The organism is Nocardia amamiensis (assembly GCF_015477605.1).
Lineage (GTDB): Bacteria > Actinomycetota > Actinomycetes > Mycobacteriales > Mycobacteriaceae > Nocardia > Nocardia amamiensis_A.
Genome location: NZ_JADLQX010000007.1, coordinates 113,982 through 166,917, shown reverse-complemented (window position 1 = coordinate 166,917; position 52,936 = coordinate 113,982). Strand labels below are relative to the sequence as shown.

Sequence of the window (52,936 nt, the reverse complement as noted above, 5' to 3'; positions counted from 1 at the left end):
GCCGCAGCAACGGCGCGAGCACAGGGCGGACAAGCCGGAAGTCCGGCAGCGACATCAGGTGCTGGGTGGCCCGCATCATCGTCGAGCGCACCAGCGTCCGGTCCTCGATCGCCGCGGTCAGATCACGAATGGTGAAGCGTTCCAGCCGATTCCACAGCGCCAAATACGGCAGGTTCGGATCCTGCGCGTTGAGTCCGAGTAGCTGCTCCACCGCGGTGACGACTGGCAGGTCCGCAGGACGCAGCAGCAGTTGCCGCTCCAGCAGCGCACGGTTGAGCGCCCGCGAGCTCAGCACGCCGGAGCTCGGGCGACGTGCGGGCCCGCGGGCGCCCATGTCAGCCCAGCTTCCGGAAGAACGTGCGCAGGTCGTCCACCACCGCCTGCGGTTCTTCCATGGCCAGGAAATGTCCGCCGCGGCCCAGCTCGGTCCACTGCACGATGTGATGATCACGTTCGGCCCACCGGCGAATGGTCACGTCGTGGGCTGAGACCAGGACGCCGGTCGGTACCGTTCCGCGTGCTGCGGTCGACCAGTCCGCGCCGCCGTCGCCCCAGTCGCCGTTCGAATGCTCGGCCCCTGATTGCTCGGCCCCCCAGTCGCCGTCTGGTCCGGCGGCCTCGTCGCCGGACCATTCCGCGACGCTCCAGTCGTTCGCGGAGATCTCCTCGTAGTAGACCTGTGCCGCTGAGCCCGCCGTTCCGGTAAACCAGTACAGCGACACATCGAGCAGCATGCGATCACGGTCGATGCTGTCCTCCGGCAGCCCGTCCTCGGGCATGGTCAGCTCCTTGAACTTCTCCACGATCCAGGCGAGCTGGCCGACCGGCGAATCGTGTAGCCCAAAGGCGACCGTCTGTGGCCGCTTCGAATTGCATTGCAAGTAGGCGTCATTGAAATTCTGCATCCGCTGCCAGCGCTGCTGCTCGACCTCGCTGAGCCCATCCATCTCCCCTTCGGTGCCGATCGGGAAGGTGATCATGCCGTTGACGTGAACCCCGGCCACCCGGTTCGGATCCTGCTTGCCCACCTGCGGGGCGACCCACGAACCGGTGTCGTAGCCGTGCACACCGTAGCGGTCGTACCCGAGCCGGGCCATTACCTGTGTGAGCGCCGCTGCCATCTTGGCGGCGTTCATGCCGGGCCCAGCCAATGGCGTGGAGAACCCGAAACCGGGCAGGGATGGGATCACCAGGTGGAACGCGTCGGCTGGATCGCCGCTGTGCGAACGGGGATCCGACAGCGGACCGATCACGTCGAGGAAATCGGTGAACCCGCCGGGCCAGCCGTGCAGCAGCAACAGCGGTGTGGCGTCCAGCTTCCGGAGAGCGCACGTGGAGGAAGTGGATATTCTGCCCGTCGACGTCGGTGACGAAGTGCGGAAGCTCGTTGAGCAGCGCTTCCTGCGACCGCCAATCGAAGCGGGTGCGCCAGTGCGCGGCAAGGTCTTTCAGGTAGTCGACGGGCACACCCCGGCTCCAGCCGACACCGGGCAGTTCATCCGGCCAGCGAGTGTTGACCAACCGCGCGTGCAGGTCATCCAGCTGGGCCTGCGGGATCTCGATGCGGAAGGAACGGATGCTCTGCGGTGTGTTTGTCATGAATCCGACGGTATGGAAGCCTTAGGACAATATCGTTCCTAAGAACGAACGACTGATGCTATCGAGCCGAACGCCGCCCCGGCTCGAGTGCACAAGGCGGCGTCCGGTGGGCGAAACTGTCAGCCGGTCAGACCGACGCGTGGGTATCGCGGAGTATCGAGCGGTCCTCCCGGCTCGATACCGACCACCTCGTCCTGATAGGTCTCTTCCGGTGTGGGGTGGTAGGTCGCCGTGGCGTCCATATATACCGTGGCCAAACTTATTCGAGCGGTGTCGGTTTCGTTGGTTCCGGCCATATGCACAGTTCGGGAATGATGGAAGGTGCAGTCGCCCGCGCGCAGCGGTATGGTGGCCTGCGGCCACCATCGCAACTCCGGACGAGCGTCGAACGGTTCGGCGGACGACGCACCACTGCCTTCCGGCCAGACGTGTGAGCCAGGGATGAAGGTCAGGCAGCCGCGCTCCGTCGGCACATCGACCAACGCAACCCAGGCGGTCAGGGTCACATCCGCCCCGGCGATCGGGAACGCCGGATTGTCGATGTGCAGCGGTGTCCTCGTCGCTCCGATGGTTCGCTTACGCAGCAACTCGCTCTTGAACATCCGAAGTGGTTGTCCGGCCAACTTTTCCGCGATGCGGGTGATGCCGGGATGCAGCGCGAGCCTGCGCATCACCGCGCTTTTGGCCTCCGGTGCGGCAACCCAATCCATCACATTGCCGTGGCCTTCCTCGTCCCAGGAGGCCTTCTCGTGTAGATCGAGCAGTTCCGCCGCATCGGCGAGGAACTCGCGCACCTCGTCGGCACTGAGCACCCGGGGGACGTGCACAAAGCCCTGGCTACGGTAGCGTTCTACTAGATCGGGCGAAAGTTTCTCAGGTGTAACTGTATTCGTCGCTTTGGTCATGAGCTCACGGTAGGAACCGGTTAGGACGAGCTCGTTCCTAAGTTCGCCGGATCGGGATAACGCCGAATCGCCCACACCGGGCGGCCCGTGGAGTCGGCTCGGGCGCGGCGATAGCCGTCGGTGTTGACGTCGGCTAGTGGTGTGCCGCCGCCCAATCCCGGTGGGGATCTCCACCAGGGTTGGGCGGGAAGCGCCAGGGGCCACAGGGCGCAGTAGATCCCTGTTCGGTGCGCCGCCCGCAGCGAGCGGCGCCACTGATGCCAGATCGAGCGGACCACCGTGATGCTCGGGGCGGGTGCGGAGTGCCCGGGCAGGCTCTGTGGAGCAATGACTCGGAATGAGTCCGCGCAATCGGCACCCACAAGGGAGTTCCTGTCCCGGCGCCTGTTGACGCGGGCAACATGCCATCCACCTGCGGAAACGACTGGAAGTAGCTCTGAAGATCGCCCTGAACAGGCGATATGGTCAACAACACTGAGCGATTGCCAGCGAGGATGGACTACGACGAAAAACGCCTCTGACCAGCCAATAGATCCAGTCAGAGGCGTTTGCCGTGGCGGAGGATAGGGGATTTGAACCCCACCCTTGACCAGCCGAAATGGCTCCAACGTGCGCGAACGTGAATCGCGGTGAATCTCGGCGCTTCTCGCGACCTGGAGGTTACGCGGTCTGTGTTGCCGTGGCAACGGGTGCGGCAACGAAGATTTCGAAGGCGACGGTGGGTGTGGCGCAGTCCCGCAAACCAGTCTCGGCGTCGGTGGATGATCAGGGGGTCCGCGCCCACGCGGGCGATGCCCGGCGGTGATCGCCACGGGCCAAGAGGATTTCGCAAGATTGCGCGGCGGAACTGATGAGTGTAAGCCGACCCTACCCGCAGGGGTCAAGGCCTGATTTGTCGAATTCCTCTACGGTTTAGTTGATTGTTCACTAAGGTCGCGATTGGAAGGAACCGGGCAACCGGCTCCGGGTCGGGATGGTGGCTTCATTGGTTCCGAATTCAGGGGTGCGCAGTGGGGAATTCATTACGACCGCATCATGCGGTGATCGCATGACCGGCGGGTTCGACGCGGCAGCTGCGACGGGCGGACACGACTACGTCGATGTGCGCCCCGATCTGCCGAACGGGGTTCAGTACTACATCTCGTCGCTAAAGGAACTCGGGATTGTGATCGGTCCGCCTTGTGGTGAGATCGAAATCGATCCGGATGCAGGGCATCTCAAGATCGGCCATCTCGTCTCGGACGGAAGAGGCGTCGAGATCATGCCGCGAATCGGAGTGACGCTCCCGCAATTCGGGGAACTGATCAGGCAAGCGCAGGCTGCCGTCCTCGCTGGGCCGGATCCGGCGGGCGGATGGAGGCCAGTGGACAAGCTCGGGTGGAGCGTCGCTATCTATCAGCCGTTCTGGTAGGTCAGCGCTCGGTGCTGCGCGGCGCGTGGGCGCGGCGCAGCATCTCGTCATCCTCCGCTGACTGCGGGCCGGTGAAGCTGCCTGTGCTGGTGAGCAGTGGGCCGCGTGGTTCCTGCGGTGGTTGCGCCGCCGCCTTGCCGGTGACTACGGCGCGTTTCATAAGGTCGAGAGGGGTCATGCCGAAGACGCCGGCCAAGGCTTCGACGTCGTTGAGGTTGAGTGTCTGGTCGTCGCGCAGGCGGTCGCCGAGGTAGGTGGGTTTCAGGTCTGCGGCGTCGGCGAGGTCCTTGAGCTTCATCTTGTGCTCACCCATCAGCCCCCGTATCTCTGCGGACATAGCGCGCGCCCACGGACCGGGAGGTTTGCTTGCCGCTCTTCCCATGCCCCTGACAGTAGCAAATAAGCGATTCGATCGTAAATCCGTACGAAAAATCGCAACCGGTTTGCATAGATCGTAAATACGATCTAGTGTGATTCGCGTGACGATAGCTAGCCCCTACTCCGCGAAGGTGGCGGCCGAGGTCCGAGCAGAGATGGCGCGCCAGCACAAGAAGCTCCCCGAGCTGGCGAGGGTGATCGGACGGACCTGGCACACCGCCAAGTCCCGAACCAATGGCGATACGCCATTCACCTACGACGAGCTGATGCAGGTCTGCGAATGGCTCGGCGTCGATCTCGACTACCTCCACCGCACCAAAGGCGCAGATCAGAAGGTGTGCGATGCCTGCTGAAACCTGCACCCATCCGCTCGCCTATGTGGTCGAACAGACCGGCGTGCCGTCCGAGGACTGGCTGCGCCGCAAGCTGAACGCGGGCGAAATCCCTGGTCGCAGAGCCGGACGTATCTGGCGTATGACCGACAGTGACATCGCCGCGCTCGTCGACTACCTCGCCCGACCTGCGCGGATCTCCAGCGCCGATATCCGATTGATTGCTGAGACTCCGGCCGCGTCCGCGTCCGGGCTCACGCAACGGGCAAAGCGGAATCTTCAGCGCCGTCAACCCGCCTGACTTCCCGACGCGGCACGCCGACGACGCGCCGGGATCGCAGGCACCGGGCAGGGGACCGCCGGGCGAACCCCTCAGCGCCCGCCCGCCCGGGCCTGCACCAACTTGAGAGGAACCGACTCCACATGTCCGAGCTGACCGAGGACCGGGTCCGCGAGATCGTTTGCGAGGAACTGGACCAGCGCAAGGCCACGACCCGCGCCAGGCTCAACGACCAACTCGCGAAGTGGCGCGCCGACCGCGAGCGCGCCGCCCAGACTCCCACCCTGGGAGAGGTCACCCCCGCCCGTCGTGACGACTCGACGGACCGCGACGGGCGGGGGCCCGCCGAAGAGTCCACCACATGATCACGGAGGCCGAGCTCGCCGCCAGGCGGGACGAGATGCCGCTGCGTGACCGCGTCGAGGCGCGCCGCGCCCTGGACCAGGCGGCGGGAATCGAGTACCCGCCGCTCACCGATGACCGCGCCGCTGACCTGGCGCGGCTACTCACCCAGTAGGAGGAAACCGGAAATGGAGTATCTGCTCACCACCGTCGCCGAGTGGATCGGGCCGTGGCGGTTCGAGGCACCGCGGCTGCTGGTCCTCGGTTCGTGGCTGTATGGACCGGGCCTGTGATCGCGCCGCATCCGACGTCGCGCAGCATGATCACCGCCGACGCCCGCGAGTTGGGCTGGACGGTGGCGCATGACGACTCGGCGAGTACAGGGTTCATGCTCGGCGCGGCGGTGATCACCGTGTTGTGGACCAGTGACGACAGCATTTTCGCCGCCACGATCATCGGCGGTGGCGACGCTGCGCCCGAACGGCTCGGCTTCATCGCGGTCGGTGACCCGACCCTCGCCGACGGGGTGATGTTGGCGTGGCTGCGCGGCGCGGGATACCTGCATCCGTCGGTCCATGACCTCACCGCCCCGTCGGCCGTCGTGACCGAGTTGGCCTCCGCGATGCGTCGCCGGGGACGGGCATGAACCGGCGGGAGTTCCTGACCGCGGCGTTGTGCCGCCCGAACATGGCCGCGTATTTCCCGACCGTGCCGATCGGCCCGGCCCGGGACCAGGCCGCGGAGGCTGCACTGACGCAGTGCCGTGATCGCTGCCCGGTGCGGGCGGAGTGCGCACGAGATGCGTTGCAGCGGGAAGTGACTCACGGACTCGTCGCCGGGGTCGACCTCGGCCCGGGGCCGGAGCCGATGCCCGGCGCGCTGGCGGTGCTCCGCCGGATCGCCACCTTCTAGAAACGCAAGCGGCCGGTGGGGTGACCAGCCCCACCGGCCGAACAACACCGGAAACAATAGGAGTGTATCCATGGAAATTCGCCCGATCACCGGCAGTCCCGCCGCAGCCGATGTCGCCGCCGACCTGCGCGCGCTCGCCGACCTCGTCGAGAACGACGGCGACGGGTTCGTGGCCGCCATGATCGCGCAGCTGATCTCGGGCTGGAGCTCGACGATCTGGCCCGCGCATGTCGTTGGCAGCGACCACGAGGATCAGCGCGCTGAGGTATTCGCCGAGGCGCTGCGCCGTCTCAAGCCGATCGCCTCCGGTCCGATGAAGAAGGACTACAACGACACCGCGCTGACGGTGACGATCCCGATCGGTGCCCTTTCGCTGAAGGTGCGCGACATGCGGGAGTCGGTGTGCGAGCGGGTGGTGACCGGTGTCGAGACCGTCTCCGAGGAGATTCCCGATCCGGACTACATCGCCGCCGCGCCGAAGATCACGCAGACCCGGGAGGTCGAGGTCGTCGAGTGGCGGTGCGCGCCGGTGCTCGCGGCCGGACAGGGCGCGGAGGTGAAGGCCTGATGTCCAGCGCTGACGAGATCGCCCGCATCCTCAACGCCGCCGAGAACCTGCTGCGCGACGCCGCCAAGTCCGCAGGCACAGACCCGGCTCACACCCGCCATCAGATCGAATCCGCCATCGGGACTATGCAATCCGTTCGGGGGTTTCTGCTGTGACGCACCGCAATGACGATCCGCTCGACCGTTTCTACCGCCTCGACGACGGTGACCAGCCGACCGAACCCATGCCGGACGATGACCGCCCGCGGTCGAGCCTCGCCGACGAGGTGCTGCTGCTCGCGTGCGGGATCACCATCGGCGCATTCATCGGTGTCTCTTTCGGACTGATCGCGTGGGGTGGTGGCTGGTGAGAGACCGGTACACCGCCCTGTGCGATCCGCGCTGGGAGCGCGAAGAACAGCGCGCAGTCGAAGCGTCCCCGGGCTACCAGCCGCCCGCGCGCCGTGGTTCCGTCGATGACCCGTTCGGCCCGAGCGATTGGGACAGGAGGTCTCGATGAACACCGAGCCCGTTGCAATCGGTGGCGGTGGGCCGCGCACGATAGACGCGGGCCCGGCCCGCGAACACCTGCGCCAGCACGCGGCCGGGCGGTCCTATCGCGGCCTGGCCCGGATGACCGGCGTCGATCGCCGCGTCATCGCCGATGTTGTGCAAGGCCGCAAGGACCGGATCGTGCCGCACGTGTCCGCGCGCCTGCTCGCCACGCCGATCGGATCGGAGGTGAGCGCCTGATGGTCGGCTATCTGGATCACTGCGCCGAGATCCTGCCCCGCGAAGCGTCGCGGGAGGAATGGTTGCAGGTCCGCCGCCAGGGCATCGGCGGCTCGGACTGCTCGGCCGTCATGGGAATGAACCGCTACGAGTCTCCGTACACCGTGTGGGAGGACAAGACCGGCCGCGCCACCGACGTCGACGAGACCGAGCGGATGCTGTGGGGCAACCTGCTCGAGCCGATCATTCGCGAGGAAGCGATGCGCCGCCTCGGGCTGACGTTCACGCTGCCCGGCACGCTGCGGTCGCTGTCGTGGCCGTGGCAGCAGGCCAACCTCGACGGACTCGCCAGCGACGGCGGGATCATCGAGTGCAAGAACACCGGCCAATGGATGGCGCCGGATTGGGATGGGCAGGTTCCCGACCATGCCGAACTCCAATGCCAGCACAACATGTCGGTGACCGGTGCTCCGCACGCGTGGATTGCTGGTCTGGTCGGGGGGTGCCGCCTGCACGTCGGCCGGGTCGACCGTGACGACGACCTGATCGCGTTGATCCGTGACGAGGAATCGCGGCTGTGGTACGAGCACATCCTCGCCGACATCCCGCCGACGATGGATCCCTCCGAGGTGACCCGCGCCGCGCTGATGTGCCGGTTCGGGTTGGAAGATCGTGTGATCGAACTCGATTCGATCGCGCGACCGGGCGAGGAGCTGCGCACGGTCGCGCTCGCCGAGGAATGGGCAGCCGGGCACGCGCAGGAGAAAGCGGGCAAGGCCGCGAAGAGGCGCGCCGAGAACGAGTTCCGGCTGCTCATGCAGGGCGCGAACCGCGCCACCCTCGGCGGCAAGACCATCGCCCGCATCACCGGCGGCACCTGGGCTTCCAAAAGGTTCGAGGAGGCCGAGCCGCAGATCGCCGCGCTGTATCGCAAGAAGGTCGACGTCATCGACTCGGCCGCACTCCGCGCCGAGGACCCCGAACTCTGGGCCGAGTACCAGAGCCAGGTGTTCAAGGCATTCCCCCTGTCCATCGAAAAGGAAGGATGATCGTGGGTCGAGACCTCGCAGCCCGCACCCGCCAGAACGTCGCCCAGCGCGGCAACCAGCAGGACACCGGCACCACCGGACAGCCCGAGCAGCAGGACGACAGTGTCACCACGATGGCGCACTTCATCAACGGCCTGCGTAGCCAGATCGCGCGGGCTCTGCCTCGGCATATGGACGCGGATCGGATGGCGCGGTTTGCGCTGACCGTGCTGCGCCGCAACACCAAGCTCGCCACCTGCACGAGCGAGAGCTTCGCCGGTGCGCTGCTCACCGCGGCAGCACTCGGCCTGGAGCCCGGCGTGAACGATGAGTGCTACCTCGTCCCCTACAAGAACTGGGACAAGGAGGAGCGGCGGGCGTGGATGGAGTGCCAGCTCATCATCGGCTATCAGGGGATGGCGAAGCAGTTCTATCAGCATCCGCTCGCTTTGGATATCACCGCGCATGCGGTGCGTGAGTCCGACGAATTCGATTGGCAGTACGGCACGAACGCCTACCTGCACCACCGGCCCGCGCGCGGCATCGACCGGGGCCCGGTCGTCGACTACTACGCGCTGGCGCGTCTGACCTCGGGCGCGGCCCCGTTTGTGGTGCTCTCGCCCGACGAGGTGAAGACGCTGCGTCGCGGGAAGGAAGGGCCGTCCGGTGACATCCCGGACCCGCAACGCTGGATGGAACGCAAGACCTGTGTCCGGCAGTTGGCGAAGCTGCTGCCGCGCTCAACGACGCTGTCGGCTGCCATCGCCGCTGACGAGCGCGACGGATCGGAGCTGTACCGGGAGCGGTTGGCCGAGCGCAACGCGGCCGAGGTGATCGACCTCGCGCCCGCGTCGGTCAGCGACGAACCGGCGGGCACCGCGCCGCAGGACGACGCACCCGGGGGCGCGCCCGCGCTCGAGGAGACCGCGGCCAGCGCCGCCGAGATCCGCACGCTGGTCGCCGCGCTGAAGGGGCAGCAGTACACCACCGCCGCCGACCAGTTGGAGTGGGCGCGCAACAACATCGGCCCGGACCTCGCGCGGCTCGAAGACCTCACCGGCGCGCAGGCCCGCGAACTGGCCGCGATCCTCACCTCCACCGGAAAGGAGTAGTCCAATGACCGACGCTGTGAAAATCATTCGCTCCGCGCGCACCACGATCGACAATGGGGTGCGCGTCGAGTTCGAGGCCGCCGAGGTCTCAGACCTGTTCCTCGACGACCTCCGCGCCGCTGTCGCCGCCGCCGACCACCTGCCCGGCACCGCGACCGTGTCGTTCAAGGCCCGCGGCGAATGGTGCACACCGACAGAGGTCGACATCCTCCACCGCGAGTACCGCTCCCGCGATCCGCTGGCACCGGTCGGCGCCGACCAGAAGGAGACCGTCGACGAGTACGACGACGCACCGCACGAGTGCGACGACGACTGCACCCCCGGCAACTGCGCTGTCGAGCACGCCCTTGAATTCGACGCCACCCTCGTCCGGCCTGGCTATGAGTCCGATCCCGACGCCGCACGGGACCGCGCCATCGACGCAGCAAACGGGGTGTGGTGATGGAAGAACCAAACGAGGTCCCTGCCTGCGCTGGCGCACCCAACCCCGAACTGTGGTGGTCGAGCAACAAGAACGACATCGACGAAGCACGCGCGATCTGCCTCGGCTGCCCCGTCCGCAAACAATGCGCCACCATTGCCGTGAACGCCAACCAACCCGAAGGCGTTTGGGGCGGATACGATTTCAGCTCCATCAAGCAGTACCGCGCCGCCGCGAAACTGGCCGGCCTCGAGGCCAGCCGGAAGCGCCGCCGCAAGAAGCAGGAACGCGACTGCACCAGGTGCGGAGCCCAGTTCACCACCCAGCAAGACGACGAGCAGTGCGTCGCCTGCCGTCAAGGTCTGGTCGACCCGGGCCCCACGCGTGAACATATTCTCGCCCTGCGCGAAACGATGACCTGGTCCGAGATCTCCGCCCGCAGCGGGGTCTCCACCGCCAGCTTGGGCGACCTGATCAACGGTCGCAGCAAGCACGTCACAGCCCAGACCGAAGCCCGGATCCGCGCACTACCCGTACCGGCCGCCAACGCTGCATAAGGAGCACCCGCACATGGCCAAAGTCACCACGTTCAACGGCACCAACGGCACCGCCGACGGCTTCACCAAATACCGGTTCTCCGGCTCGCCCACCGATCAGTTCGAGCACCGGGGCGAAGTCGGCGAGATGCGCGTCATGCGAGTTACCGTCGAGTGCGTCGCCGAAGGCTACGACCAGGTGTCCGACGGCATCCGCCACCAGACCAAATGGAAGGTGATCAACGCCGAGATCGGTGAAACGGTCGAGCGGCCCGCCGGTGATCCCGAGCTCCCGTACGAGGGCGACGACGACTCGGCCGAGGGCGGATCGTACGGCGACTACACCGGCGGCGAGGCGGCCGAATCCGACGGCGGGAACGTGGTCACCGCGCAGTTCTCCGACAACAACTGACTCATGAACCATGGAAACGGTCGCACAGTGACCGGCGATACCGTGGGCGGCGCGGTGCACTCCGAGCAGGGGTGCGCTGCGGCGCCGCTGGCGCTGGCCGCCCAGGCAACCGCCATGTTTGTGCGAGCGGTCACCGAGTACTACGACGACATTGGCCGCCCATTGCCGGACCTCACCACATCAGGCCCGGCGCGGTGACCGATGCCGATCCGTCCGGAGAACCGACACCGCTACCCGCCGAACTGGCGGCAGATCTCCGACTGGGTGCGCTTCACCCGCGCCCAAGGCCGCTGCGAGTGCCGAGGCGAATGCGGCCGTCCGCGCGTGCATCTGGCCTCCGACGGCCGATGCCCGAACGAACACGGCCAGCGCGCCCACGACACCGGCTCGCCGGTCGTGCTCACCACGGCGCACCTGGACCACGTGCCCGAGCACTGCGACCCGGAGAACCTGCGCGGCATGTGCCAGGGCTGCCACCTGCACTACGACCGCCAGCACCACGCCGAGACCCGCGCGGCCACGCGCCGCGCCGAGCTGGAGGCGCAGATGGATCCGTTGTTCGACGTCGGTGGTGGCCGGTGATGGGGATGTGGGTGCGGGGTGCTGTGAAAGGTGGTGGCGATGGAGTTGGAGCCGGTCGGCCGGTTCGAGTGGGAGCGGTGGATCCGGCGTCTGATCCTGCCGCCCGGCGTGAAATACACGGCGCTGATGGCGATCACGTACGGCGATCTCGACGGCTCGCGGGTGTTCCCCGGCGTCGAGAAGTTGGCGCTCGTGATGAACATCGGCACCGCCTCGGTGAAACGGCACCTGAAGGTCCTGCGCGAGACGGGCCTGATCCAGCGGGTCAAGCAGGGCAACCGGCACGAGGGGGATACGGACGAGTACCGGATCACTCTGCCGTCGAATCTGCTCGATCTGCCGATGCTCACGCCGGACGAGCAGCCCGAGTCTGGGGATCACTCATGATCCCTGGAGTTATCCACAGGGCCGATGTCTGGGGATCACAGATGATCCCCAGAGTTGTTCGGCCTGTGCATGTCTGGGGATCACCTGTGATCCGTAGACATCTGAAACGCCGACATGTCTGGGGATCAATCCGAGCATGTCTAGGGATCATTTCGGCAATGTCTGGGGATCACCGTGATCCCCCACCAGTACCAAGACCAGACCACTAACCGGGACCAGATGAGTGGCTGGCTTTCGAACGCAACTCACCACGCGCCCGCGCGGGCCTGTGGATAACTGACCAATGTTGTCCGAAGGGAAGACCGACCGATGACCGAACCGACCAACCTTCAGCGCCGCCTCGCCAACGTGATTGGCGAGAACGCCACCAGCTCCGGCGATGGTGGCCCCCTCCGCAACTCGAACACGACCGCGGGCGCGATCCTCGCCGACGCCGCACTGTGTGCCGCCATCGGCGACTACGTCGCCGCGAACGATCCGAACGACGACGCCCGCCAACTCGAAGCCATCGACCTCGTCCTGGCCCACCTCGACGAGTACCGCGCCAACAACAGCGTTGCCGGATGGAGCCGACTGCGCGACGACCTCGACCGGCTCCGCCGCCACGTCGATGACCGACTCAGCGAGGACATCGACCTCGGCAACGCCTTCCTGAATTACGCCGCGCAGTTCGCGGACTGCCACACCCCGGCCGGTGTCGGCGGCCTGATCCGCGCCGCCATCGCCAAGACCGGCGCCACCATCACCCCCGGCCCGAAGCCCAAGGCGGCGGCCACCGCGAGCGAGGAGACCGACCGTGCCTGACCTGGCCTACCACTTCGCCGACGCTGATCTGCGGCGAATCGCGGAGGATCCGAACACCGCATTCGACCGGGTGCACAAACAACTCGCGGCCGAACTGCTCGACGCCCGCCAGCGACTCACCCCCGCCCGCCTCTCCGACGAGGATCTCACCAGCATCCACCGCGGACTCGTCGACCACGCCCGATCGCACATGCACGTCGACACCGACGACGAACAACGCCACGCCGACAACTGGCTGTCCGGCTACAGCGAAGGCATCGAACACGCCCTCGACACCGTTCGCCTGCGCGCACACGCTGCCGCACCCAGCCCGGAACCTTCGGGCAGCCCCGCCGAGCCGCCCACGGCGCAGTCAGCACCTCCCCATCACGGAAACAGTGCAACCGTCACGAGCGGTTCGCCGTTCGTTCCGCCGATGCCGCCAGCGCAGGCACGCCGCCAACTGCTCAGCCCGTTCGACTACCCGGCCGGCCTCACCGACGACGACGCTCGCCGCGCCGGCGAAATCGTCGCGGGCTACCTCGATGACGTGCTCGACCGCGTCGACCTCGCCTGCGCCGATGACCTGGGCATAGGCGACGAAGGCGAACGCGCCGTGCTGGGCACCCTCGGCGTCATCGCGGTCGAGGCCGCCCGCTGCCTCGGATGGCGTCCGCCGTCCGGCGCAACCGGCGAGCCCGCCGCAGGCGAGGTCGAAGCCATCGCCGTCGCATGGATGCGATACCAGGGCTACACCGACCAGCAGATCGAGACCGCTGCAACCCACAACTGCGCCGACACCTGCGAACGCGCAGGCGACGCATGGGACTGCACCGACGAACACGGCGAATCTCGCCATCCCATCGCCGACGAACTCGCCGCCGCCTCCGCGATGGCGAACGTCGCGCTCAAAGCCCTCGCCGAGCACAGGCCGCCGATCGGCTGGATTACCGGCCACCGCCACGCAGACGGCAAGTGGCACATCGCGTTCGACGGCGAGCCTTGGCGGACTCTCGACGAGGCGAACGTCGACGTGCAGGACGCCAGCACCGAGACTCCCGACGTCGACTGGCGGGCGCTGACGGTCTACGCCGAGACCGGCGAGCCCCACCAGGCACAGGAGGTGGCCTGCCTTGGCTGACACGCTGTTCGCCTCGTGCGTGCTGCCCGGCTGCCGCACTCCGGTCGCCTTCGTAGGCGACGTTTGCGACGGCTGTGTCGAAGCGTTCGGTCCGATGCTCAAGCACGACCCGGGCGGCCGACGGATGACTGCCGAGGAAATCGCCGAGCGCGACCGCTCGGTGCACAACGTGTACGCATGGCGGCGCATGACCGGGCGGGCGGTGGTCGATGTCTACCTCCCCGGTGGCGCACCGAAAAGCCGAGCGCCGGAGAGCGAATCGTGACCGCGCCGACGAGCCGTCCGCCGAGCATCGCACCCGAATTCATCCAACGCGGCGCACTCCGCACCATCCGCCGCCACACCCGAGAGGAAGCCATGCAGGAATACATCACCACCGGCGGCAAGACCATCCGCACCGGCCAGCACTACCGCGACGCCCGCGCAACCAACGTGCGCACACTCCGCGTCGACCACATCCACGAGCCCTACAACCCAGACCGCCCCGACGACCGCGCCATCGACTACACCGTGGTCCTCGTCGACGGTGAACCGCCCGCGCGGTCACGCGGCAAGTCGATGACCGCCGCCCGGCTCACGAGCCGCAACTTCATCCTGATCGACGGTGCCAAGTGAGCCGCGGCCAACTCGCTCGCACCCCGGACAACTTCCCGAACATGAAGTACCGGGCCCGCAAGCGCCACCAGCGCGCGGCCAACGTCGCCGCGCTCGGTCCCGCCCTCGCCCGAGTAAGCAAGGCGTTCGCCGAATTCGGCACCACGGTCAGCAAGGCGTTCGCGGCAATCGACTGGGACGGCATCGCCCGGTCACTCTCGGCCATCCGTCGCGCCGCGCAGCCCCGCGCGAACGCAACGCCCCCCGGCGACCCCTACCGCTGCGACATCTGCCAAGGCACCGGCGACAGCAACGGCGCCGACTGGTGCGAGGAATGCCAAGGCACCGGCCGCATCCTGCCCCCCGAACGAGACCCCGACGATGTCGACGACGAGCCCGAACTCGCGCCGCCCATGATCGTCGAGGTCGCCGAGCAACACCGGCAGGACGACGCGTTACGTCGGTCCGCCGATCTCGCCATCGAGCGCGGCCACATCCGCACCAGTCCGCAATGACCATCCCGTACCGCGGGCCCGGCCTGCTCGGCCTCGCCCGTGACGCCATCACCGCCCTCACTCAACCCGCACGGAGGAGCCCCGTGACCGACTGGCCCACCTGCCCGTTCTGCACCCGCATCGCCAACCGCGACTTCTCCACGACACCGCCCGACCTCGGTGACATCGTGCACTTCGAACCGCTGAACCCGGTCACACCCGGACACAGACTGTTCCCGCCGGGCAAGCACGTGGAGCACTCGGCGCCCCGGTGGGTGGAGGCCGCGGCCTGGTGGGCCGCGCGCAAAGGCTGGTGGGGTGAGACCGGCGACGAGCCTTACAACCTCATCGTCTCCTCCGGCACCGCCGCCACCCAGACCGTTGCGCACGTGCACATCCACTACGTGCCGCGCCGCGACGGCGACGGCCTGCACCTGCCCTGGACCGGACAGGCTGCGACCGAGTAGCCGCCATGCCCAGACCCAGACCACCCGGCGTCCGCGGAATGGATTGGCTCATCCAACGCGACCACGCCGAGACGGTGGCCTGCCCCGACTGCGAAGCACCGCCCGGCCAAACCTGCACACGAACCAACTGGCTAACCGGCGAATCCGCACCCCTCGACCACATGCCAGCCCACATCGCACGCATCAAGCTCGCCGCCACCACACAGGAGACCAACCCTTGACCACCGTTGTCGGCATCGACCACTCACTCAGCGACACCGGCATCGCCATCATCCGACCTGACACCCAACCCGAACTGCTCACCGTCAGCAGCAGCGGCAAGAACACCGACGACCGACCAACCCGCGGCCGACGAATGCGCGAGATGCGCACCGCGATCATGGACAACATCCCCCGAGACACCAGCCTCGCCGTCATCGAAGGCATGTCTTTCGGCCACAACCAGCCTGGCCAGGACCGCATCCACCATTTGTGGTGGCTGATCTCCGACGCGTTCGACCACCTCGGCTTGCCGCTCGCCGTCGTCCCTCCGAACACGGTGAAGAAGTGGGCCGCCGATGACGGGCGCGCGAAGAAGCCCGCAGTGCGCGCCGCCATATCGGAGATGTGGCGTGGCTTGCGGATTCCGAACAGCGACACCGCCGACGCCCTATGCTGCGGCACGATCGGCGCCCAGCACCTCGGCCTACCGCTGCCCTACCTCGTGCTCGAACGTCACCGACTCGCCCTGTCGAAGATCGAGTGGCCGCAGGCCCGGGGATAATCGGAAACAGTGACACAGTCACATAGCATCGAAGGCGGGTGGTGGACATGGTCAAAGCCGGACAGCAATCGCGCCGGCGCCTGGCGAACGCCGCCACCCGCCGAGAACTCGCGCTCGAAATGATGCTCGCCGGGCGCACCTACCAGCAGATCGCCGACGCCCTCGACTACAGCGACAAGGGCACCGCGCACCGGGCCGTGACCACCGCGCTCGCCGAGTGCGCCGAACGCACCAAGGAACTCGCCGACCTCGCCCGGCCGATCGTTCTCGAACGGCTCGAAATGCTGTGGGCCCCGCAGTTCAAGCTCGCCCGCAAAGGCGACCCGAAGGCCGCCGAGCTGTGCCTCAAGATGCTCGACCGGTTCTCGAAGATCCACGGTCTCGACCGCATCACTGTCGACCACACCGTCACCACCCGCACCGAGCTCGACGCCGAGATCGAGGCCCTGGTGCAGAAGCTCAGCACCGCCACGCCGACCGATCGCGCCACCACGAAGGAGAGCTGAATGCACGCCCAGCGGTACCGCAAGCGACCCGTCGAAATCACCGCCGTCCGGTGGTGGAGCAACGGCGACCACCCCGACGACTACATCCACGACTTCGAAGACCCCGTCACCCACACCATGGTCACGGCAGCGCAGCGCCGCGAACAGCGCTGGGAGGGCGAGGTGGTCCGCTACTACCGCCGCCCCGACGCCCCCGGTGACCAGCAGTGCGAGCACTGCGGCCTGGTCATGAACCGGCACGGCTGGATCGACACCCCCGACGGCGGTCACACCGTGTGCCCCGGCGACTACGTCATCACCGGCGCGAGCGGCGAACGCGACGTTTGTAAGCCGAATGTATTCGCCGAGACGTACGACCGCGTCCGCGACGACGAAGGCGAGCCCGCGACGGCGGTGGTCGACTCGACCGAAGAGGTGGCAATTCTGAGCGCGATAGTGCGCGACGGATTCTGCGCCGCGCTGGTGCCGCTGCTGGGTTACACGATGGCGCAGACGATGACCGCTTCGTTCCCGCCGTCGTTCTGGAGGGACGCGGCACTCGGTGCCGCCCGGTACACCGCCGAGCGGATGCTCCCCCCAACCGCAGACGAGCGGCTCGCCGGGGAACCGGCCCGGCCGCTCGCGTGCGGCGGCTCTGGCGACGTCGTGGTCACCGACGGTGAAGGCAGGCCGATCGTGTGCGGCGGCGGCGGTGGCAACGGCCTGCCCATCCAAGTAACCGGCATCGGAGGCGCTGCGCCGACCGACCCCGTCACCCCGACGGAGCCCTGATGCCCATTTCGCCCGAAGCGTTCGCAGCAGCGATGCGCCTCCTCGGTCTCAACCCCGACGACCCGGAACGGGCGCTGATGACAGTGCGCATCGAGGAAGGCCGCATCACCGCCACCTACGCCCAGAGCAACCGCGTCACCACACCAGCCGAAAGGAACTCATGACCATCACACCGGTCCGCATCCGACCGATCCGCCCGGTCGAGCTCGAAGCCGTCCAGTTCACCGACGAAAACATGGGGTCACTCATCGCCGAATGGTGCGGCGGCAGTAACGAACTGGCCCCCAACCTGATCCAATTCCGGGACGGGTCAGGGCCCGTCACCGCTGTACTCGGTGACTGGATCGTCCGGGGCGTCACCGGCACATTCTTCGTCCGGAGGCCGCACGACTTCGACGAGACCTACGAACCGGCAACATACGACGACGAGTGGGAGCCCGTCCCGGACGTCAACACATTCACCGAGACGAACACCTTCACTCCACTCAACATCCGCCAGGCACTGCGAACCGCCGACCCGAGCGAGCAGGTGATCGCCGCCCTCGGAGGTATTGCCGTCGTCGGCGGCATCCCGGCCATGCTCGCCGGAACGGTCATCAACCTCGCTGGCGATTCCGCTGACCTGGACGTCTTCGTGAGCGCCGCGGCAGTACTCGCCGGAATCTGGCTGCTGCGCTCCGTCTACTGGCGGGCCCGTGCCCGCGCCGCCGAACACCACATCACAGAGGGAGAAAACTAACATGCCCGGTCTGTACCGCACCCAGGACTTCGAGACGTTCGCGCTCGTTGTCGAACTGCCCGCCACTGCCGAGCTCGACATCGAGACCCGCGTCACCGGCAGCCGCGAATACCTCGCCGGGCAGGCCACCGTCGACGGCGACACCATCACCGCCTACCTCGCCGACACCATCGCTGCCGACCGGTTCCTGCTCACCGACGACGGGACATACGTCCGCATCACCGGCGGCGCGATCGACGGCGACGGCGGCGTGATCTACCTCGACCAGTCCCGCGAAACCCTCGCCACCCCAGCCGGAGGCGGCGAACAGGTGACCGTGCGCGTCGTCGAACCGTCGCCGCCGACGATGCCGCAGGACTGGTTCTTCGACGAGGTCGATCGGGCGCTGGCCGACCTGTAGACCACCCCTCCCTCGTGGCGGGTCAACCCGGTACGGATCAGCCGGGAAAGCACCCCAACGAGCCAGCTTCGGGTGTCCTGGCTCCGCAATCCCGTCCCAGTTCTGGCGGGAGGGCACGCTGCGCGCCACGACCAGGCCGGGCGGAGAACGCGCACACTCCGCCCGGCCTGCGCCAAACCCCAACCACGACACCGGAGACACCGATGGTCGACCTTTACCAAGCAGCTCCCGAGTCAGGTGAAGTCCACTACCTGGCCACCCTCGACGGCGCGACCGCCGAGCTCGAAACCCGCTACGCCGGCACCCGCCCATACCTGGCCGGCGAAATCCGCACCCGCCCGCACCACATCCGTCGGCTGATGGAAACCATCGAACACGGCGTCCACTGGGTCACCGTCGACGGCACGTACCTACGGGTGCACGCCCTCCAAATCGACTTGGACGTCGTCGGCTGGATCGGCGTCGACCAATCCACATTCGCCAAGAAGTGGACGCCCGCCGGGATCGCGATCACCGACCTGCGCGTGGTCGAACCCTCGCCTCCGCGCCCCACCGAGGAATGGATGCCCGCCGAGATCGCCCGCGCCATCCGCGACCGCCAAGCCGAAAAGGATCTCGCCGTCGCGGTGAATGAGGTGTTCGCCCATCCGACTACAGGTGATGGCTCATGATCGCCGTCCGCACGCACACCTACATCACGTTCGCGAATCCGTGTCTCGTGTGCTCGGCCTGCCGCCAGCCCGTACCGCGTATGCACGACGGCGAGGCCTGCGGCTGCCAAATCGGCGCGTGGAACGAACCATGCCAGCACAGCGCGGGCACGATATCGCGCTGCCCGACATGGTCACCGGTGGACGGTTGCCGGTGTGAGGACAAGGAGAACCACCGGTGAGGGAGCTGACCGCCGCCGACTACAAGCGGATCCGCGCGCAGCTGGCCGCGATGCAACGCGTGAACATGTGGGGCCCGGGGCGGCTCGCGTTGGTCGCGATGCTGCTGATACAGCTCGCGAGGACCGAACCGGTTTGGGCGCTCCCACCCGACCCGCTGGAAGAAGCGCAGCGCGCCATGATGCGGCTGTTCGACCCCAAGCCCGCCCCGGCGCCCGTCGTGTGCCCGCCGCCCATGCGCGCGGCCGTGCTGCCCCGGCTCGACGCCGCCGAGACATGGCTGCTCGCCCGCGCCGCGACCGCAGCCGTACACGGCCGGGTCCGCCTGTGGGCCCACGATTTCCGGGAGATCGCCGAACTGCACCCAGCACGGCCGCCCGGCGTCGGGTGGGCAGCCTGCCGCGGTGAGGGCTGCCCGTGGTGTGCGTGGGCTGTCGACCCGACACCGGACAAGCTGCCCGCATTCGTCATGTGGAAGAACCCGTACCTCCCGCGCGAGCAAGCCGAGTGGGTGACCGCCGAGATCGGCGGGTATCGGGTCTCCGGCCCCGCAAATCAGCAGGGCGTCAGGCTGTTCGAGGGAGAGGCTTTATGGTGACCGCCTGCGGCGCGCAGGCCGCCGACGATCCCGAGTTCCGCGACCGATACCAACTCCCGATCACCGAGGACCAGATCGCCATCAAGCCCGCCGGGATCGACTTCTACGAACTCATCGCCGCCCGCAACGACGAAGCTCTCCGCGCCCTCGATGCCGCCCTCGGCCGCTCCCTGACGTTCGCCGTGACCGGGATGCCGTTCGTCTACCGGCCGCCGCGCCCGCAGCTGCCCGCCGGCCAAGCCGCGGACCGGCGCGCCCTGCCGTGGGGCGACTCCGCGTACACCTCGATCAGGTTCCCGCGCTGGTTGCCCGGAGGTACCGCCCTCGACCCGGATACGGGGTGGATGTACGGACCACCCAGCAACGGCCTCACCCCTTCGAGTGAAGGCCCGCGGCGCGCAGCCGAAGCCCTGACCCGAACAATGCGCAAGCAGCACGAACGCTGGGCCCGAGAGCGCCGCCCGCAGTGGGAGGCCGTGATCGGTGACCGCCCGTGGAACCCACCGCACCTGCCGTTCGAGCCCGGCACTCGGATCGGCTGGCAGGACGAACACGGCGTGGTGCACACCGGCACCGTCGACGATCAGCACCCCATCGGTTCCGACGGATGGGAAATGCATGTGACCTGGGACAGAGACGAGGACCGATGAGACTGCGCTGCCTGTTCGGCTACCACCGTTGGCGCCGAGTCACCTACGTGCACCAGCCGTGCGAGCACAACAACCGTGAGTACGGGCGGTCATGGGCTCAGTGCGTGCACTGCCCGGCCACACGCGGCAACCTTCTGACCCGCTGGTGCGTGTGCGACGAAGCCCGGCAGCGGAAACGATCGCACGACGCCGCGATGTTCTTCCGGGAGCGCCACGCCGCACCGCCAACCGCAGGAGGAGACTCGCCACCGTGAGCGAACCGACGATCGGCCAACGCCTCGACACCGCCCTCGACAACCTGAAGCTGACCACGTCAGCACAGGGCGCGATTGGATGGCTGGTGCAAGGCCAGGCCGAGAAAGCGCAGCAGGCCCTCGTCAAGCTCGACGCCGAGCAGCTGCGCGCGGTGTCCGCCGCGGCGCTCGGGCTGGCGGCGATGGCCGACCACCTTGCCAATCAGATCGAGGAGAATCCGACCAATGGCTGAGCCGATCGTCTGGATCGTCGAGCGCCCGCTCGACGACGAGGCACCTGTCCAGATCGCCTGGTGCACAACCGACCAGGCCGCCCGCAAAGCCGCTGCCGAGTACTGGCGTTTCGTCGACTGGGAAGACCGGACGCCGCTCCAGATCTTCCCGCGCCCCATGAACACCACATGGGGAATCGGCGGCAGCGCACAGCCGGACGGGTTCGCGTTCGACGGCACCGAAGACGACGCCCGCGCCGCCGGGTGGCTCGACGCTGACGGCAACGTGGTCGAGATCCGGAGGAAGCCGTGAAGCCGATCCACTGCCTGCTCGGCCGCCACGACCGACGCCCCGCGAACTACAGCCACCCGCCGTGCGCCGACGACAACCGCGAATACGGCTACCTCGAATCCCGCTGCGTCCGCTGCCAACCGCCCGCGCCCGAAACCCGCGCCGCCGCCGCGTGCAAATGCACGCTGCCCCGCGACCGCACCAGCGAACACGTCGTCGCCCAGCTGCACGCGCAGGGCATCAAGCCCGACGGTCGATACGCGCGGCTGTTCACCGAGGACGCCCTCCTCGTGGTCCGCCGACGGAAGCCCCCGCCTGAGATGGAGATCGACGGCCGCGGTTACACACCGGAGCGGCCTACGCCATGACCAGCGCGCTCGACGGGGACGGCTGGCGCGAACTCCCCACCCGCGACAAAGAACACCTGCGCGACCGGCTCCGCGAAGCCTGCGCCCGCGCCGGCATCCCGCTCGCGAAATCCAGCAGCCCTGGCGACCTCGCCGAAAAGCATGAGCCGCACCTCACCGCACGCCGCGACTACCTCGACGCGATGGACGACGAGCTGGTCCGCCTGCGCGACAACCCCACTGGGAAACTGATCATCACGACGCCCTCGCAGGTCGGCAAGTCAACGAAGGTCAGCCGATGGTTCCCCTTCTGGTGGCTCAGCCAACGCCCTCGGGACCGAATCATCCTCGCCTCCTACGCGTCCCGGCTCGCTGCGGGCCACGCAGCCGCCTGCCGAGACCTGATCTACGCCTACGGCCACCACTACGGGCTACGGCTACGCGACGACGAAGCCACCCGTTCCGATATGAGCCTCACCACCGGCGGCAGCCTTCGCGCTCGCGGCGTGCGCTCCGGCCTGGTCGGCAACCCGATGGACTGCGGAGTGATCGACGACCCATTCCGTGACCGCGCCCAAGCCGACAGCGTCGTCATCCGAGATGGCGTGTGGGACTGGTATTCCTCGGCGTGGGTGTCGCGGCGCGCTCCCGAATGCCGCGAGGTGGTGTGTATGCACCGCTGGCACCCTGACGACCTTGTCGGCCGCCTGCTTAAACGTGAGGGCCGAGTCGAGGAGGGCGGCGAATGGCGGGTGCTGCACCTGCCCGCAATCGCTCTGGCGCCGGACACCGAACGCGGCATCTACCCCGACCCCCTCGGCCGCGAACCCGGGCAGCCGCTCCAGCATCCCCGCATCCCCATCGACGACGTCGCCGCCCAGCTCGCCCACTGGGACCGCGTCCGCGCTGGCATGACCGCCCGCGACTGGGCATCCCTCGGTCTCGGCGTACCGATCTCCGCAGAAGGCGCACTGCTCGACGAAGCTGCGATCGAACGCCGCACCGGCACCCCCGGCGCGCCGGTCCGCGTGGGCGTCGGCGTCGACCCGTCCGGCGGCGGCCGGGACACCGCGGGCATCGTCGCCGGGCTGGTCGACACGACTGGCCGGTTCTGGTGGACACGGTCGCGTACCGGCCGCATGTCCTCGGCGAAGTGGCCGCGCGAGGCGTGCCTGCTCGCTTACGAGGTGGGCGCGGACCGGATCGTGTTCGAGTCGAATTACGGCGGCGACATGGCCGAGCAGCTGATCCGGCAGGCGTGGGCCGCGTTGCAGGCCGAGGGCAAGATCCCGGCGACCGCGTTGTGCCCGTACATCAAGAGCGTGCATTCGCGGCGCTCGAAATTCCTGCGGGCCGAGCCGATTGCGCAAGCCATCCTGACCGACAGGGCATGGTTTTCAGACCACCCGTCGCTGCGGGACATGCGCGCGGAGTGGACGCAGTGGGAGCCGGGGTCGACATGGTCGCCTGGTGCGCTGGATGCCGGGGTGCATCTGGCGTGGGAGTTGATTCCGCCGATCCCGTCCGGGCAGACGAGCACGAGTGTGGCGAAGCGGCGGCGTGATCAGGTCGGCGCGAGTGGCGGAGTCGCCGCGCGGCGGCGCTGAACTGTGAGGCATTAGTTGTCCAAAGGCGTTGGGTCGACTAGTGCGCGCTCGAAGAACCACACCCGTTCGAAACCCTCCAGTTGCCCGAAGACGCCGTCCCAGATCCGCTCACGGCATTCCTGGCAGACCGGAATCCACCAGCGTGTTTTCCAGTGCCCCGGGACCGACCACTTCTCAAGCGGTGCGTCGAAACCTTCCGGCGGAATCGGCAGCATCAAGACCACGGCCTCGGCTGACGTCCCGGTATGCATGCGACACAACGGCATACGGCCCCCCGCTTCGATAGCTGGAACCGAATTTACGAGAGATCCAGATGCCGGTTCATCGCCATCGCCGCGTCCGCGAGTTCCGGCAACTCGATCACCTCGACACCGTTCTCCTTCAGTTTCTCGACCCCGATGCAGTCCTCGACGAACGTCGACGGCTCCCGCCAAGCGATCACCACCCGCGAAATCCCTGCCGCGAGAATCCGATCCGTGCACGGCATGCGGGTTTTAGTCGCCCGCTCCGAGCACGGTTCGAGCGTGCTGTAGATCGTCGCAGCTTTCAGCCGCGGATCCGCCGGATCGAGCTTGTCGAGCGCGGATTCCTCGGCGTGCACCTTCGGATCGGTCTCACGGGAGTATCCGGTCGCGATCTCCTGATCGTCGGCCACGATGACCGCGCCAACCGAGAACGCGCCCTCGACGACAGGACACTGTTCGGCGAGTTCGATTGCCCGCGTCATCCAGTGGTGGTGGTCCGGTGCGGTCACTGGGTCTCCTTGGGGTGGTAGCGCAGCACGGCAACGTCGCCGAGCTGGGTGACGTCGACCAACCGCATTCTGCGCGTCGCGCCTCCCGGGAACTGTGCGGGGTTCACGAACCGCGGCGCGCTGGTGTCGCCGACAAGGGTGGGGCCGATTGCGAGGTGCAGCTCGTCGGCGAGCCCGGCCGACAGGAACGCCGTGTGCATGTGGGATCCGCCCTCAACCATCAACCGGTCGACGCCCCGGGCGCCGAGGTCGTCGAGCAGCGCACCGAAGTCGACGGTCTCGCCGACCGCGACGATGTCCGCCAGTTTGCCGAGCCGTTCGCGCGCCTTCGGTGCGCCGGCCTCGGTCGTGTAGATCACGGGCCGGTGCTCGTCGGTGCCGTGGTGCCAGAACTTCGCGGCCGGGTCGAGATTGCCGCTGGCGGTGACGGTCACCTTCAACGGCTGCGCGGTGCGCCCGGCCGCCCGGCGTGCGGCTTGTCGGGTCTCGCTCTTGACGATCAGGCGCGGGTTGTCGCTGCGCACGGTCTCGGCACCGATCAGTATCGCGTCGCACTCGGCGCGGACCTGGTCGACGCGGTCGAAGTCCTCGGCGTTGGACAGGAGCAACCGCTCCGGGCTCATGTCATCGATGTGACCGTCGATGCTGACCGCGACCGACAACAGCACGAACGGGCGCGTCACGACGGTACGACCGCCCACCGCTCCGCTGCCGCACGGAACTCGGCGACCTCCGGCAGGCTCCTCGCCGACAGCAGCTGGTCGACGGCGCGCACGTTGTGCAGCACCCGTTCCGATCCGGTGCTGACACCGACCTGCATCGCGGCCAGCCCGAGCGTCGCAGCGGGCTCAGCCTCACCCATGCGTGCGTATGCGAGGGCCCGCCGGGACATGTACACCGCCTGGTCGCGGGTGTATCCGGACTGCATGCCGTTGATCGCGCGTCCGAACTGGTCTATAGCGGCGCGGTAGTCGCCGAGTGCTGCCCGACCGTGCGCCTGGTGCACGTCGATATAGGTGTCGTCGAGGAAGAATCCCCAAGACGGATCAACGTCAGCATCTTCGGCCAGCGCCCGGGCGCGGTCGAAGGCGCGTTCGCTGGCTGCTCGGTCGCCCGCGAGCGCAGCAGCGTACCCGGCGAACGTCGCTGCGACCGCGGCGAATCGGGTTCTCGGCGGGGCGGCGCGCTCGGCGGCCTCGGCCAGCTCCATTGCCTCGGCGCCATCGTGCATGTCGTTGGCTATCTGCGCCTTCCGGATCAGTGTCGCGGCGATGCAGTAATCGTCGCCGAGCTGGTGCGACCAGGTCAGCGCGCGATCGGTCCAGTGCTGGGCGCGGCCCCAGTTGCGGGCGTCTTGATGCAGCCACGCGGCGAACTCGGCGTAGAGGACTCGCATTCGCTGCATCTCGGTGGCGTCGCCGATACCGGCGCGGCGCAGCTCGTTCATGATCTCGAGGTTCTGCTCGATCAGCGGGATCACACCCGGGCCGCCGTAGAGGTTGTCGCTGTCGATCAGCGACAGCCGCAGCGTCCGGAAGTGGGTGGCGTGGTCGATCTGGGAAGCGTTGGCCAGTGCAGCCGCGGGCTTGACGCCGACGGCGGCGGCTAGGGCGCTTACCCCGAATCCTGCGACTACGGTGCGACGAGGGAGTGACACGAGGACGACCTCTCCAGCGGCGGTCCGGGCACGAACCCAGACCTGATCGGTTTCACCAGCACCACCCGAGGTGACCGGCACCAGCCGACCGGGGGTGTCATTCGCCAGCGTAACCGTTGGGGGCAAACCGGGATCGGGTTGATCTCGGGGCGATCGGATGTCCGCGAGGGCCCGTTCGAACCGGGCAATCACCTCCGGCGGGGCTTCGGTGAGCGCCTTCGCTAGTAGTTCTTGGCTGCTCGGGCGCAGCTGGGCCGAGGCGCCCTGAACCTCCCAGTTGCCGATTGTGCGCGCCCCGATTCCTGTTCTGGCCGCGAACTTTTCGACGCCGAGATGCATCGCCTCGCGCAGCGCTTTGGTTTCCACTCCGGTCCAGCGATAGATGATCATCGGCTCGCTCCAGCCCCTGCTCGTGCCGCCGTGGTGAATTCGAAAACTACACCGGTCCAACCGCATCCGCCCCCGAATCGCTCAGGGGAGATGCAGTGAAGTTGCGGTGCAACTGCATGGTTGCGGCCTGGTTGCTTCCACCTGTCCCGGGAGACGCTGAGATGGCACACCGGTGCTGGACCGTAGACGCCTCATCACGTCTCGGATACGTGCCCCGGCCGCCAGGAGGTCGATATCTGGGTTCGGACCTGGGCGGCCGTTTCCGGCGCCGGTGTGCCCGAAACGCCTGCCACGGAGGCTGCTATGCACATTTCGCGAGACACCCGGGACCTGTGGGCCGCGCACTACCGCGACTGCGGCACCGAACCCACGGACCTCGATCTGGACCGCGCCCGATTCATCCTCGCCGATCACTCCGGCCACGGCGGCGGGTGCCTGCAATACCTCGCGGCGATGGCCTACTCATTCGGATCGCAGGGGTAGCCGGGATATGGACGTGGCCAACAGATCTCGACGCAGACATCCGCACGACCACAAAGCGACCGGCCCGCGGGGGATACCTGACTGGCATGAGGTCTGTGCGGCCTTCCGCGGCGCGCTCGGCTACACCCCGGGCGACCACCTGATCACCCGATGGGCGCAAAGCCTCGCGCACCTGCACCGCACCCGCCACATCAACCCAGCACGTGCCACCGAGATCGACCGCCGCCGATCAGATCTCGTGACCCTTATCAATCAGTGGGTCTGCACCCACATCGAGCCGGCCCACGGTCGCGCCGAACTCGTCGGCCCGACAGTGGATGCCCTCGCCTCGGCCTACGTCGAGGCTGAACTGCTGCTGCTCATCCACACCGAAGTAGCCGAGGAAGCCATGCACGCAGCCTGGTCGACGGTGGGATACCTCGCCACCCAGTGGACCGACCTGGTCGCTGAGGTGATCGACGGACAGCCATGCCCGCCGGGCCGGTGCTGATTCTCGCCGCGACGTTTGCCGCCGTCATCGTCGGCCTGTTTGCCGTCGCATTTCCCATCGCGTGTCTCGTCGCGTGGCTGCTGACTGATGCGCCGCCGACCGGGCCGCGCGTGCGCGAGATCGACGAACGCCTCAGCCACGAGCCGCCGCCCCTGCCGCTGACGGTCGAGCAGGCGCGCCAGCAGTGGGCCCGGCATATCGGCTGCCGCCTCAGCTGTTGCGCCCGCAAGCGAGAGATCCAGCGGACATTGCGCGCGGCCGGAGTCGCCCCACCTCTCGACACCACATCAACGGCACCGACCCGGCGAGGTGGTCGGCACGCCTACCCCCGAAGGGGGAAACCATGATATCCAGCACCACTGTCCGCGCGCTGCTGGCCGGTTGCACGCTCGCTGTGTCGCTGGTCGGCGGTACGCTCGCACCGACCGCGACCCCGGTAGCGCAGGCCGGGCCCTGCCTGTTCGGGCACGTCGACCCTAAGGACGACAACAGCGCGTGCCGCGGATCGGACTCGGCGAACTGGCCTGAATCGGAGCAGACGCCAGAAGGCACCCCGGCGCTGTCGTGCAGCAGGCTCAACGAGGGGGCCCGCGTGCGAACCGATCAAGGCCAGTACGGCTGGCGATACTGGGTGTGCAAGAAGTACAAGGACTCGTGGGGGCACACTTACTACGATTGGACCGAAGTCCTCGGCATGTGACGGGAAGGTAGAGCGATGGCGAAGCCGATCATCCGAACACCCATGTACGAGCAGCTGCTTGCCGACGCCGAAAACCTCGCCCGGGACCGCGGCGACGGATGGGTGGGCGTCGAGCATGTCTTGATCGCCGCGTTCTCCGACCCTGACGCCATCTCGACAGTTGAACTGCGCGACCGGATGGGCGTCGACCCCGCCGAACTGATCCGCCGCCTCGGTCAGATCATCGATGCGCCGATCCCTGGACCGGGCGAGTACCGGGTCCGCAGCCTCGACGGCACAGTGAAGATCCGCCGCATCACCAAGTCGGCCTGACCCAACCGAATGCGCCCCGTCTCCCTTGGCGGGGCGCATTCGTGTGCAGGGCATCAACCTCGGGGGTCGCCCGCGAGAGGCGGAACGATCGAATCAACCGGCGGCATCTCCGCCCCGCACCCGCAGGTGTCGACGAGCACCGTCACGGTCATTGTGCCGCCGTGGATGCCGCCCTGCGGACCGCGCGGCGTCCATAATCCGAGCACCACCTCACCGAGATCAGCGCAAAGCGCGGCGCGCCGCATCGCCGCAGCGTCGTCGAGCGCGTCACGCGCCATCGAATCCAAAATCGCCGGCGGATCCGGCATCGCGTTGTCCTCAGTCTGCCAATAGCAGCGATCCACACCGAGCTCGATCACCGCGAGCAACTGCACCACCTGACCGCGCGGCACCGGCCCCGCCAGAGGCTGCGGGAACTTCACCGTTGCCCCGGTCGACACGACCCGCGTCCATGCGATGCCCTCGGCGTTCTCGCAGCCGCACCCGTAGGCCGGGACCATGTTCCCGGCATGCAGGGTCGCCACGCACGGCGCACCAGCCCGGGTCGAAGCGAGCTCGAGGGCCAGGCGCTCGATCAACGTGTGTGCCGCGGCGTAAACGCCGGTGTCGACCATCAGCCCACCCGGATCGGATCAGGCACATCCACCGAGTACGAGCGCGACGGCGCCCGCAGCCGCCCCGGGTTCACCGACGTCAGCCAGCGATCGACCTTCGCGATACCGGTCAGCCCGGCGTCGGCCAGATCATCCGGGTCCGACAGCTGGATGTCGACGCCTTGCCGCGAAATGCTCTGCGCGCGGGCGGGGATCGTGCACTTACCGCTCGAGGTGATCTCTTTCAGGTACTCGACCGCCAGCAGGACCAGCGCGGCCAACGCGTCCTCGCGAATCGGCAGCCCCCGCATGTAGGTCACCGTGAACCGCGTGGGGTCCTCGCCGGTGACCGGCCACCGCTCGCCATCGGTGCGCGCCAGCCACCGCTTGTTGTGCACCGCGTATTTGTCGGCCGCCAACGCGACACCGTCGAGGACTACGGAGGTGACCGACTGGACCGGACCCGGCAAATGCACGCGGCGCAGGCTGGTCACGCACCGGCAGATCGTGATGCACCGGCACCGGTCCGGCCCGCCATACGTCGAATGCTGCGACTCGGTCACCTGCGGGTGCACGGTCTCCTCGCAGATACCGAACACCCTGCCACTGAGCGACCACAGCACGGCCGCGGCAATCGCTTCGGCCGCGTCCTTGTCCGCGGGCGTGGCCGAGTCGTATTGACTCGGCCACGCCGCGATCTCCCACCCGCAAGCCGGCATCAGGCCAGCACCAGCGCGGACGCCGCGCACGCAGGCGTCGGCGGCGCCACATAAGTGAGGTGCATGTCGAGATGCTGGTCCGCCAGAATCGGGGTCAGCAGCTTGCCCGGCACCGGCGGGTCTTCGGGATCGACAGCCGCGTGCAGGTCGACGTTGTATGGGCCTGTGCCCCACAGCGATCCGGCCTGGGTGCGCGCGTTCTCCACCTTGAACTCGGCCGCGCCGTTCTGCACCGACCACGATGCGAGACGGCCGCCGTGCAGCCACGGCGCGAGGAAATAGCCGTAGGGCTTGGCGCTGGTGCAGGCGACACCTGGGATGTCGGTCCAGGTCTCCAGGGCCCAGTCCGTACCGATTACCTGGCCGACGCGGATACCCACGGCGTTGCCCTCGTGGTCGAGCACGATCGGCTGACCGAGGACTATGCCCCCCAGCAAATCCGGGTTCACGCCGGTGAACTGGATGGTCACACCCACCCACTTGAGCTGGTCGTCGTCCTTGAACAGGTAGGCGAACCTGCCGTCGGCTTTCTTCTGCGACATCTCTTCGCCGTCCTCGTATTCGGGGGCGAAATCGAGGGTCACGAACCCGTCGGTCGTGAGAGTGTTCTTCGCACCAGCGGACGGGGCGCCGCAGTTGGTGACCTTGGTGAACCGAGCGACCTTGCCGCGAACGGACGGCCAGCACGTGGTAGCCATTATTGACCTCCAGCCGGGGATTTCGCCCGGCCCGAGGCCAGCAGCACGCTTATGAGCAGGATAGTCGCCCGTACCGCGCCGACGCCGGAACAGACCGGGATGAGCAGCCGGTCAGGCAAGGTCGTAGTACAGGTACGTGTTCGTCGGACCAGCGGCGACCGAGCCGCTGGCCCCGAATGCCGAGGTGTACTGCAACGCGACCGTGTCGTTCAACGCCAAGGTCGCCGATGTCGCCGAGAAAGTCACCGAGATCGAGTTGAACGGGATGGTTTGCGTCGCGATCGCTGTGCCGTTCTTCAAGATTCGCAGCGTGAGCGCGGTCCCTGAGAACCAGTTCGCCGTGAGCGTGAGCTTGCATTGGATGGTGACGTTCCCGGCGCCGTCGGACTTCAGCGCATCGCTGACGATGCTGGTGGCCGGGTAGCCGGAGCGTGTCGTCCAGTCGGTGATGAGCGCGGTCTGATCGCTGCCGATCGAGAACGTGTTGTTCTTGTCCATGCCCATCGCCGATATCCCCGACGACCCACCTACTGCAGGCGCGGGTGCCACTGCCGATACAGCGGCAGCAGGAGCCGTCACCACCAGCGTCGGGACCGGAACCGGTGCGACGGCGGACGCGGCCGCAGGCGGTGTGGTTGCCGCCCAACGGGCCCCCGGTGTCGGTGCCACAGCCGACGCGGCGGGCGTGGGGATGAGGATGATCATCGACACGACTTGGCTCGGCATCGCCGCCGACGCGACGGCCGCGGGCGGTGAGGCGATGTCGCGCACCACTGGAGCTACGGACGAGGCAGTGGCAACGGCCGCGGGCGGCCCGGCCCGCATCGACAGGCTCGACGGCGCGACGGCCGCCGTGGATGCCGCAGCGGCAGGAACAGGCAACGCGGCGAGCACAATCGGTGTCGGCATCACCGCTGACACAGCCGCCGCGGGTGGTGATGCTGTGCGCGCCAGGCTGGGAGCGGGCGCGATCGCCGACACCGCACCAGCTGTGGACAGCAGCGTCATCGACACCAGCGGCGTCGGCCCCACCGCAGCGCTGGCAGCCGCGGGCGGCGCGGCGATGACCAGCAGACCCGGGCTCGGCGCTGCCGTCGACGCCGCCGCCGATGGCGCGACGAGTGCCCACACCGCCGCCGGTGCCGGCATCACCGCCGACGCCTCCGCGGCCGGGACCGCGACGAACAGGTCGTTGGTCAGCGACGGATCCGCCGCGGCAGCGATCACGCCCGCGGCCGGGGCGGACACGACCATCGTGATCGCCGCTGCGGCAGCGTCGGCGACCGATTCGGCGGCCGAGGTGAGGACGACACCCTGGATGAGCTGAATCGTCGGTGCTGCGGCATCTGCGGTGGCCGCCCCGGCGGCAACGTCGAACGCTGCCGTGATCTGCGGGACCGGCATCACCGCGGAGCCTGCTGCGGCGGGCACACCCGGACCGGCCAGCAGCGACGGCCCGGCAGCGTCGGCGAGTACGGCACCCGCCGAGACGGGCAGAGCCGCGAGGATCACCGGGGCGGGGGCGTCCGCGAGCACGGCTGCGGGAGGGGGTGAGCTGGCCGCCCCGAAGCTCGGCACCGGCATCGCCGCGACCGTCCCGCCTGCGGTGACCGGCAGCGCGCCAACGATCACCGGTGCCGCAGCATCGGCGAATGCGGCAGCGGCGGCGGCGAGGAGCATGCCTTCGAGGTCCACCCACACCAGCCGGTCACCGAGGTAGACGCGACGGATCCGCCGCTCACCTACATAGATGCGGCCGATGGTCCTGCCGCGCAGGTGGATCGCCACCGCTGCCGCCGATCAGGCCGCAGCCAGATACAGCACGCCGTCGGTTGTGTCCCAGGTGATCTGGAAGTTGATTGCAGACGGGGACTGGTTGCCGCCGAAATCGACGTAGCCAAGCAGCGGGCGGGTGGCGTTCGTGGACGGCGTGCTGTTGTAGATGATCCCGTAGCGCCCGTTCGAGAACGTGACATCGGTCCACAGCGCGTTCGCCGCGGTGAGCCTGCACCGGTTGGTGGCCGAATCGTATGTGGCCGCCGTGCTGGTCAACAGCAGACCACCAGCGGTGTAGTTCGTGCCGCTGATCTCGTTCGCCACCACGTCATCGAGGTAGTCGTGGGCGTCCTGGTCGGGGGTGTACCCAGATGACGCGATCAGCACTTTGATCGCGTCTGCGGTCCAGCTGACCTCTTTCTTCGCGATCGCGAGCAGGCCGCGCCCGTACCACTTCGCTGTAGCTGCCATGACAATCTCTCCTAATCCGGAATGAAATAGGCGGTTTCGGGGTCGATGGCGGACAGCGCCGTGTAGTCATCGAGCTCCATGAACAAGGCCCCGGCGACACCGCCGAGGTTTCGGACTGCGGTCGCTTCCTCGGCCGGGGGGACAGGAAGCGCCTCGGCGAGCAGAGGACCCAACCGGAGTGGAGTCGGCCAGTCGGGGAGCCTGATGTCGTAGGCGATGCCGTTGATCCGGACGCGCACCATGCCGGGCAGCAGATCCGGGGTGGTGAACGAGCCATCCGGCGCGACCGCGACGTGCACGTACTGCGGGGTCACGATGAATTCGCCCGTCGCGTTGTCCCGCATGAACGGAGCCCAGAACGACACCGCGCGCACGTCACCGTGCCCGGCGATATCGGCGAAGGTGTCCGAGATAACCGTCACCACGGGCTCACTTCGCGGTGCGGGGTGTGCGCTTGGCCGGGGCCTTCTTCGCTTCGGCGTCGGCTTCCGAAGCCGATTCAGGGTTTTCGGCCGGACCGTCACCTACTACGGGAGTAGAACCCTGCTCGTCGATGACGAACCCGGCCTTGCGCGCCAGCTCGTCGTCTACCGAGAACCCGAGGTACTTTCCGCCGGTGACGAGCTGCACGCGGTCGGGCTGGTCGCCCGCGGCTTCGAGCAGCTTCCGCGCGATCTGTGGTGCGTCGTTGTTGACGGCGAGGATGGTTGGCACAGCGCCCTCCTAGGTGAGAGAAACCGGGACAGCGGCGCGCACGCACTCGTCCCACGCCACGACGTACGTGCGTTCGGCGATCGCGCGGATTTCGTTGTTGGCGTAGTTGAATGCCTCGCGCATCGAGCCCGGCCGGTGAGTGATTTCGGTGCGCCGGTAGGTGACTGCGCCGGTCGCGACGATCCACGCGGTATCAGCGGCGGCGGGCGCGCCATCCGGGCCGGTGTTCGGGTAGCCCGCGCCGAACGCCCACCGCGTACCGAGCACCGTCACGAGGCGGCCAGGTTCGGTGCTGATCTGCTGCGCGGCGGCGGCGTGCGAGGCAACCTCGCGTGGCGTGTGCAGCACGCCGATACCGCCGTAGTTCGCGCCGAGGAACCCTTCGAGCAGGCCAATGCCGCTTACGAGAGGCACCGGGTCTTCGGCGAGCACCGCGGTTTCCTCGCCGGTGGTGTCGTTCATCAACCGCAGTCCGGTCGATGCCCACACCGCCTGCTCGACCGCGACCCACTCGGTGAGCAGCGACGCGGTCGCGCGGTCGAGCATGGCTTGTTCGGTAAGACCGACAGCGCGGCAGGTGAATCCGTTGTAGACGACGATCGGTTCGGCCGAGTCGAGGCCGATTCCGTCAGGCACATCACGGTCGGTCGGGGTGTCGCCGCATTCGGCGGGGTCCAGCTTCGCGGGCCCGCACGGGTTCGGCTCCCATGCGACGCCGTTGCGGATGCGCTGTGCCGGGTCGATGAGCTGCTGATCGGCGGCCGATTGCAGCCCGAACCGCGCGGGGGTGATGGTGGGTGCTGCGACGAGCAGGGGCGGGGCGACAGCCACCGGGAGCCTCCTGGATCAGTGGGGATGCCGGAGATCCCCGGCCGCCGAATGGGCGGCCGGGAGACCGGTGGATTACGCCGCGGGGGCGATCTTGCCGTCGCTGTCGAGGATCTGGCCAGCGGCGGTCGAGCCGTTCGCGGACAGCGCGATGGTCAGCTTGCGCGGCTTGTAGCGGCGCCGGATGACCATCAGCTTTTCCTCGGTAAACAGGTGCAGCACGTCGTTATTGACGAGGTTGGTGGTGTCGTAGACCGCCTGCATCGTGATGATGTCGCCGCGCGACCGCAGGAACGTGCCCGCGATGTAGACCAGCACGTCGACGGTGTCCGGCCACGACGTGATCGGTGTCGCGCCACCGAAACCGCTCGAGATGCCAGTGAAAGCGTCCTGCCAGTCGTAGACCCAGCGCACGACCGCGTTGCGCTTGGCGAACCAGTCGTCGATCCGCTGGTCGGTGACCTCGTACGCCTCGGTAGTGGACGAGTTCGTGCGGACCGCCTGATCGGCGCGCACGACCGGCTTCACCCACCGCGGCAGCATCACTTCGAGAGTGGTGCCGTCGCCGATGCGGTTGGCGTACTTGATGTCCTCGATCTGGGCATCGATCGAATTGAGCAGCGACGGCGTCGCCGACGGACCCAAATTGATTGTGACCGTGGTGGCCGTCTCGGCAACCATCCGATTGATGGTGCGCGCGTTGACGCGGTGGGCGTGCGCGATCAGCGCGTGCGCGATCACGTCCTCGGTCAACTCCGAGTAGGCGTTGTGCTGCAGGATGCCGCCGTTGATGCCGAAGCCGATGGCCTCGGCGCGCTCCTCTTCCCACGAGGACGGGCACGGCACCCGGAAAATCGGCTTCGTGGTACCCGCGACTGTGCCACCGATCGGGGTGGTGAACCCGCTGCCAGCGATCGCCTGCGCCTCGGTCTGGATGAATCCGGTCCCGGTGTAGATAGCGGTGTAGTCCGGGCCCTCGGTCCAGATGAGGCCACCACGGGGGGACTGCACTTCAGGGATGTCGATTTGACCGGCGTTCGCCTCCGCGAGGATCGGCGACATCTCGTACAGCCGCTCGGACGGCGAGCACCACCCACCGGCCGCGACGAGGGACTGCTGCGGCAGTCGGGACTGATCCACCGCGCGCTCGATCGCAGCCTTGTCCTCGTGGTCGCTGCGGGTGATCAGTTCGTCGGGGAACTGGATGGCGAACTGCGCGATACCGGCAGTGAGGCGCGTGTTTTCGACGATCCCGTTTGGGAACGAATCGAACTTCACGGTGCCCGCGCGCGCGACGTCGGCGAGGCCGGCCATCGGTGCACCGGCGGCATAGCCGGGCACCTCCGCCGCCGCAGTGATCACCACGCCAGCCGGGGCCGGGTCGGGGCGACGCACTTCACGGGTCGGCAGGTCGGACAACCGCACCCGGCGACGCGGCGGAGCGGAGGCTACGAGCGCGGGTTCCGGTGCCGGGTCGGCGGCCACCGCCGCGGGCGCGGAATCGGCTGCGGGCGGGGCCGGATCACCGGCGGCCGGTTCGGTGGGGGCGTCAGTGGTATCGCCGCCGTCCTCTCCACCGTCGCCGCCCTTGTCCTCGCCTTCGGCGCCGCCCTCGCCGTCGTCGTCCTTGGCGGAAGTCTTCGCCGCGGGATTCACCCGCTCAGCCAGCTTCGACAGGCGCTCGGCCTGTTCACCCGCGATCTTGTCGCGGCGGCCGACCTCGACGCGCACGCCGTCGGCGACGTCGGCGAGTGCTTCCATCGCGGAGGCTTCGTCGTCGGTGAACTTCGATGTGCCGTCGCCATAGAGCTCGTTGAACTTGGCGGTCGCCGCCTCCAGCAGTGCGGCCACATCGGTATCGGCGGGAGCTTCGGCGAGAAGCTTTGCGACCGCATCGGCCGCGGACTGGCCCTCGGCCGCACCGGTGGCGGCGTCGATAAGGGACTGGAGCGTGATCTTCACCGCAAGCCTCCGTGCTCAGGCAAGTAACTTGCCCGGCCCGAGGCCAGCGGCTCAACTGCGTCTACTGTATCCGCTCACAGCTGTTGAGCTTGGTACGTGCCGCCCACCTGAGCTGCAACGGCCCGCGCCTCATCTTCGGATTTGTAGGTGATCGTCGCCCCGGACGGGTGCACCACCTGATGCAGTGTCTTCTTCGGACCGCAATTGCAGTTGCCCATCAGCGAACTCCTCTCGTCAGTGCCGCCATGCGAGCGGCCACGGTGCGGACTCGCGTCGCGCGAATCCGTCCCGCCGCGTTCGCGATACGCCGCGTACGCATCACGTCATCGAGATCGAGCAGCCGCGGACCGTGGGAGCCGCGGCGCAGCATCCCGGCCGCGACCAGCGACCGCACACCAGCCGCCGCCAGCGCGCGCGTACGCGCGACGATCGGGAACCCGGGGGAGTTGACGGCGAGGACCGCGATCAACTCCAGCGCATCGCTGTGGCGTCGGACACCGCGCCAGTCCCCGGAGATCCCCGACCGGCGCAATTCCTCGATTCGGTCCTCGTCCACACCGGGCAGGATGCGCCCGGACAGCCACGGCCCGACCGCACCGTCCCGGCAGCGTACGACCGCGACTGCGGTGCAGGTGTTGTCGTAGTGCTCGGCCGCTGCGCGCAGACCCAGGTGCAGCCCGGCGTGCCCGCCTCGGTCGCGGTCGCGGCTGATGGTGATCTTCCCGACCGCCATCGGACCGTCGTCGGTGCGGATCGTGCCCTGGTGGAAAAACGCGTAGTCGAACGCGCTTGCGGGAGGGGTGACACAGATATCGGCGAATCCCACATGGCAGGAACCCCATTCGGCGAGGTGCCCGAACACGCGCCCGTCATCGGTGATCGTCAGCCGCGTCGGCTCGTCCGGCTCCGGCAACTCGAAATCACGATGGTCGTAGACGACGGCCGCCGCCGTGAGCGCGGTGGTCACCGGCTCCAGGGGGATGTCCTCGTACTTTCCGGCGAACGCGACGCGGATGCGGTCGAATCGGATCGGGCCGGTCTCCGACAGGTCCGCGACGGGCAGCCCGTAACCCGCGGTGACATGCGGGATGAACGGGTCGTGCTGCGCGGGCATCGGCCCGCCGGTGTCGAGCATTGAGCCGACAACGGCCTGCCGCAGATCGGAGAGACCGTCTGCGCCGACCAGATACACCGCGCACGGGTCCTTGTCCGCGCTGTTTGGGTTGAATGCTGCGTGCGCCCATACCTCGCCGAGCACGGGCCCCGACGGAGCCAGCTCGGCGACCGCAGTGTGCACGGCGTCGACCTGTTCGGGGGTCCACTCCGCAGCCTCACCGAGATAGGCAAGCGTCAGGTGTAACTCGTCGACCGCCTCGCCGCCCTCGACCGTCAGCCGCGTCGCATCCTCGGCGGCCGGGACGAGCGCGATCATGGCGCCGGTGTGCTCGGTGACTGCGTCATCGGATTTGGTCTCGGCCGCTGCGGTGAGAGCTTGAATGTCGTAGGCGGGACCGATCCGAGCCTGTTCGTAGGCGGGGGAGGACAGCAGGGTTACCCCGGCGAACTTCCAGCGGTCGATACGCCAAACCCACTCAGCGACCGGATCTGGTGGCGGGGGGTAACCCGCGTCGCTGGCGGACTGCTGCCACGCCGCGATGCGCTCAGCGGGCACCTCGTTGCCGTCAGCGTCCACAGGTACCTGTGTGACCGCGATGTCGGAGAAGTCGACTGACACCCACCCGGCAGCGCCGCGACCGACTTTCGCGGCCCAGTCCGCAGCTACCGGATCGGCGAGGTCGAACGGCCCTTCGCCCCACACCATGCCGTCTTGCACCCACACGCGGGTGCACAAGCCGACCACGACTGATCCGGCATGCCCGTCGGCGAGCTTTTCCTGTGCCGACAGCGGCTGCGGTAGCGGACGGGCAGGTACCTCGTCGCCGACGAGGACGTATTCGCGGACGTAGTTCTGTGCGTCTCCGGACCGCGTGTTGACCGGCAGGATCGGACCACGCCACCCGGGCGGCGGACCGTCCTGCGCGGCGGCCTCTGGATCGGCGAGCAGGGGAAAAGTCATGGCAGCGCTCCAATCACGATGGAAACAGTAGGACTGTATCCATGATTTCGGATCCACTCACGTCCGAACAGCGCGCTGGCTCCGCACCAGTCCGCCATCTGCCGGGTCTCGACCCGAAGCAAGCCTGCCGCCTTCGGGCTCATCATCTCGGCCCGTGAGGCACAGTCGGTCCGGGGTCCCTGATGTCCTGGAATCCGCACATTGGTACGGAGTAGCTAAAGTCACGATTTAACAACTGGCGGGCGGTAACGGGGTACTTGCGAGGTATTCGAAAGGCATCCTCGACCAGTAGATCTGAAGATGGCCAGCCTGCTCCGGACTGATCCACGCTGCCCCAGACTGTTCTGTACGTTTCGCGGCAATGTCACCCCTACGTGATTCTCTGTACCTACAGTGAGTTGTAATGCTGCGCGGGAGGAACCTCTGATGACTGCTGTAATTGAGCCAGAAGAGACAGTGATGATTGCGGGTCCGAAGGACACCGAAATCGCCATCAAGAACGCCCTGCGACGTGCTGGCTGCACGTTCGACGAGCTCGCGGAACAAGCGCGCACCGGCCAGTTCCGGTCCCTACGTGCACGGCTGGCCTGGGTAGCCATCGGCGGCTACTACAAGGCCTGACTTTGGCGCGGAAGTTCGATCTCGAACGAGAGTCGCGCGAGTTCGCGGAGCGCATGACCGCCCTTCTCAACAAGACCATCTGCAATGGTGTCCGCTTGAATGCGGTTGTTGAGCAAACCAAGAAACATACCGTTGTCGGGTACAAGATCTCGAAAGAAAACCGAGACTTGTGCTTCGGTATTCCGGTCAGTACCGCCACAACCTGTCCCACGTATATGGGTGTGTCGATCCGCCTCGCCCCTGATGAGGACGACAAGTACCTGATGTCGATCTCCTCGGTGATGCTTCTGGCCAGGGACGAGGCGCTCGAAGACGTGCTGTTCCACTACGACTACGAGCGGGAGAAGTTCGACGGGTACCCGGAAGCGCACCTGCATGTGTGTGCAACCTCCGAACACTGGAAGGCTCTGGGACCGGATCGGGCGCTGGAAAAGCTGCATCTACCTGTCGGCGGGCGCCGGTTCCGACCAGCGTTGGAGGACATCGTCGAGTTCCTCATCGTGGAACGATTCGCCGAGGGGCGGGCAGGCTGGAAACAAGTCATCGCCGATAGCCGGCACGAATTTCAGATGCTCCAGCTCAGGGCTGCGGTCCGTAGGTACCCAGAAGAGGCAAGGGCCGTCCTCAAGAGCCTCGAAACCGAATAGACCTGTCGCTGGGGGCCTCAGCTGGTAACCACTACCAACCGTTCACGGCTCGGTGCCAGTTCTGGCCGGACGCTGGGCACTGGTGCAAGGTCAGCCTGTCGCGCCGTCAGGCAACCGCGGGATCTGCGGATACTCCGGGACCTGCCCGGCCGTGCGCGCGCCCGGGATCACATGCAGCGCAGCGGCCAACAGCTCGGACTCACCCGGCCCGTACCCGGTCTGGAACGGGCCGGTAGGGGTCAGCGGGAACGAGAACGCCGGCGCGGTGAGGGCAGCGGTGGTCTCCGGGTCGGCCTTCCAGTCGCGGCCGTTCCAGTTGAGCCAGCGCTCACCGACCGGGTCGGTGGTCGCGCTGTACACAGACCAGGTCGTCATAGAAGAAGGATCACCGCCAGCACGAAGGCGTGCAACTGCCAGTCGCCGTAGCGGTTGTCGCGGCGCCGCGCGAACACATCCTGTATTCCGACCTGGAACACCTCGTGCGCGGAGCGGGCCGGGTTATCGCCGAACCAGTCGTAGACCTTCCCGGCGTAGCCGCGCAGCCATTTGTCGGCGAGCACGTACTCGCCGGGGTAGAGCTCGGTGCGTTCCTCGAGGTGCCCGTGCTCGTCGGTCGAACGGCGGCGCACGAAGGCGTATTCGAGCATCATCAGCCCGGGTATCGCTTCCTCCATCCGATGGCCGAGCTCATGCGCCATGATCTCTTGCGCCACGTGATCGAACGCCCCGTTGTAGGGCAGGTTCGAGCGGGGCCTGGCGGCCAGCAGATCGCGCCCACGTCGGCCGCCGCCTGCGGCGAAGAACGCGCGATTGCTGCGGTTGAGCACCAGCGGGCCGCGGGCGTCGGCGGCCTGCAGCCAGTCGTCCGGGAATACCTGCTCGGCGGCACGCAGATCCTCGATTGTGGACGGCGTGCCCGCCAGCAGTCCGCCTTGCACAGGCGCGGCAGCCGCGGCGCGTTGCTCGACCCCACCGAACGGCCGCGCCTCGGCGAGCGCCCGGCGGATCACGTAGGCTTCGGCGCGGGCGAGAGCTTGCTCGGCGTCGAGCGTCCTAGCACCGAACGGGTACTCGGCGTCGAGCTCTTCCCGTCGCCGCTGGATGGTGGGGTCGTTGTCGAGGGCGTCGGAGATGTCGTTCCAGATCGCCTCGCCGACCGCGAGCACGGCGTCGAGGTGGGCGTCGAGCTCGGCGGGTGGCAGCAGATTTCCGGCGGCGTCGCGGCGGTAGTTCGTCTCGCGCAGCGCGGGGACCTCGAGTTGCCAGTAGTCCTCGGTCGGTGGGTTGCGGCGGCGCGCGTCCAGACTCGCGCGTTCGTCGCCAAGGCGTATGCGGATTTCGATGTAGTGCTCGAAGTCCTCCTGTTCGCGGCGTGCAGCTTCCACCTCGCGCGCCCACCGCTGCACGCTGTGCGCGGCGCGGGCCCGGGCGAGCTTGCCCTCCAGCTCGGCGACGCCTGCGCGGTGGCTGGCGCGGACACCGCGGAGTTCGGCCGGCTGCACCGACGCGTACTGCGCAAGCGTGAGGTCCGAATGTAGGGCGGCAAGATGGGTTTCGAGATCGGCGATGCGCCGCTCCGCCTCCCAGTTCGTGCGCTCGAGGAACGTCTCGGCAGGCCGGATAGTCTTGCCCTCGACCAGGGCGTGCCATCCCTCGGCGCCCGTGGGCAGCGACTCGCGGATGCGGTCGAGCGCGTCACGGTTGCCTGGGGCGATGATCGGCGTTGGCTCGTCGACGATGTCCTCTTCGTTGTCCGCTGCATCCGGATCTTCGTCGGTGGCGGCGTCGTCCTCGTCGTCGAGCTCCGGCTCGTCGTCTTCGTCGTCAAGATCGTCTTCGTCGTCAAGATCGTCTTCGTCGTCAAGATCGTCATCGTCGTCAAGATCGTCATCGTCGTCGTCATCGGGATCATCCGGTTCAGGACTCGTGTCCGGAAACGACTCATCGTCAGGCTCCGGCTCGGGATCAGGCTCCGGATCGGGCGTCGGCGGCGTCGTTTCGTCATCGACTACTTCGCCGCGCTGCTCTGTCTCCCACCGCGCCAGCGCCGCAGCCGCGTCATCGGGGTCGTCCGGGCCCATCCGTGCCGCGCCGGGCGCGACACCACGCCCACCCCACACGCCCTGCAACGCGGCCTGCACCTCGTCCTCTGTGAGGATGAGCATGGTGCAGCGGCAGTTGATGACCTCGTGCGCGGGCCCGCCGGCCTCGCCTGGGTGCTGCAGTTCGGCCAGGCCGACACGAAACGGCTCGGCCAACTTCACCATCTGGCCGTCGGCGACAACGTGCGTGCCCCGGGTGCGTTCGTCGGTGGTCGACAACCAGCGTTTGAACCGGGCCTGCCCGCCTGCCTGCTCGACCGCCTGTGCCGCGGCCAGCGTGCCGCCCTCGATAGCGCCGTGGATCTCGGTCCGCGCGATCCGCCGCGCGAGCCACTGCCATTGCCCGAGTGAGGCGTCGTGCTGCTCCCACAGCGCGCGTCGGCGGGCGCGCAGCGCGCGCAGCTCCGAGCGTGGAGTGTTCGGGTCGGCGATCTGGCGATCGACCGCCCAGATCTCCGCGCGTATCCGCCGCGAGGGCGCGTCGATGTCGAGCATGCGGCCGATGCGTTCCTCGACCTGGTTGTAATCCATGCCCTCGGACAGCATTTCCAGCAGCTCGGGCCGCAGCTCCTCGAACGCGCCTTCGGGCCAGATCCGTAGCCGGTTGTGCACTGACTCGAGGTAGGCCAGCTGGAACGGCAGCGGGGAGATGTCCGCGCGGCGCGCAGCGTCGAGGAACGCTTCGCCGAAGGCCTCCGACAGCGCCGGGTCGACGTGCTCGGCCATGGCCCGCGCCCACACCTGGGTCGCCGCCCCGACTGCGTCGAGGTCCGGCGGCAGATCACCGGCCGCCGCAGTGATCGACGGCCCGGCGAGTAGCTCGGCGGCGGCCGCAGGCAGCGGCTTGTGCAACACCAGCGCGCGGGCTGTGTCGAGCCACACCGTCATTGCCGCGACCACACCGCGGAATGCCGCCGCTTCGCCACGGCGCAGCCGGTTCTCGGCATGAAGCCGGTGCGCGAGCCACGGGTCAGTCCGGCTCACAAGCCACCGCCAGCACGCACCGCAGATCCTCGGAGGTGTGCGGTTTGCGGGTCACGATCAGTTGCCGCACGTACCAATCGACCGCGGTGATGACCTTCGGCTGGTCGGGCAGCACGATCCGCAGGTGATCCCACGCCGCGGGTAGCAGCCGGTCACATTCCTCGGGGTGCCGCGCCAGGCAGCGAGCGGTGTGCTGTTCGTGCGGGGGCATGGCCAGCAGTTCGCGGTTGGTGCGCGAGGAGTTGCGCGCCCGTTTCCCCGCAACTTCCAACGCGCGCAGCACCGCCATCTCGCACACCGAAGTCAGGCAGTCCAGATCAGCGCTCACGTAGCGGGCTCCCGCTCCGGCTGCTCGGTCGAATCGGGCTGCTCGGGCAGTTCCCGGGATCCGCTGCTGTCCTCGCTCTCCGGTGGCGGCGTGCTGTCGGGAGCTTTGCCGTCGGTGGTGGCGTCGGTGATGGTGGCGGCCTGCCGCAGCACCGCGGCGTCGACCTCGATTCCGAGCAGTGGCAGCAGCAGCGGCGCCAGCGACGGCGCACCGATCAGCAGCTTCGTGAGCAGAATCTCCCGCTTCTGATCGGGGGTCGGCAGGTCCGCGTCACCGAACCCGTTCTCGCGCAACATCGCAGCCCCGGCCAGCTCGCCGCGGTCGTAGAGTTCCCGCGAGTCCGCCGAGCGGTCCGGACGCAGCCGCAGCGCGGACGCGTCGAACCACACGAGGTACTTCTGCCAGTCCGGAATACCGGCCGCCTTCAACAGCCGGTGCAGCCATCCCGTGGTGAGGGCGTGCATGATCACCACGGCGACCGGCGCGACTGCCAGCTTGACGTCTTCCTCGCTGATCGCCCACGCGCTCCAATGATTCGACCCGGAGCCCAGGCCGAGCAGCACCTCCGGCGGGGAGTCCATACCGAGCGCGATCCGCCGGATCGCCTCCGACCGCAGTTCCTGCGCCTTCGGGTCCAGCGGCTCGGCGAACTTGATGTGCTTGATCTTGTCGACCAGATCCCCGGGCACCTTGGACACCAGCGGCACCAGCGCCGCGGCGCTCGCCCTGTCCTTGATCGGGGTGAGCATCATCTCCATGAGATCGGCCACGAATGGATCGAGGTCGTCGTCGCTGTCGCCGTTGGTGCGGTCGGGGGAGCCTTGCCCGCGTAGGGTCTCGATCTCCTGCGGGACGAGCAGGATGCCCGCGCCGGCCAAACGGGAATCGATCTGCGCGCTCACGTGCTCGGTCAGGCCGCGGAGCTCGCGGGCGACGGGCAGGATCGCGCGCGCGCCGCAGTCGGCCCATGCGCGCTGACGTGGGTGCGGAATCCACGCCCGCACAACGTGTTCGGTTGGGTCGAGGCGTCGAGTGTCGAGGCCGTCGTTGTACTGCCAACTCTTGCCCGCCGGGGTGAGCTCCTGCACCGAGCAGGGCTCCCACGTGAACAGGTCGTCGTCGCTGTCGGCGATGATCGGCAGCGTCTCGCCGTTGAAGCTGATGTGCTGCGCGGCCCGGAACAACCGCTGCGCCGTAGCGGACGGGTCGGAGAACATGCGTTCGCCGAGCTCGCCGGGGAGCCCGTCGGTCACCTCGACCGGTTCGTCACCGAGAGATTCGACCTTCGCGATCATCGGCCGCATCAGGCTCACGCTGCGTGCAGTGCGGTCCCCAGAGAACCGCACCTCGCCGATCTCGTCGCGCAAATCCCAGATCTCGTCTTGCCACTTTTGTTTCGTGGACTTGGTCGTGGTGCGCGCGACCGACGGCCCTGCCACGATCTGTGCTGCGGCGGTGACCACTCTCGGTGGTCGAAGCGGGTCCTTGCGGGTTCTCTGGTCGAGCGCGTACCTGGTGAACACTGCCGCCGCCGCGCCGGGTTGAAGTTCAGTCTTCGTCGTCGCTTCGATCTGCGCGGCGATCAGCGCGGCCGTCGACTCCGGCCGCCGCGCCCGCCTCACTGCTCCGCCTTGCTCGGGTCGGGCTGCTGCTGGACCGGTCCGCCGAGCCATTCGGCCCCCGTGCCGACCAGCCATGAGACCGACAGCACCGCGGCGGGCAGCAGGAACCATTCGTCCCAGCCGTGATAGTGCGCGACCTCCGACAGCGTGACCACGATGGCGCCGAGCCACGGGCTCAGGCACCACGGGCACGTCATCATGTAGGACAGCTCGCTGTCGTGGCCTGTTCGTTTGATCACGAGCACGCGCAGATGGCGCGCAATGTAGTCATCAGTGATCAACCGCGTAAGGCGAGCAGTCGCGCCGAGCGCGAGCAGAAACACGGGAAACGTCACGGCTCGGACCCTCCTGAGCAGGCAAGCATGGATACAGTGTGACTGTATCCTCTGGCTTATGGAGCAGGTGACGGCGCGAGCGGAGCAGCGATTCGGTGTTTGGTCGCTGCACGAAGTGCGCACAATCGATCGCACGCCGTATGTCGACGCGTTGATTCGCGACGGACGTTTGACCGTCGTCGAGACCACCGACCCGGGTAAGCCGTGGGTGCCCTACGAGGACACGCCGACTCCCGAACCCGAGCAGACGGAAAGCGACCCGCCCGAAGCCAGTGCCGCCCAGGCCGCACCGACCGAACGCGGCCGACGTCGCCGCCCACCGAGCGGGCAGGGGTAGCCGCGATGGCGGGCGCGGCCGAAATCCATCACGCGCGGATCGCCGCGGCGATGGCGACTGCTGCCGGGCAGTGGGGCGAGCGGATCGGCCGGCAGATCGCCAACCGCGCCAAAGAGCAATGCCCGGTGGATGAAGGCCGGTTGCGCAGCAGCATCACGCATCTGGTGACCGTGAATCCGGGTGGCAGTGTCACAGTTCGAGTCGGGTCACCGTTGGCGTACGCCCGGTACCGGCACGAAGGCACGGGCCTCTACGGTCCGCACCACGCCCGGATCGTTCCCGTCACTGCCCAGGCGCTCAAGTTTCGACAGCCGCGGATAGTCGGCCCGTTCCAACCCGGCGCCCGCCAGCTGCCGGTGAATCGGCGGCCGTTCGTGTTCGCCAGAAGTGTCCGCGGTTCCGTCGGATATCCGTTCCTGACCCTTGCGCTCGAAGAAACCTTCGGCGCCGCGAACGTCATCCGCAATCCCACAACCAGTTAGGAATCCGTATGCCGCCGCGTGAACGCAAGTCAGCCGCCAAGAAGACATCCGCCCTGCTGCCCACCGAGGGCGTCGACGAAGCCCTCACCGTGATCGAGACGCCCGAAGAGGTGATCCCGCCGGTCGTCGACGACACCGGCGCGACGATCCCGGCCGAGCTCCAGTTCACCACCGGCAGCGATGAGACCGACGCCGAGCCGGAGATCGCTGACGAGGACATCCTTGAGCTGAGCGTCGACGGACATGTGCTCTACGCGATCAAACCCACCGTCGAGCAGTGGGGGGCGATGATGGCGATGATGTCGCGCGCCGCGACGATGGCCGACCGCATCCACGCCATGCAGAAATTCGCTTCCACCGTGCTCGACGAACCGAGCTATCAGTACGTCGAGAGCAGGTTGATGGACCGCAACGACAAGTTCGGGCACGAGGTCTACGACAAGATGCTGCGCGGCATCATCGACAAGTTCTCACCCGACATGAACCGTGCGCAGCGACGCGCGCAGGCTCGCCTCCTGCATCGCTGACCGGTGCCCGCGGCGTGGAAAGGGTCGGCCGGGGCGTGGAAGCTCGACGATCGGATCGTGCACCTGGCCGACCCCCTGCCCAGCACGCGCGACATGGTGTCGATGGTGGTGTCCTCGTACGCGTTCCGGGTGGTGGTCGGCACCTGCCGCGACCGTGACGATGTCGGTTGGCTGGTCACCGAGATCATCAAAGGCCGACTGCTCACTGCCTCGCGGGTCGAGGTAATCGCCGATGCGCTCGTCGAGCAGATTTTCGGGCAGCCGCGATGGGTGGTGCAGCGGTTGTGGCGTGAAGCGCTGGGCATCTGGCGCGAGGTCGATGCCGAGCTCGGTGTTCGCGGTGTCGATGTGCTCGCGTTGCCGCCGGACCGCGCGACGAACACCGTCTACGGCGTGTTGCACCGTCGCCGCTCCCATGACGAGCGCGCGCTCAAGAAGTGGATGCACGAGCTCGAAGACACCCCCGCCCGCGTACGGCAGACACCCGTCGGTGACGCCGCCGCTGCGGCGGATTGGATGGCGCTGGCTGGGATGCTCGGCGGCGGCCGCGCACCCGTGGCTGGTCCCGCGGGTGTCGACTCCGAACTGACCATCACCTAGACCGATACGCTTACCGAAGTAGTGCTGCTGGCCTCGGGCCGGGCAATCCAATTGCCCGAGCCCGGAGGCACGCGTGACCGAGCCGTTCGCGACCGCGCACGTCGCTGCTGAGCTCGACTGGAACAACCTCGACGACGAGCTCAACGCCCGGGTCACCGCAGCTGCGGAAGAAGCCCGCAAGACCCTTCAGGAAAAGCTCGACAAATGGTCGCTGAACGCGACGGTCAAGCTCAAGCCGAGCATCGGTGACTTCCGCAAGCAGGCCCGCGAGAAGCTCGCCGGGGTCACCCTCGTCAAGGATGTCGATCTCCGCACGACCGCGACCGAGCTCAATCGGTGGACCAATGATCTTCGCGAGCGGCTGAAGAAGAAGCAGTTCCGGGTCAACGTGACCCCGTCGCTCGACATGACCGAGCTGAATGCCCGGCTCGCGCACCTGCCCGAGGGCACCGTCAATATCAAGCTCGCGGTCACCCAGGCCGAGGCGCAGCGGTTCGCGCGTGCTCTACGACAGTTCCTGCGAGACGCGGATTTCACCGCGCCGATCCGCCCCGAGCTGACCAACTCCGCGGTGTTCCGGACCGCACTGGACGAACTGACCCGCGACCGCACCGTGGATGTGCGCGCGAACATGCGCGGCGGACTCGGCCGCCTCGGCGGCCCGGGCGGCGGCATCCCCGGAATCGCGACCCTGTCGGCCGGGATCACCGCGGCGGCCGGGGCGATGGCCGTGCTCGGTGGCGCGGCTGGTTCCGCGCTCGGCGCAGTCGGCGCGCTCGGGATCGGCCTGGCCGCGCTGAGTCCGGCCGCCGCTGCTGGCATCGCGACCGCCGCCGTCGGTCTGAAGGGAATCGGCGACGCGTTCAAAGCTCTCTCCGCGGCAGACGACTCCGCAGCATCCGACGCGCAAGCCCGCTCGCAGGCGATCAGCGCGGCCAACCGGCAAGTCGAGTCCACCGAGCGATCGCTGCGGGATGCGAAGAAGGACAGCCGGACCGCCGAAGACGACCTGACGCGCGCCCGCAAGGACGCAGCGAAGCAGCTCCGAGACCTCAACCTCGAAGCGCGGGGCGGAATCCTCAGCGAGAAAGAAGCGCAGCTCGACCTCCTAGACGCGCAGAAGGAACTGTTCAACCTCAAGCCCGGCGACAGCCGGGAACGCGCGGCGCTGCGCGTGGCGCAGGCCGAGCAACGGCTCATCGAAGCCCGGTTCCGCAATACAGATCTCGCCGAGAAGAAGGCCGAAGCCGACGCCAAGGGCATCGAAAACTCCGACCTCGTCGTCGCCGCACAGGACCGCGTCACCGCCGCACACGAGCGGGTCAAAGACGCCGAGCAGGCGCACAAGGACGCGATCACTGCACTGAATGACGCGACCACGAAATTGTCTGCGTCGCAGGAGAAAGCAGCGCAGGCACTCGCCAAACTCAGCCCGAACACACGCGCGTTCGTCCTCGCGATGCGCGATCTCAAGCCGCTGACCCAAGACCTGAAGAACTCCGTGCAGGACGCGGGATTCGACGGGCTCGACCAGCGGTTCACCGCGCTCGCACGCGCGTCGCTGCCTGCGGTCAAGGACGGAATGACCGAGGTCGCCGGGGCGATGAACGGCGCGGCCAAGCAGTTCGCGGCGTTCTGGTCCACCGCGGGCGCCCAGCAGGGCATCCGAGACCTGTTCGGCGGCACCGCAGATCTGATCAAGGCGATGCAGCCCGGCCTCGCGCGGGCGTCGCAAGGGTTCGTGTCCTTCGCCAGCGCAGCCAAACCCGCGATGGACAGCATCGGCGCCTCACTCGGCGGACTGGTCGGCAGCATCGGCAACGCGTTCACCAAGGCCGCCGACTCCGGTGCGCTGACGCAGCTGCTCGAGACGTTCTCGACCATCATCGACGGGCTCGGACAGGGCTTGGAGCCCTTGATCGGTGGCCTGATCGAGATGGGCAACATCGTCGGCCCGACGCTCGGCCCCCTCTTCGTAACTCTCGGGTCCGCGGTCGCTGAGCTCGCCCCGTCTCTCGGGAAGCTCGGTTCCACCTTCGTCACCACCCTGACCGCGCTGATGCCGACGCTGACCACCTTCATCGATGCGTTGGCCCGCGGTCTCGAGCCAGTGCTGCCGGTGATCGGCCGACTTCTGGATTCGGTTGGGCGCGCCCTGATTCCACTGATCGACCCGCTCTCGCGGATCGCGCAGACAATCGGTAACGCCCTGGTCAAAGCCATCGACGCGCTCGCACCATCGATCGGCCCGATCGGTCAGGCGTTCGCCTCTCTCATCAGCGCGGTCGCGCCGATCCTGCCCGTGCTCGCCGAGGTCGTCTCCGGCATCCTGCAGGCCCTCGCGCCCGCCCTGACCACGATCTTCAACGCGCTCGGCCCCGTGATCAAACAATGGGCAGACCTGATGATCCCGGTTTTCCGGCAGCTGCAGCCGATACTCGCCGACGTCGCGCAGCAGATCGGCACCGCACTTGCCGACGCGCTCACCCAGATCGCGCCGTACCTGCCGGACATCGCGCGCTCGTTCACCGGCCTGGTCATGGCGCTCGTGCCGCTGCTGCCCCAGCTGGTAGAGCTCGGCGTGGACCTGCTACCCCCGATGATCCGCTTGTTCATCGCAATCTTGCCGCAGGTCTTGCGGTTGATCGATGCCTTCACATGGCTCGCGAACAACGTCCTGGTCCCGATCCTGATACCCGCGATCAGGGGACTCGCCGATTACCTGGGCGACCAGCTGGACAACGCCGCTCGGGCCGTGACGACGGCGCGCGACGTCATCGGCGGGGCACTTGAGCGGATGGGCGAATTCTTCCGCGGACTCGGCTCGACGGTCGAAACCGTCTGGTCCGGGATCGTGCGAGGGCTTGCGATTGCGGTCAAGTCCATCGGCCAAATCCTGCAGAAGGTCCAGATTCCCGACTGGGTACCCGGCATCGGCGGCAAGAGCGCCAAGGGACTCGGCGACAGTCTCATCGACTGGGCGAAAGCGAACGGCGCCGCGGCCGGTGGGCGCGCCATGAACACGACCATTGTCCGCTACGGCGGGGGCGGGCGACTGATCAGCGGGCCGGGCACCGGCACCTCCGACAGCATTCCGGCGCTGCTCGACGGAATGATGCCGCTGCGGGTCGCCAATGGCGAATTCATCTCCACCGCCGCCGCATACAAGCGGGGCGCGCCGCTGCTGTGGGCGCTCAACCGTGGATGGACACCGTCACCGGAGTTCCTGCGGATGATCGTCGGCCCCGGATTCGCCGAGGGCGGTCTCGTCAGCGCCAAGGAACTCGTCGACTTCGCGAAGGGCGTCGAAGGCGCCGCATATGACTGGGGCGGCGTGCACTGGGGCGACTGCTCCGGCGCGGTGAGTGCGCTGGCGAACAAAGCCACAGGCCGCGCGCCGTTCGGGTCGCGGTTCGCGACCGGCAACATGGGCGCCGCGCTCGCCGACATGGGCGCGATCCCCGGTCTCGGTCCGGCGGGATCGCTCAGCTTCGGATGGTTCATCGGTGGCCCGTACGGCGGGCACACCAGCGCCACCCTCCCGAACGGCGTGGCATTCGAGATGGGCGGCAAGCGCGGCAACGGTCAGTACGGCGGGCAGGCTGCGGGCGCCGACGACCCGATGTACACCGATCACGCCCATTTCCCGCCGGAGTTCTTTCTCGGCGGCGACCCGGGCAGCGGCGGTAGGTCCGGTGGTCGCTCGGCCAAGTTCGGTGGCTCCAGCGGGGCGGGCGGCTCCGGGGTATCGGGCGGCCGTTCAAGCAAGCTCGGCGGCAGCAGCGCGACGAGCAGTGGAACGACGAGCAGCAGCTCCAGCAGCTCCGACAGCGGCGACACCGGCGCAACCGATGTGCGCGTGACGAACTGGCCGAGCGACTTCGGCTCGTCGACAAGCGCCGCGGCGCAGAACGCGGTGAACCAGTCGCCGACGCTGTCGGCCACGCCGACCCCGACACCGATGGGCATCGACCCGCTCACCGGCGCACCGGCACCGACCGGCATCGACGCGGCGAACCAGTGGGCCGCGCAGCAGGACTTCGCCGGCCAATTCCAGGCGTGGGGGATCAGCGCGCTCAAGTCGATCATCGGCGAAGGCGCGGACCTGTTCGGGCTGAAGTCGCTGACCGACATGGGGATCGACCAGGCGGTCACCGCAGTGACGCGGGCGAACGAGATCAAGGTCGCCGACACCATGATCTTCAACGGGTACGACCCGCAGAAGATCGCCGACGAGACCGGCCGGATGCTGCGGGACCGCATGACCCCGGTCGCCGAAACCTACAGGGCCGGGTGATCTTTCGTGCCTATCTGCCTGACCAATCCAGCCCGGATCATGCAGCTGATCAAGCGCGACATGACACCCGGCTCCCCGACGTTCGGGCAAGACGAGATCGTGTTGGATCTGCTCGGTCCGCACGGCGGCGAGCAGGGTATCCATCTGCTCGAAGGATCGTGGGACGACCTGTTTCATGCGCCGATCACGCAGGTGCGGGAGTCCTGGGCATACCAGGAAGGCAGCACGCTCGACGACATCCCACGCGTCGACGAACGCATCTGCAAGATCCGGCTCGGCACGGTCGGGCGCACGACGCAGCTGTGGGAGCAGATCGACGATCTGCTGTGGCGTGTGCTGGGTCCGCGCTGGGACTGCTACCTCCGCGCCTACTCCACCATCAGCGAACCGCGTGAGCTGCGGCTGCGGTGGGAGCGTGCACCGAAGCCGCTGACCACCCGTGACCCGGGGACCACGCGAGCGCTGGCGTGGGAGGTGTCGACGCTCTCGACCGATCCGTATTGGTACGCGCAGGAACTCGCGTACTCGATCAAACGGTCTGAGATGACCGAGATTGACCCGGAGACCGGCGATCCGGAAGACGACACCGGCGTGTGGCAGGGCACGATCCCGATGCTCAATCCGGCCGATGTCGAGTGCTGGCCGCAGTACTCCAGCTCGCAGCTGGAGGCCGACACCGTCGTGTGGCTGCCGGACGGGTTGTCCGGCCGCACGGTGAAGGTTCCCCAGATCGGCAGCCTCGGGCCCGGCCGCGAATTCCTCGTGCGCACATATCCCCTCGACGAGACGCTGCTCGTGCGCGACGACTCGCAAGCCTGGGCCGAGATGAACGGCGTCGCGTTCGAGTCCGCGATCCCGGCGGGCACCGGATCGCCCGTGCAAGTGCCGATCCGAATCCAGGGCGGCACACCCGACACCGAGATCAAAGCCTTCTATCCCCAGCGGTACACGCGATTCATGGGCGGGGAGGCAGTGTAATGCCTCCGTTGATGAGCGCCGACGAGGTCCGCAGTGAACTTCTGCAATCCTCGATCCAACGTGTCGCGGAAATGCGGCGCCCGCCGAGGATCACGCTGTGGGATAAGAATTGGCAGAACCCTGTCCCGCTCTTCGGCGTCGTCGCAGCGAGTTTCGAAGAACGCCTCAACGAGACCGGTGAAGGGCAGCTCACCCTCCAAGCCACGAACAAACTCTACAAGCTGCTCATCGAAGACCTTGAGTTGTATGAAGACCTGCACATCACCGCAGACATGTCGGGAAAGCGCTGGTCGGGCAAGTGCGCAGGAATTACCGAAAGCGAAAAGGCCGGGCAGATAGGCCATATCGAGCTGAAATTTTTGCACGAATTTGAGCACGTCAAGAAGGTTGTCTGCTTTGCAAATCCTCTGCTTCCAGCGGAATTGCAGACGCCGAAGCTGTACGCATTCGGCTGGCCCAAGCGTTTTCGGCGCGAAGACCCTGCTCTTCCTGAATCTACTTCGCCGCTTCGCGCCATTGTGGGCGCTGCCCGAAGACTTGTTCAATCCCGAAAACTGGTTGGCGAATCTGAATCCGGCGAACTGGCCGATCGTCATCATGCCGGGCAACTTCCTCACCGACACATCGATGTGGTCGGTGATCGCCACCCGGTTCGGCAACGCGCACGACGTGCTCGCGGCGACGCTGTCCGATGCCGGCCTGCAGCTGGTGGTGCGCCGCTGGCTGCCGGGCGACGCGCAGCCCGCGCCGGATCACTTCATCCTGACCGAGCCGACGCTCGTGTTGGACGTGGTCGACAAGTCCGGTTACCGGGGGCTGACCGGCACCGCGCTCGATGGCCTGATCCACTTCATCACCGCTGTCGCCGACGACCTGATCAATGAGGTCGCCACCGTGGTCGGCGTGCCCGATGCGCCCGAGTACGCGGTGTCCGGGTGGATGGGGACCGCGCCGCGGCGGCCGTGGGTGGCGTGGCGCAACGCCCGCCGGACCGGGGTGTCCGGCATCGGTGAATGGCAGGCCACCGTT

The 52,936-nt window shown here is 67.6% G+C and carries 78 protein-coding genes and 1 pseudogene (2 of these 79 only partly in view); 53 read left to right on the top strand and 26 right to left on the bottom strand.

What is annotated here, in order from left to right:
- The 4 genes and pseudogenes from IU459_RS12100 to IU459_RS12090 form a co-directional block, all read right to left on the bottom strand.
- Positions 1–334, bottom strand: partial view of a winged helix DNA-binding domain-containing protein gene (locus IU459_RS12100; RefSeq protein ID WP_195129593.1) — the 5' end (the start) only. 794 nt of this gene lie to the left of the window's left edge; 334 of the gene's 1,128 nt are visible here — the first part of the coding sequence; its start codon is at positions 332–334; its stop codon lies beyond the left edge, outside the window.
- Position 335: 1 nt separating this feature from the next.
- Positions 336–1,298 (bottom strand): alpha/beta fold hydrolase, encoded by a 963-nt coding sequence (locus IU459_RS12095; RefSeq protein ID WP_228837771.1) that lies wholly within the window; start codon positions 1,296–1,298, stop codon positions 336–338.
- A 79-nt stretch (positions 1,299–1,377) separates the two neighbouring features.
- Positions 1,378–1,599, bottom strand: a pseudogene (locus tag IU459_RS38435) (epoxide hydrolase N-terminal domain-containing protein); the annotation flags it as partial.
- 119 nt (positions 1,600–1,718) lie between these two features.
- Positions 1,719–2,504 (bottom strand): phytanoyl-CoA dioxygenase family protein, encoded by a 786-nt coding sequence (locus tag IU459_RS12090; RefSeq protein ID WP_195129592.1) that lies wholly within the window; start codon positions 2,502–2,504, stop codon positions 1,719–1,721.
- Positions 2,505–3,552: 1,048 nt separating this feature from the next.
- On the opposite strand from IU459_RS12090, the gene IU459_RS12085 reads away from it, so the two are divergent.
- Complete coding sequence (locus IU459_RS12085) at positions 3,553–3,915, top strand: hypothetical protein (protein WP_195129591.1); 363 nt, start codon at positions 3,553–3,555, stop codon at positions 3,913–3,915.
- Position 3,916: 1 nt separating this feature from the next.
- Here IU459_RS12085 and IU459_RS12080 read toward each other — a convergent pair whose 3' ends face one another.
- Complete coding sequence (locus tag IU459_RS12080; protein WP_228837770.1) at positions 3,917–4,252, bottom strand: helix-turn-helix domain-containing protein; 336 nt, start codon at positions 4,250–4,252, stop codon at positions 3,917–3,919.
- A gap of 142 nt (positions 4,253–4,394) precedes the next feature.
- On the opposite strand from IU459_RS12080, the gene IU459_RS12075 reads away from it, so the two are divergent.
- From IU459_RS12075 to IU459_RS11895, 38 genes are all read left to right on the top strand, one after another.
- On the top strand, positions 4,395–4,646 hold the full coding sequence (locus tag IU459_RS12075) for an XRE family transcriptional regulator (protein ID WP_195129589.1): 252 nt from the start codon (positions 4,395–4,397) through the stop codon (positions 4,644–4,646).
- Positions 4,636–4,926, top strand: a complete 291-nt coding sequence (locus IU459_RS12070; protein WP_195129588.1) for a hypothetical protein — start codon at positions 4,636–4,638, stop codon at positions 4,924–4,926. The genes IU459_RS12075 and IU459_RS12070 overlap by 11 nt, the downstream gene beginning before the upstream one ends.
- A gap of 122 nt (positions 4,927–5,048) precedes the next feature.
- Complete coding sequence (locus IU459_RS12065) at positions 5,049–5,270, top strand: hypothetical protein (protein ID WP_195129587.1); 222 nt, start codon at positions 5,049–5,051, stop codon at positions 5,268–5,270.
- Positions 5,267–5,422, top strand: coding sequence for a hypothetical protein (locus IU459_RS12060; protein WP_195129586.1), 156 nt, complete (start codon positions 5,267–5,269; stop codon positions 5,420–5,422). Before IU459_RS12065 ends, IU459_RS12060 begins: the two co-directional genes overlap by 4 nt.
- A 114-nt stretch (positions 5,423–5,536) precedes the next feature.
- On the top strand, positions 5,537–5,893 hold the full coding sequence (locus tag IU459_RS12055) for a hypothetical protein (protein WP_195129585.1): 357 nt from the start codon (positions 5,537–5,539) through the stop codon (positions 5,891–5,893).
- Entirely contained in the window at positions 5,890–6,159 is a 270-nt protein-coding gene (locus tag IU459_RS12050; protein WP_195129584.1) for a WhiB family transcriptional regulator, read from the top strand. The genes IU459_RS12055 and IU459_RS12050 overlap by 4 nt, the downstream gene beginning before the upstream one ends.
- A gap of 70 nt (positions 6,160–6,229) precedes the next feature.
- On the top strand, positions 6,230–6,727 hold the full coding sequence (locus IU459_RS12045; RefSeq protein ID WP_195129583.1) for a hypothetical protein: 498 nt from the start codon (positions 6,230–6,232) through the stop codon (positions 6,725–6,727).
- Entirely contained in the window at positions 6,727–6,882 is a 156-nt protein-coding gene (locus IU459_RS12040; RefSeq protein WP_195129582.1) for a hypothetical protein, read from the top strand. Before IU459_RS12045 ends, IU459_RS12040 begins: the two co-directional genes overlap by 1 nt.
- Positions 6,879–7,076, top strand: coding sequence for a hypothetical protein (locus IU459_RS12035; RefSeq protein WP_195129581.1), 198 nt, complete (start codon positions 6,879–6,881; stop codon positions 7,074–7,076). The genes IU459_RS12040 and IU459_RS12035 overlap by 4 nt, the downstream gene beginning before the upstream one ends.
- A 145-nt stretch (positions 7,077–7,221) precedes the next feature.
- A complete protein-coding gene (locus IU459_RS12030; RefSeq protein ID WP_195129580.1) occupies positions 7,222–7,458 on the top strand; it encodes a hypothetical protein in 237 nt (78 codons plus the stop codon).
- The gene (locus IU459_RS12025; RefSeq protein WP_195129579.1) at positions 7,458–8,486 is read left to right on the top strand and encodes a YqaJ viral recombinase family nuclease; all 1,029 of its coding nucleotides are present in this window, start codon (positions 7,458–7,460) and stop codon (positions 8,484–8,486) included. The genes IU459_RS12030 and IU459_RS12025 overlap by 1 nt, the downstream gene beginning before the upstream one ends.
- Entirely contained in the window at positions 8,483–9,577 is a 1,095-nt protein-coding gene (locus IU459_RS12020) for a recombinase RecT (protein ID WP_195129578.1), read from the top strand. Before IU459_RS12025 ends, IU459_RS12020 begins: the two co-directional genes overlap by 4 nt.
- Positions 9,578–9,581: 4 nt before the next feature.
- Positions 9,582–10,019, top strand: a complete 438-nt coding sequence (locus IU459_RS12015; protein WP_195129577.1) for a hypothetical protein — start codon at positions 9,582–9,584, stop codon at positions 10,017–10,019.
- The gene (locus tag IU459_RS12010; RefSeq protein WP_195129576.1) at positions 10,019–10,555 is read left to right on the top strand and encodes a WhiB family transcriptional regulator; all 537 of its coding nucleotides are present in this window, start codon (positions 10,019–10,021) and stop codon (positions 10,553–10,555) included. The genes IU459_RS12015 and IU459_RS12010 overlap by 1 nt, the downstream gene beginning before the upstream one ends.
- A gap of 13 nt (positions 10,556–10,568) precedes the next feature.
- Positions 10,569–10,946, top strand: coding sequence for a DUF7171 family protein (locus tag IU459_RS12005; protein ID WP_195129575.1), 378 nt, complete (start codon positions 10,569–10,571; stop codon positions 10,944–10,946).
- A 27-nt stretch (positions 10,947–10,973) separates the two neighbouring features.
- Positions 10,974–11,144: a hypothetical protein gene (locus IU459_RS12000; protein ID WP_195129574.1), complete on the top strand. Its 171-nt coding sequence runs from the start codon at positions 10,974–10,976 to the stop codon at positions 11,142–11,144.
- Positions 11,145–11,147: 3 nt separating this feature from the next.
- Positions 11,148–11,528, top strand: coding sequence for a hypothetical protein (locus IU459_RS11995; RefSeq protein ID WP_195129573.1), 381 nt, complete (start codon positions 11,148–11,150; stop codon positions 11,526–11,528).
- A gap of 30 nt (positions 11,529–11,558) precedes the next feature.
- Positions 11,559–11,915: a hypothetical protein gene (locus IU459_RS11990; RefSeq protein WP_195129572.1), complete on the top strand. Its 357-nt coding sequence runs from the start codon at positions 11,559–11,561 to the stop codon at positions 11,913–11,915.
- Between the two features lie 309 nt (positions 11,916–12,224).
- Positions 12,225–12,719: a hypothetical protein gene (locus IU459_RS11985; protein WP_195129571.1), complete on the top strand. Its 495-nt coding sequence runs from the start codon at positions 12,225–12,227 to the stop codon at positions 12,717–12,719.
- Entirely contained in the window at positions 12,712–13,839 is a 1,128-nt protein-coding gene (locus tag IU459_RS11980) for a hypothetical protein (RefSeq protein ID WP_195129570.1), read from the top strand. The genes IU459_RS11985 and IU459_RS11980 overlap by 8 nt, the downstream gene beginning before the upstream one ends.
- Positions 13,832–14,104 carry a hypothetical protein gene (locus IU459_RS11975; protein WP_195129569.1) on the top strand — a complete coding sequence of 91 codons (273 nt, stop codon included), beginning with the start codon at positions 13,832–13,834 and terminating at the stop codon, positions 14,102–14,104. The genes IU459_RS11980 and IU459_RS11975 overlap by 8 nt, the downstream gene beginning before the upstream one ends.
- Entirely contained in the window at positions 14,101–14,454 is a 354-nt protein-coding gene (locus IU459_RS11970) for a hypothetical protein (protein WP_195129568.1), read from the top strand. Before IU459_RS11975 ends, IU459_RS11970 begins: the two co-directional genes overlap by 4 nt.
- On the top strand, positions 14,451–14,948 hold the full coding sequence (locus tag IU459_RS11965; RefSeq protein ID WP_195129567.1) for a hypothetical protein: 498 nt from the start codon (positions 14,451–14,453) through the stop codon (positions 14,946–14,948). The genes IU459_RS11970 and IU459_RS11965 overlap by 4 nt, the downstream gene beginning before the upstream one ends.
- Positions 14,945–15,394 (top strand): HIT family protein, encoded by a 450-nt coding sequence (locus tag IU459_RS11960; protein ID WP_195129566.1) that lies wholly within the window; start codon positions 14,945–14,947, stop codon positions 15,392–15,394. Before IU459_RS11965 ends, IU459_RS11960 begins: the two co-directional genes overlap by 4 nt.
- A gap of 5 nt (positions 15,395–15,399) precedes the next feature.
- A complete protein-coding gene (locus IU459_RS40485; protein WP_440446482.1) occupies positions 15,400–15,615 on the top strand; it encodes a zinc finger domain-containing protein in 216 nt (71 codons plus the stop codon).
- Positions 15,612–16,157 (top strand): hypothetical protein, encoded by a 546-nt coding sequence (locus tag IU459_RS11955; RefSeq protein WP_195129565.1) that lies wholly within the window; start codon positions 15,612–15,614, stop codon positions 16,155–16,157. Before IU459_RS40485 ends, IU459_RS11955 begins: the two co-directional genes overlap by 4 nt.
- Before the next feature lie 47 nt (positions 16,158–16,204).
- The gene (locus tag IU459_RS11950; RefSeq protein ID WP_195129564.1) at positions 16,205–16,663 is read left to right on the top strand and encodes a hypothetical protein; all 459 of its coding nucleotides are present in this window, start codon (positions 16,205–16,207) and stop codon (positions 16,661–16,663) included.
- A complete protein-coding gene (locus IU459_RS11945; protein ID WP_195129563.1) occupies positions 16,664–17,434 on the top strand; it encodes a hypothetical protein in 771 nt (256 codons plus the stop codon).
- Positions 17,434–17,598, top strand: coding sequence for a hypothetical protein (locus IU459_RS11940; protein ID WP_195129562.1), 165 nt, complete (start codon positions 17,434–17,436; stop codon positions 17,596–17,598). Before IU459_RS11945 ends, IU459_RS11940 begins: the two co-directional genes overlap by 1 nt.
- Positions 17,595–18,173 carry a hypothetical protein gene (locus IU459_RS11935; protein ID WP_195129561.1) on the top strand — a complete coding sequence of 193 codons (579 nt, stop codon included), beginning with the start codon at positions 17,595–17,597 and terminating at the stop codon, positions 18,171–18,173. The genes IU459_RS11940 and IU459_RS11935 overlap by 4 nt, the downstream gene beginning before the upstream one ends.
- Before the next feature lies 1 nt (position 18,174).
- A complete protein-coding gene (locus IU459_RS11930) occupies positions 18,175–18,573 on the top strand; it encodes a hypothetical protein (RefSeq protein ID WP_195129560.1) in 399 nt (132 codons plus the stop codon).
- Between the two features lie 203 nt (positions 18,574–18,776).
- Complete coding sequence (locus IU459_RS11925) at positions 18,777–19,244, top strand: hypothetical protein (protein WP_195129559.1); 468 nt, start codon at positions 18,777–18,779, stop codon at positions 19,242–19,244.
- A 217-nt stretch (positions 19,245–19,461) separates the two neighbouring features.
- Complete coding sequence (locus tag IU459_RS11920) at positions 19,462–20,061, top strand: hypothetical protein (RefSeq protein ID WP_195129558.1); 600 nt, start codon at positions 19,462–19,464, stop codon at positions 20,059–20,061.
- Entirely contained in the window at positions 20,055–20,711 is a 657-nt protein-coding gene (locus tag IU459_RS11915; RefSeq protein ID WP_195129557.1) for a hypothetical protein, read from the top strand. Before IU459_RS11920 ends, IU459_RS11915 begins: the two co-directional genes overlap by 7 nt.
- A 250-nt stretch (positions 20,712–20,961) precedes the next feature.
- The gene (locus tag IU459_RS11910) at positions 20,962–21,198 is read left to right on the top strand and encodes a hypothetical protein (protein ID WP_195129556.1); all 237 of its coding nucleotides are present in this window, start codon (positions 20,962–20,964) and stop codon (positions 21,196–21,198) included.
- Complete coding sequence (locus IU459_RS11905; RefSeq protein WP_195129555.1) at positions 21,191–21,490, top strand: hypothetical protein; 300 nt, start codon at positions 21,191–21,193, stop codon at positions 21,488–21,490. Before IU459_RS11910 ends, IU459_RS11905 begins: the two co-directional genes overlap by 8 nt.
- The gene (locus IU459_RS11900; protein ID WP_195129554.1) at positions 21,487–21,837 is read left to right on the top strand and encodes a hypothetical protein; all 351 of its coding nucleotides are present in this window, start codon (positions 21,487–21,489) and stop codon (positions 21,835–21,837) included. Before IU459_RS11905 ends, IU459_RS11900 begins: the two co-directional genes overlap by 4 nt.
- Positions 21,834–23,423, top strand: coding sequence for a hypothetical protein (locus tag IU459_RS11895; RefSeq protein ID WP_195129553.1), 1,590 nt, complete (start codon positions 21,834–21,836; stop codon positions 23,421–23,423). The genes IU459_RS11900 and IU459_RS11895 overlap by 4 nt, the downstream gene beginning before the upstream one ends.
- Positions 23,424–23,434: 11 nt before the next feature.
- Here the strand turns inward: IU459_RS11895 and IU459_RS11890 are convergent, their stop codons facing one another.
- The 4 genes from IU459_RS11890 to IU459_RS11875 are packed head-to-tail and all read right to left on the bottom strand — an operon-like array spanning position 23,435 to position 26,224.
- Positions 23,435–23,674: a hypothetical protein gene (locus tag IU459_RS11890; RefSeq protein WP_195129552.1), complete on the bottom strand. Its 240-nt coding sequence runs from the start codon at positions 23,672–23,674 to the stop codon at positions 23,435–23,437.
- 47 nt (positions 23,675–23,721) lie between these two features.
- Positions 23,722–24,177 carry a deaminase gene (locus IU459_RS11885; protein WP_195129551.1) on the bottom strand — a complete coding sequence of 152 codons (456 nt, stop codon included), beginning with the start codon at positions 24,175–24,177 and terminating at the stop codon, positions 23,722–23,724.
- Positions 24,174–24,860: a RibD family protein gene (locus IU459_RS11880; RefSeq protein WP_195129550.1), complete on the bottom strand. Its 687-nt coding sequence runs from the start codon at positions 24,858–24,860 to the stop codon at positions 24,174–24,176. The genes IU459_RS11885 and IU459_RS11880 overlap by 4 nt, the downstream gene beginning before the upstream one ends.
- Complete coding sequence (locus IU459_RS11875; protein ID WP_195129549.1) at positions 24,857–26,224, bottom strand: helix-turn-helix domain-containing protein; 1,368 nt, start codon at positions 26,222–26,224, stop codon at positions 24,857–24,859. The genes IU459_RS11880 and IU459_RS11875 overlap by 4 nt, the downstream gene beginning before the upstream one ends.
- 303 nt (positions 26,225–26,527) lie before the next feature.
- Here IU459_RS11875 and IU459_RS11870 point away from each other — a divergent pair, with 303 nt between their 5' ends.
- From IU459_RS11870 to IU459_RS11850, 5 genes are read left to right on the top strand one after another with little or no spacing between them, the layout of a single operon-like run.
- Positions 26,528–26,707, top strand: a complete 180-nt coding sequence (locus IU459_RS11870; RefSeq protein WP_195129548.1) for a hypothetical protein — start codon at positions 26,528–26,530, stop codon at positions 26,705–26,707.
- Positions 26,708–26,720: 13 nt separating this feature from the next.
- The gene (locus tag IU459_RS11865; RefSeq protein ID WP_195129547.1) at positions 26,721–27,197 is read left to right on the top strand and encodes a DUF4254 domain-containing protein; all 477 of its coding nucleotides are present in this window, start codon (positions 26,721–26,723) and stop codon (positions 27,195–27,197) included.
- Complete coding sequence (locus tag IU459_RS11860; RefSeq protein WP_195129546.1) at positions 27,176–27,544, top strand: hypothetical protein; 369 nt, start codon at positions 27,176–27,178, stop codon at positions 27,542–27,544. Before IU459_RS11865 ends, IU459_RS11860 begins: the two co-directional genes overlap by 22 nt.
- Entirely contained in the window at positions 27,541–27,897 is a 357-nt protein-coding gene (locus IU459_RS11855; RefSeq protein WP_195129545.1) for a hypothetical protein, read from the top strand. Before IU459_RS11860 ends, IU459_RS11855 begins: the two co-directional genes overlap by 4 nt.
- Before the next feature lie 15 nt (positions 27,898–27,912).
- On the top strand, positions 27,913–28,209 hold the full coding sequence (locus IU459_RS11850) for a Clp protease N-terminal domain-containing protein (protein WP_195129544.1): 297 nt from the start codon (positions 27,913–27,915) through the stop codon (positions 28,207–28,209).
- Between the two features lie 53 nt (positions 28,210–28,262).
- Here IU459_RS11850 and IU459_RS11845 read toward each other — a convergent pair whose 3' ends face one another.
- The 11 genes from IU459_RS11845 to IU459_RS11795 all read right to left on the bottom strand — a co-directional run bounded on the left by IU459_RS11845 (position 28,263) and on the right by IU459_RS11795 (position 38,047).
- Positions 28,263–28,823, bottom strand: coding sequence for a hypothetical protein (locus tag IU459_RS11845; protein ID WP_195129543.1), 561 nt, complete (start codon positions 28,821–28,823; stop codon positions 28,263–28,265).
- Positions 28,823–29,521, bottom strand: a complete 699-nt coding sequence (locus IU459_RS11840) for a hypothetical protein (RefSeq protein ID WP_195129542.1) — start codon at positions 29,519–29,521, stop codon at positions 28,823–28,825. Before IU459_RS11840 ends, IU459_RS11845 begins: the two co-directional genes overlap by 1 nt.
- Complete coding sequence (locus IU459_RS11835) at positions 29,521–30,219, bottom strand: hypothetical protein (RefSeq protein WP_195129541.1); 699 nt, start codon at positions 30,217–30,219, stop codon at positions 29,521–29,523. The genes IU459_RS11840 and IU459_RS11835 overlap by 1 nt, the downstream gene beginning before the upstream one ends.
- 111 nt (positions 30,220–30,330) lie before the next feature.
- The gene (locus IU459_RS11830; RefSeq protein ID WP_195129540.1) at positions 30,331–32,007 is read right to left on the bottom strand and encodes a hypothetical protein; all 1,677 of its coding nucleotides are present in this window, start codon (positions 32,005–32,007) and stop codon (positions 30,331–30,333) included.
- 12 nt (positions 32,008–32,019) lie between these two features.
- Positions 32,020–32,466, bottom strand: a complete 447-nt coding sequence (locus tag IU459_RS11825; protein WP_195129539.1) for a hypothetical protein — start codon at positions 32,464–32,466, stop codon at positions 32,020–32,022.
- 11 nt (positions 32,467–32,477) lie between these two features.
- Complete coding sequence (locus tag IU459_RS11820; protein ID WP_195129538.1) at positions 32,478–32,888, bottom strand: hypothetical protein; 411 nt, start codon at positions 32,886–32,888, stop codon at positions 32,478–32,480.
- A gap of 7 nt (positions 32,889–32,895) precedes the next feature.
- Positions 32,896–33,180: a hypothetical protein gene (locus IU459_RS11815; RefSeq protein ID WP_195129537.1), complete on the bottom strand. Its 285-nt coding sequence runs from the start codon at positions 33,178–33,180 to the stop codon at positions 32,896–32,898.
- A 9-nt stretch (positions 33,181–33,189) separates the two neighbouring features.
- The gene (locus tag IU459_RS11810; RefSeq protein ID WP_195129536.1) at positions 33,190–34,011 is read right to left on the bottom strand and encodes a hypothetical protein; all 822 of its coding nucleotides are present in this window, start codon (positions 34,009–34,011) and stop codon (positions 33,190–33,192) included.
- Between the two features lie 72 nt (positions 34,012–34,083).
- A complete protein-coding gene (locus IU459_RS11805; RefSeq protein WP_195129535.1) occupies positions 34,084–35,970 on the bottom strand; it encodes a major capsid protein in 1,887 nt (628 codons plus the stop codon).
- Between the two features lie 74 nt (positions 35,971–36,044).
- Positions 36,045–36,188, bottom strand: coding sequence for a hypothetical protein (locus IU459_RS11800; protein ID WP_195129534.1), 144 nt, complete (start codon positions 36,186–36,188; stop codon positions 36,045–36,047).
- Positions 36,188–38,047 (bottom strand): 2'-5' RNA ligase family protein, encoded by a 1,860-nt coding sequence (locus tag IU459_RS11795; RefSeq protein ID WP_195129533.1) that lies wholly within the window; start codon positions 38,045–38,047, stop codon positions 36,188–36,190. The genes IU459_RS11800 and IU459_RS11795 overlap by 1 nt, the downstream gene beginning before the upstream one ends.
- Before the next feature lie 426 nt (positions 38,048–38,473).
- Between IU459_RS11795 and IU459_RS11790 the strand changes: the two genes are divergently transcribed.
- Together IU459_RS11790 and IU459_RS11785 are read left to right on the top strand one after the other, a co-directional pair.
- Positions 38,474–38,668: a hypothetical protein gene (locus tag IU459_RS11790; protein ID WP_195129532.1), complete on the top strand. Its 195-nt coding sequence runs from the start codon at positions 38,474–38,476 to the stop codon at positions 38,666–38,668.
- 2 nt (positions 38,669–38,670) lie between these two features.
- Positions 38,671–39,315: a hypothetical protein gene (locus tag IU459_RS11785; protein WP_195129531.1), complete on the top strand. Its 645-nt coding sequence runs from the start codon at positions 38,671–38,673 to the stop codon at positions 39,313–39,315.
- Positions 39,316–39,405: 90 nt separating this feature from the next.
- Here IU459_RS11785 and IU459_RS11780 read toward each other — a convergent pair whose 3' ends face one another.
- The 5 genes from IU459_RS11780 to IU459_RS11760 are packed head-to-tail and all read right to left on the bottom strand — an operon-like array spanning position 39,406 to position 44,686.
- The gene (locus IU459_RS11780; RefSeq protein ID WP_195129530.1) at positions 39,406–39,690 is read right to left on the bottom strand and encodes a hypothetical protein; all 285 of its coding nucleotides are present in this window, start codon (positions 39,688–39,690) and stop codon (positions 39,406–39,408) included.
- The gene (locus IU459_RS11775) at positions 39,687–42,401 is read right to left on the bottom strand and encodes a phage minor head protein (RefSeq protein WP_195129529.1); all 2,715 of its coding nucleotides are present in this window, start codon (positions 42,399–42,401) and stop codon (positions 39,687–39,689) included. The genes IU459_RS11780 and IU459_RS11775 overlap by 4 nt, the downstream gene beginning before the upstream one ends.
- Entirely contained in the window at positions 42,388–42,729 is a 342-nt protein-coding gene (locus IU459_RS11770) for a hypothetical protein (protein WP_195129528.1), read from the bottom strand. Before IU459_RS11770 ends, IU459_RS11775 begins: the two co-directional genes overlap by 14 nt.
- Positions 42,726–44,351 carry a hypothetical protein gene (locus tag IU459_RS11765; protein WP_195129527.1) on the bottom strand — a complete coding sequence of 542 codons (1,626 nt, stop codon included), beginning with the start codon at positions 44,349–44,351 and terminating at the stop codon, positions 42,726–42,728. Before IU459_RS11765 ends, IU459_RS11770 begins: the two co-directional genes overlap by 4 nt.
- A complete protein-coding gene (locus IU459_RS11760) occupies positions 44,348–44,686 on the bottom strand; it encodes a hypothetical protein (protein ID WP_195129526.1) in 339 nt (112 codons plus the stop codon). Before IU459_RS11760 ends, IU459_RS11765 begins: the two co-directional genes overlap by 4 nt.
- Before the next feature lie 58 nt (positions 44,687–44,744).
- Here IU459_RS11760 and IU459_RS11755 point away from each other — a divergent pair, with 58 nt between their 5' ends.
- The 6 genes from IU459_RS11755 to IU459_RS11730 all read left to right on the top strand — a co-directional run bounded on the left by IU459_RS11755 (position 44,745) and on the right by IU459_RS11730 (position 51,907).
- Positions 44,745–45,023 (top strand): hypothetical protein, encoded by a 279-nt coding sequence (locus IU459_RS11755; protein ID WP_195129525.1) that lies wholly within the window; start codon positions 44,745–44,747, stop codon positions 45,021–45,023.
- 5 nt (positions 45,024–45,028) lie between these two features.
- A complete protein-coding gene (locus IU459_RS11750; protein ID WP_195129524.1) occupies positions 45,029–45,505 on the top strand; it encodes an HK97 gp10 family phage protein in 477 nt (158 codons plus the stop codon).
- 8 nt (positions 45,506–45,513) lie between these two features.
- Positions 45,514–46,032, top strand: coding sequence for a hypothetical protein (locus IU459_RS11745; RefSeq protein WP_195129523.1), 519 nt, complete (start codon positions 45,514–45,516; stop codon positions 46,030–46,032).
- A 3-nt stretch (positions 46,033–46,035) separates the two neighbouring features.
- Complete coding sequence (locus IU459_RS11740; RefSeq protein WP_195129522.1) at positions 46,036–46,632, top strand: hypothetical protein; 597 nt, start codon at positions 46,036–46,038, stop codon at positions 46,630–46,632.
- 73 nt (positions 46,633–46,705) lie between these two features.
- A complete protein-coding gene (locus IU459_RS11735) occupies positions 46,706–50,929 on the top strand; it encodes a phage tail protein (RefSeq protein ID WP_195129521.1) in 4,224 nt (1,407 codons plus the stop codon).
- A gap of 6 nt (positions 50,930–50,935) precedes the next feature.
- Complete coding sequence (locus IU459_RS11730) at positions 50,936–51,907, top strand: hypothetical protein (RefSeq protein ID WP_195129520.1); 972 nt, start codon at positions 50,936–50,938, stop codon at positions 51,905–51,907.
- Here IU459_RS11730 and IU459_RS11725 read toward each other — a convergent pair.
- Entirely contained in the window at positions 51,862–52,506 is a 645-nt protein-coding gene (locus IU459_RS11725) for a hypothetical protein (protein WP_195129519.1), read from the bottom strand. The two genes, IU459_RS11730 and IU459_RS11725, sit on opposite strands and share 46 nt — an antisense overlap.
- On the opposite strand from IU459_RS11725, the gene IU459_RS11720 reads away from it, so the two are divergent.
- Positions 52,505–52,936: the beginning of a hypothetical protein gene (locus IU459_RS11720; RefSeq protein WP_195129518.1), read on the top strand. Its footprint extends 594 nt past the window's final position; 432 of the gene's 1,026 nt are visible here — the first part of the coding sequence; it begins with the start codon at positions 52,505–52,507; its stop codon lies beyond the right edge, outside the window. The genes IU459_RS11725 and IU459_RS11720 overlap by 2 nt on opposite strands.

Bases quoted from the DNA above. Each gene is read 5' to 3' on its own strand.
- IU459_RS12090 (WP_195129592.1), bottom strand. From the start codon at position 2,504: ATGACCAAAGCGACGAATACAGTTACACCTGAGAAACTTTCGCCCGAT.
- IU459_RS12085 (WP_195129591.1), top strand. From the start codon at position 3,553: ATGACCGGCGGGTTCGACGCGGCAGCTGCGACGGGCGGACACGACTAC.
- IU459_RS12080 (WP_228837770.1), bottom strand. From the start codon at position 4,252: ATGTCCGCAGAGATACGGGGGCTGATGGGTGAGCACAAGATGAAGCTC.
- IU459_RS12070 (WP_195129588.1), top strand. From the start codon at position 4,636: ATGCCTGCTGAAACCTGCACCCATCCGCTCGCCTATGTGGTCGAACAG.
- IU459_RS12065 (WP_195129587.1), top strand. From the start codon at position 5,049: ATGTCCGAGCTGACCGAGGACCGGGTCCGCGAGATCGTTTGCGAGGAA.
- IU459_RS12060 (WP_195129586.1), top strand. From the start codon at position 5,267: ATGATCACGGAGGCCGAGCTCGCCGCCAGGCGGGACGAGATGCCGCTG.
- IU459_RS12050 (WP_195129584.1), top strand. From the start codon at position 5,890: ATGAACCGGCGGGAGTTCCTGACCGCGGCGTTGTGCCGCCCGAACATG.
- IU459_RS12045 (WP_195129583.1), top strand. From the start codon at position 6,230: ATGGAAATTCGCCCGATCACCGGCAGTCCCGCCGCAGCCGATGTCGCC.
- IU459_RS12040 (WP_195129582.1), top strand. From the start codon at position 6,727: ATGTCCAGCGCTGACGAGATCGCCCGCATCCTCAACGCCGCCGAGAAC.
- IU459_RS12030 (WP_195129580.1), top strand. From the start codon at position 7,222: ATGAACACCGAGCCCGTTGCAATCGGTGGCGGTGGGCCGCGCACGATA.
- IU459_RS12025 (WP_195129579.1), top strand. From the start codon at position 7,458: ATGGTCGGCTATCTGGATCACTGCGCCGAGATCCTGCCCCGCGAAGCG.
- IU459_RS12020 (WP_195129578.1), top strand. From the start codon at position 8,483: ATGATCGTGGGTCGAGACCTCGCAGCCCGCACCCGCCAGAACGTCGCC.
- IU459_RS12015 (WP_195129577.1), top strand. From the start codon at position 9,582: ATGACCGACGCTGTGAAAATCATTCGCTCCGCGCGCACCACGATCGAC.
- IU459_RS12010 (WP_195129576.1), top strand. From the start codon at position 10,019: ATGGAAGAACCAAACGAGGTCCCTGCCTGCGCTGGCGCACCCAACCCC.
- IU459_RS12005 (WP_195129575.1), top strand. From the start codon at position 10,569: ATGGCCAAAGTCACCACGTTCAACGGCACCAACGGCACCGCCGACGGC.
- IU459_RS11995 (WP_195129573.1), top strand. From the start codon at position 11,148: ATGCCGATCCGTCCGGAGAACCGACACCGCTACCCGCCGAACTGGCGG.
- IU459_RS11985 (WP_195129571.1), top strand. From the start codon at position 12,225: ATGACCGAACCGACCAACCTTCAGCGCCGCCTCGCCAACGTGATTGGC.
- IU459_RS11960 (WP_195129566.1), top strand. From the start codon at position 14,945: ATGACCATCCCGTACCGCGGGCCCGGCCTGCTCGGCCTCGCCCGTGAC.
- IU459_RS40485 (WP_440446482.1), top strand. From the start codon at position 15,400: ATGCCCAGACCCAGACCACCCGGCGTCCGCGGAATGGATTGGCTCATC.
- IU459_RS11950 (WP_195129564.1), top strand. From the start codon at position 16,205: ATGGTCAAAGCCGGACAGCAATCGCGCCGGCGCCTGGCGAACGCCGCC.
- IU459_RS11945 (WP_195129563.1), top strand. From the start codon at position 16,664: ATGCACGCCCAGCGGTACCGCAAGCGACCCGTCGAAATCACCGCCGTC.
- IU459_RS11940 (WP_195129562.1), top strand. From the start codon at position 17,434: ATGCCCATTTCGCCCGAAGCGTTCGCAGCAGCGATGCGCCTCCTCGGT.
- IU459_RS11935 (WP_195129561.1), top strand. From the start codon at position 17,595: ATGACCATCACACCGGTCCGCATCCGACCGATCCGCCCGGTCGAGCTC.
- IU459_RS11930 (WP_195129560.1), top strand. From the start codon at position 18,175: ATGCCCGGTCTGTACCGCACCCAGGACTTCGAGACGTTCGCGCTCGTT.
- IU459_RS11925 (WP_195129559.1), top strand. From the start codon at position 18,777: ATGGTCGACCTTTACCAAGCAGCTCCCGAGTCAGGTGAAGTCCACTAC.
- IU459_RS11915 (WP_195129557.1), top strand. From the start codon at position 20,055: ATGGTGACCGCCTGCGGCGCGCAGGCCGCCGACGATCCCGAGTTCCGC.
- IU459_RS11905 (WP_195129555.1), top strand. From the start codon at position 21,191: ATGGCTGAGCCGATCGTCTGGATCGTCGAGCGCCCGCTCGACGACGAG.
- IU459_RS11895 (WP_195129553.1), top strand. From the start codon at position 21,834: ATGACCAGCGCGCTCGACGGGGACGGCTGGCGCGAACTCCCCACCCGC.
- IU459_RS11890 (WP_195129552.1), bottom strand. From the start codon at position 23,674: ATGCATACCGGGACGTCAGCCGAGGCCGTGGTCTTGATGCTGCCGATT.
- IU459_RS11875 (WP_195129549.1), bottom strand. From the start codon at position 26,224: ATGATCATCTATCGCTGGACCGGAGTGGAAACCAAAGCGCTGCGCGAG.
- IU459_RS11870 (WP_195129548.1), top strand. From the start codon at position 26,528: ATGCACATTTCGCGAGACACCCGGGACCTGTGGGCCGCGCACTACCGC.
- IU459_RS11860 (WP_195129546.1), top strand. From the start codon at position 27,176: ATGCCCGCCGGGCCGGTGCTGATTCTCGCCGCGACGTTTGCCGCCGTC.
- IU459_RS11855 (WP_195129545.1), top strand. From the start codon at position 27,541: ATGATATCCAGCACCACTGTCCGCGCGCTGCTGGCCGGTTGCACGCTC.
- IU459_RS11850 (WP_195129544.1), top strand. From the start codon at position 27,913: ATGGCGAAGCCGATCATCCGAACACCCATGTACGAGCAGCTGCTTGCC.
- IU459_RS11845 (WP_195129543.1), bottom strand. From the start codon at position 28,823: ATGGTCGACACCGGCGTTTACGCCGCGGCACACACGTTGATCGAGCGC.
- IU459_RS11840 (WP_195129542.1), bottom strand. From the start codon at position 29,521: ATGCCGGCTTGCGGGTGGGAGATCGCGGCGTGGCCGAGTCAATACGAC.
- IU459_RS11835 (WP_195129541.1), bottom strand. From the start codon at position 30,219: ATGGCTACCACGTGCTGGCCGTCCGTTCGCGGCAAGGTCGCTCGGTTC.
- IU459_RS11825 (WP_195129539.1), bottom strand. From the start codon at position 32,466: ATGGCAGCTACAGCGAAGTGGTACGGGCGCGGCCTGCTCGCGATCGCG.
- IU459_RS11800 (WP_195129534.1), bottom strand. From the start codon at position 36,188: ATGGGCAACTGCAATTGCGGTCCGAAGAAGACACTGCATCAGGTGGTG.
- IU459_RS11795 (WP_195129533.1), bottom strand. From the start codon at position 38,047: ATGACTTTTCCCCTGCTCGCCGATCCAGAGGCCGCCGCGCAGGACGGT.
- IU459_RS11790 (WP_195129532.1), top strand. From the start codon at position 38,474: ATGACTGCTGTAATTGAGCCAGAAGAGACAGTGATGATTGCGGGTCCG.
- IU459_RS11780 (WP_195129530.1), bottom strand. From the start codon at position 39,690: ATGACGACCTGGTCTGTGTACAGCGCGACCACCGACCCGGTCGGTGAG.
- IU459_RS11755 (WP_195129525.1), top strand. From the start codon at position 44,745: ATGGAGCAGGTGACGGCGCGAGCGGAGCAGCGATTCGGTGTTTGGTCG.
- IU459_RS11750 (WP_195129524.1), top strand. From the start codon at position 45,029: ATGGCGGGCGCGGCCGAAATCCATCACGCGCGGATCGCCGCGGCGATG.
- IU459_RS11745 (WP_195129523.1), top strand. From the start codon at position 45,514: ATGCCGCCGCGTGAACGCAAGTCAGCCGCCAAGAAGACATCCGCCCTG.
- IU459_RS11725 (WP_195129519.1), bottom strand. From the start codon at position 52,506: ATGATGACGATCGGCCAGTTCGCCGGATTCAGATTCGCCAACCAGTTT.